Origin of the sequence: uncultured Thiohalocapsa sp., assembly GCF_913063425.1 — a bacterium.
Taxonomy (GTDB): domain Bacteria; phylum Pseudomonadota; class Gammaproteobacteria; order Chromatiales; family Chromatiaceae; genus Thiohalocapsa.
The window spans coordinates 1-56,386 of sequence record NZ_CAJXYK010000020.1 but is presented as its reverse complement, the minus strand read 5'-3'; the positions used below and the strand labels follow the sequence as shown (position 1 = coordinate 56,386).

The window sequence follows — 56,386 nt, the reverse complement described above, 5'->3', positions numbered from 1 at the left end:
AGTTACCCAGGCCGCCGGCCTCGATGAGAAAGCGCGCCACCGCCACATGGTTCCGCTCCACCGCACTGTGGAGCGCCGTTTTTGCGCGCTTGGTGCAGGCCCCTGCCTTGGCGCCGTGCTCGATGAGCAGCTGCGCCAGCGCCGGATCGCGGCAGGACGCGGCCTGGTGCAGCGGCGTCTCGCCGTGCTTGTTGGTGAGGTCGGCGCTCGCACCCGCGTCGATGAGGTAATGGGCGGTTTCCAGCCGGCAGTGGCTCGCCGCCTTGTGCAGCGGCGTGTCTTCGTAGGAGTTTCTCAGGTCGGCGTCGGCGCCTGATTCGAGCAGCAGCTTGACCGCGTCGAGACGGCCGGCCGCCGCGGCATAGTGCAGCGGCGTCTGCCCCGTGTTATCGACGGTATCCGGACCGATGCCGGCGGCAAGCGACTTCCGCAGCTCCTCGACATCGCCGGTCATCGCCGCTTCGAAGATGGTCATCTTGGGCTCCGACCCGCCACAGCCGGACAGTGCGCCGAGGACCAGCATGACCCAGAGCAGGGGCTGACGGCGAATGCGTTGAGTCGTCATGGTGCGTTCCGGATAGGTCGTTGTCGTTATGGTCGGCGCGATCAGGGTCAGCTCCTGCCTGTTCTGACGATGGCCACCGCAGGCCGCGAGCAACGGCAGGTGGGGCTGGAGATCACGGCTGGAAGCCCCCGCCCCACGCCGGCGCATGGATCTTGCGCAGAGCGTGGCGGGCGCTCCGCCGAGCCCAGGTCTCACCGGTGCGGTCATGGCGATACGTGTATGAGGACGGGGCGCCCACAACAGCACGGCTTCCCCCATTTTAGACTGCGACAGCCGACGCCGCCCGAATCCGGCTGCACCGAGGCCGCCGGAGCGCCGCGCCGGATGCGCGGCGCATCCTCGCCTGCGCCTACCAGGGCATCATGCTGTTCATGAAATTCATCGGCCGCCCGATGCTTTGATTGAGGCCGGAGACGTTGCCGCTGATGTGCTGGGTGGCGGAGGTGATGGCGGCCATCTGTGTATTCATCGTCTGCATGCTGCGGGTCATGGTGCCGATATCCGTCTCCAGCGACTCCATGCTCAGGTCCATGGCCTGGATATGGAAGCTGATGTCTTCCATCTGCTCCAACATCGGCGGCATGGTGCTCATCTGCCCGGAGATGGTCAGCACCGTGGAATTCATGGCCGTCACCGTGCCGGTGAGGTCGTCCAGGTTGATGGAGATGTCCCGCACCGTGCCGGTCAGTGCGTCGATGTTCTGCGAGATCTGGCCCATGCGCTCGGACATGAAGCCCATGTTCAGATACACGGTATCGGCCATCCGGTCCACGTCCTCGACCAGACTGAAGATGAGAAAGAAGCCGTAGGCCGCCAACACCACGAAGGCGAACAGCGATGGGAACACAATAAGCTGCCAGCGCCGGGCGCTGGCTTCGAGCGACCTGACCAGATCACACAGTGAGTCATGGTCGGTGACAAGGGTCCCGTCGCCCGGGCCCCGACGCGCCGCGTCCTTCCCGGCATGCCCGGACGCCGCCGACGCAGCGCCGCCGCCGTTCGGTGCTGATGATCTCGGTGACACGTCTCGCTGGCCCCCAGACTGTAGGAATCATCGCGAAGGTGTCCGCGTTCCTACGTCGGCCGCGGTACTTCAGCGACTCTCGCGGGCGCCCCCGGTCGGTCTCGTCGCACCACAGCTTTCACGAATCCTGAGACTGCCGGTATCAGGGAATGACCCATTGCTCGCCACGAAGGGGGCAACGGAGACTGGTGCTGTGCAAGCTCGGGATGCATCCACGACCAAGCCGAGTCCAGACGCGGCGCATCTCCGAGCCTTTAAGAATCCAGGTGTCGCCGCCGGGCTCGCGTTGGAGACGTTGTCCGGGCCATGTCGCCGGCCCCCACATCGCGTCAACATCACCGGGATGACGAGTCTCGATCAACGCATCCCGTACACGCCGTCTCCGGGCAGACATCAATTGCCCGGCCGGCACGGCCCACCTGTCGTCGAGCATCCAGCCCCACACGCAGCTTGGGCTCAGACGGAGCCCAGAGCGTCCCGGGGCCGCATGTCAGCGCGCCCGGCGCAGGCCCCGTCGCCGATGTGCGGCCATCTCCCGTGCGGTGTGAATAGGCTCCCGGGCGTCGCCGCCGCTTAGAGCTTGTTCTGAAACGGATCGTTGTGGCACACGATGGCCACAAGCAAGGCCGCGCTGATGAGCGCGGCCATGACGCCGCTGATGGTCAATGCATCGAGACACATGTTACTGCCTCCGGTCTGCCAACTGGCTGACCTTTTTTCCACGGTTCAGCGCCACACGACGCGCCTCATCGCGGGGCCTCCGGCCCCGCCTGCCACGCCGGAACCCTCCGGCTCCGCCACTCAATCGTCGTCCGATGGTCCTCAGTGATCTCTCGCAGATGCATTGCATCTGCGACCAACAACTGCTTCCGTCCCAAGATACCCCCGGGGTCTGGATACCCCGCCTAAAACAATAGGCGAGGTCCCACGTCAATGACGGCACTACTTCTGCCCGGGTTGTGACACGGGTCAGTCAGGTCGCACGCTGAATTTGACAATTTTCAATGCAGCAAAAAAAGCCGTGGGGACCGACTTTTCTGTTCATCCCACCAATGCAGCGAACGGTCCAATGCGCCGACGAAAGCGCTTTTGCCTCAGTCTCCCTGTAAGCGTCGCGCATACAGCCGGGAATCAATCGGGTAATGCCCGTCAGACATAATACTCCCTACGCCCCCATGCTGCGTTTGTTCTTTAATCAGGGAAACTCATGATCCACACACAGGGTTTTCGCTGCATCGACGTCGCCCGCTGGCCTTGGAGAGGAAAAGGCAACGCACACAGAGCGCGGATCATGCATGGCCGGATCGATGAGCGCTCATTGCGCGCGCGCCATGGGCGCTTGCATTGGCACCTCAATCCAGGTGCCGACGCGAGCGCCATCGGTAAAAACCCGGGGCAGGCTAGCAAATTGATCCAGATCAGTTCTGGGTTACCTGAGACACCTGGCGAGCAGCGCCTGGTGCTGGTAGCACCTGTACCCGGCGATGGCTGCGGTCTGGCCGGGGGTGCGGCGACACAGGTCGCCGTGGGTCCGCAACATGGCCGAACACCCACCGAAACCACCAAACGATCGAGGAGTGATGATGATGAATCGATGGAAGAGACAGCGGGTACCGCTCGTTCTATCGACGACGGTCGGCGCGGCATTCTGCCTCGCCGCACCGCATGTCAGTGCGGTGACGTCCTACCTGAACGACTTCAATGCCCTGTATGGCACGGATGGCACCGTGCTGGACACCTGCGTCATCTGTCACGTCAACACCACAGGGGGGAACCGTAACGACTACGGCAACGCCTTCGCAGTGGAGAACGCGACCGCCGTCAGTCCCACACAGGCGCTGATCAACATCGAGCCGCAGGACTCAGACGGCGACACGATCAGCAATGTCGACGAAATCATGGCGCTGACCTTCCCGGGCGACTGCGCGGACCCGGACCCCACCGCCTGCGGCGCCAATCCGGAGCCGCCGCCCGGCACCATCACCGAAGGCCCGACGCTCTTCGGCTGCTACGAGTGGGATCGCTACCCGGACGAGCGCCTGGCGCTCAGCATTAAGCGCTATGGCGGCCTGGTGACCACGGAGCCGCGTAACGACTTTATCGAGGCCCAGAACCAGACCAACCACGGCGTCCACGGCAAGCACGTCGGCCCCTGTGGCGTCGGTACGGTGGGCGCCGTCGGCGGCACCTTCCTCAAGGCCAAGGACATCGGCTCCAAGCTCGGCCTGCGGACCATGACCGTGCGCGGCGGCGGCGGCATGGACACCTGCCGGGAGGTCATCATCGACTGCACCTCGGAAGAGGATGTGCAGCTGCCGACGGAATTCGAATGCCGCAGCCGCAACGAGTTCGATGTCTTCCACGGCAAGTCCGAGCTCAAGCTGGTGGAAAACTCGGCGGACGACCCGCTGTGTCAGGCCTTCGACGGCTACCCGGCGACACCCTCCGGTGACGGGAGCGCGAGCGGCCTCCTCGCCGCCGCCGACGACGATGATGATGATGACGACGACGACGACGACGATCATGACGATGATGATCATGACGACGATGACGATGACGACGACGAGCGCGGCGAGCGCCGGGGCCGGGAGGACTGATGCCATGAGCCCAGCACCCGGTCACCACAGGCAGTCCCGGATCCCGTCCGGCGCTGCACAGCCATCGCGTTCCAATCCGAACCGTCTTGGGAGGAGGTCATGATGCAACGGTATTCCATGCTCAAACTGGCGGCGGTGCCGCTGCTCACCGCAAGCGCCCTGCTGGCCAGCGGCGTCGCGCTCGCCGATGGCGCGACCAACGACAGCATCGCCTGCTACAAGTGGGACCAGTTCCCCAAGGAGCGGCTCAATCTCGGCGTCCGTCGCGGCGGGCCGCTCTCGTCACCGCAGGACGAGAACGACTTCGGCCACCCGGCGCAGCGCACCAGCGGCGTGCACGCGAAGCACGTCGGCGTCTGCGGCGAGGACACGGCCGGCGCCGTGGAGGGCGCCGTGGTGACGGCAGCCGCCACCGGTGCCCGCATGGGCCTGCACACCATGGTGTCCCGCGGGCGCGAGGCGCGCGGTAACGGCCGTGGCCGCGGTGAGACCTGCCGCGCCGTGTTCCTCGACTGCTGGTCCGAGGAGAACGCACTCACGCCGCAGGAATGGACCTGCCAGGGCCGCAACGAATTCGGCACCTATCTGGGCGAGTCCAGGCTTGAGCTGGTGGCCATCGACACGGCGCCGGACGACCCCCTGTGTGAGGGCTTCGAGGACGACGACGACTTCGAGGACTCGAACAAGGGCAAGGGTCCCACCGTCGCCAGCGGCACCCTGGGCGCCCAGCGCCCCGGCAAAGGGAGGGACCATGACGATGACTGACCAAAGCCCCGGCACCGCGTGTCGGTCCGCTCATCACACCCGGCCCGCGCCGGGTAACCCAGGTCACATCGCCACCCGGAGGTGCACCGCATGAAAGCCAACGCAAGAACCCTGCTCCTGACCGCCGGCGCCGTCGCGCTCACGCTCGGCGCCGTTGCCGAAGTCCCGGCGGATGCCAACGAGGAGGGCCAGGTCGCCCTGGTCTGCTACCAATGGGATGCCTTTCCCGAAGAGCGCCTGCGGGTCAGCATCCGCAAGCCGGCGCCGGTGACCGCCGTCGATCCGGCCGAGCAAGTGGAATGGGGCCTCACCGGCAAGCACGTGGGCGCCTGTGGCGAGGGCACCAGCCCCATCGTACGCGGCACCATCATCGCCGACGAGGTGGAGGGCAGCGCCCACATGGGCATCTACTCCATCGTCGTGCGCGGTGACGAAGACATGGAGACCTGCCGCACCGTCAACTGGAACTGCTCTGCGCCGGAACCCGTGCGCGCCCCGGACCAATGGCTCTGCGAGTCGCGCAACGAGTTCGACGTCTACCAGGGCTCCTCCACGCTCACCAAGATCACCGACCCCGCCGGTGATCCCCTGTGCGGCGTGTTCGAGACCGGGTTCGTGGACAGCGCGGAGGGCAGCGGCAGCGGCCAGGTGAACTGAGCCGTCGCGGCCGAGCCTTCGGGCTCGGCTGCCGTCCAAGGCCCTGGCCCATGCGCCATCGCCGCCAGGCGGCGGTGATGGCCTCCTCCCACGGCCCGAACAGAGATCGCCGCCGACGCCGCGTGCCCGCTCCTCAGTGGCTCGCGAGCCACTGCTCCAGCATCACCAGAATCCACAGCATCACGCCGTAGTACGAGGCATGCCCGCCGGCGTGCTGGGTGCGGATCCAGTCGACGTAGTCCGCCCGGACGATGCCGCGCCGGCCGAGCGTGCTGATGCTGTCCTCCGCCAGCTCCCGCAGTGGGGCGTACTCGCGCATCCAGAGCCCCACCGGGAGGCCGAAGCCGTGCTTGCGCTTCGCGATGATGTCCGCCGGCAGAAAGTCCGCCAGCGCCCGTTTGAAAAACCAGCGCAGCTGGGTGCGCTTCAGGTGCATCGTCGGCGGCACCCTGGCCGCGAAGGCGAGCATGCGGTCGTCCAGCAGCGGGTAGCGCACGTCCATGCCGGCGAGCTGGCAGGCCTGGTTGACCTTGCGCAGATCGTTGTCCGCCAGCGTGATCTTCAGGTCCAGGTGCATCATGCGGTTGATGGCGGAGCGCGACGCCGCGCGGCCATACACCTCGCGCAGGTTCGCAAGCGGCGCGCCCGTGTCCACCCGGGCCAGGAAATCCGGCTCGAAGATGTCGGCGAGCGGCGTGCGATGCAGGAAGTTGTAGGTCTCGAAGCGGTCCGGCAGCGGCACTTCGGCCTGGTCGATGTAGCTCCGTGCCTTGCGCACCGGCGGCAGGCCGCCCAGGCCCGGCAGACGGACCGTGCCCCACAGCGCGCGCCGCAGCGCCGCCGGCACCCGGCCCCATTGCTCGAACAGCCATTGGTTGGCGTAGCGCTCGTTACCGCCGAAGATCTCGTCCCCGCCGTCGCCGGCGAGCATGACATCGATGCCGTCGCCGCGGGCGAAGCGCGCGCACAGGTAGGCGGGCACGATGGAGGCGTTGCCGAAGGGCTCGTCGCACCAGGCGGCCACCCTGGGCACCGCATCCACCACATCCGGGGCCGTGACATAGTATTCCCGCGGCCTGGTGCCGAAATGCTGCGCGGCGATGCGCGCATAGGCCATTTCATCGAAGCCCTCGGCGTCGAAGCCCATGGAATAGGTCGGCACCGCCTCGCCGCGCAGTCGCCGCCAGGTGCCGGCCACTGTGGAGCTGTCCGTGCCGCCGCTGAGAAAACAGCCGACGCGCCCGTCCCCCGCCGCCGCATCCCCCACCACCTGCGGCAGCAGGGCGCGGAATTCGGCCTTCCGGTCATCGAAGCCCGCCTGCCCGGACCGGTCGGCGCCGTCGGCGTAGGGCATGCGCCAGTAGAAGCGGGTCTGCACCGGTGCCGCGGCGTCCACGCCGTCGAAGCGGATGACCTGCGCGGGCAGCAGCTTGGTGACGCCGGTGTAGATGCTCCCGGGGCTCGGGATCATGTGGAAATACAGGTATTCGAACAGCGCCTGGTCGCTCACCCTGAGCTTGGGCCCCGGCAGCGCGCCCAGCGCCGAGAGCCGGCTCGCGAAGCCGATGCAGCCCGGGCGGCGCAGCAGATAGAGCCCGCGGGCGCCGGCCCGGTCCACCGCCAGCAGCAGCCGGCCGCGGCGACGGTCCAGCAGGGCCAGCGCAAAGGGACCGTGCAGGGCCTGAAGCCACCGCTCGCCGTCGCGGCGCCACTGGGCCGCGAGGTCCGCGGCGCTCCCGGCCCGGGTGTCGGACACCAGCAGGACGCAGTCGTCGTCCGCATGGCAGCCGGCGCTCGCGACGCCGCTCACACCGCCGCGGAAGTCCGGCACATCGGCCGTACAGACCACCCCACCGCCGCCGGCGCTGCCCATGTCCGCCAACACCGCATCCGCCGCCGCCGGCTCCGGCAATGCGCCGAGCCATCCGAAAATCCCCGTCATGAGCCCCCCTGAATTATCTGGGCGGCGAGTATACGCGAGCCACCGCCGAGGAAGCGGAGACCGGGCCTTCGGTTGCGCTTTGCCATGGGCCGGGCCGAGCGACTGTCTCATAGTCCTCCGCCGCACGCGGTTGCAACCCACACCGGGCGGACTAATTTAGCGCCGCGAGTCCGGGGCGGTGCCGGCGGTGCCCGGGCAGCGCACAACGCCGGCCCGCCCGCCGCACCGTCGTCATCGTCCCAGTCCGGCATCCGAGGAGATCACACCATGCAAAAGCCCCTGCTCGCCGGCAGTACGCTGGCACTCACCGCCGCGCTCGCCGCTGCATCCCTCTCCGCCGCGGAGACCACTCAGGAGGATGCCGAGCAAGCGCGTCAGCTGATCAAGACCTTCGCCACCACCCTCCAGGGCGAGCTCAAGGCGGCCATGCAGGCGGGTGGCCCTGTGAACGCCGTCGGCGTGTGCAAGGACAAGGCCCCAGCCATCGCCGCAGAGCTGTCCGAGGAGAGCGGCTGGGAGGTCGGGCGCACCAGCCTCAAGACCCGCAACACGGCGCTGAATGCCCCGGACGCCTGGGAGACCGAGGTGCTGGAGCAGTTCGAGTCCCGCAAGGCCAACGGCGAATCGCCCAAGGGCATGACCTACGCCTCCGTCGTGGACACGGAGGACGGCAAGATGTACCGCTTCATGCAGGCCATTCCGACACAGCAGGTGTGCCTCGCCTGCCACGGCGAGAGCATCGCGCTGGACTTGGCCAACGCCCTGGATGCGGCCTATCCTGATGACCAGGCGCGCGGCTACTCGCTCGGCGACATCCGCGGTGCCTTCACGCTGTCGAAGCCGTACTGAGGCTCTGCGGGCGCCCGGGCGCTTCGGCGGCCCACCCACCCAGGCCACGTGGAGGGCGGGCAGATGCCGCAAGACCGCTACAACATCGTCTTCGCCGGTGCGCTCGTCGCCGGCGCCGACCCGGCGGCGGTGCGGGCCAAGCTCGGCAGCACCTTTCGTCTGGACGCCGCCCAGCTGGACAATCTCTTCAGCGGCCAGCCCGTGGTGGTGAAGCGCGACGTGGACCTGATGACCGCCACGCGCTTCCAACAGGCCTTCCTCGCCGCCGGCGCGCGCGCCGAGATCGAGTCCCTGGCGCCGATCGCGCCGCCACAGACCGGCGACGCAACAGCCGGGGCCGACACCGCCGGCCTGTCCCTCGCCCCGCCCGGCGTGCCGCTGGAGGAGCTCGACGACCGCGGCCCACCACGCCAGCCGGACACCAGCGCACTCAGCCTGCTGCCCGGCGAAGGCTGGGACCTCTCCGACTGCGCGCCGCCGCCCCTGCCGACGCCGGAGTTCGACCTCTCCGCGCTCGCGCTCGAGCCCCTCGACGCCCGCCGCCGCGAGGACGCAGAATAGCGGGCTCGCCGGCGCAGCACGCGTCTCTCTCCGGCCGCCGTTCAGTCCCGACACAGCCATGAGCGACAGACCGTCCCACATCGTCATAGGCGCCGGCATCAGCGGCCTGAGCGCCGCCCACTACGCCGCCCGCAACGGCCGGAGCACCCTGGTGCTGGAGGCGGATGCGCGCCCCGGCGGCTGCATGCACACCCACGCCTTCCCGGAGCTCGGCGGCTACTGGGTGGAGGCCGGCAGCCACAGCTGCTTCAACAGCTACGGCAATCTGCTCGGCATCATGGACGAGCTCGGCATTCTCAGCCGCGCCACGGCCAAGGCCAAGCAGAGCTACAAGCTCTGGCAGGGCGGCGCGCGCAAGTCCATCGTCTCCGCCCTGCACCCTTTCGAGCTGGTGCGCTCGCTGCCCAAGCTCTTCGGCGGCGACAAGGCGGGGGCCAGCGTGCGCGAGTACTACGGCCGCGGCCTGGGCCGCAAGAACTACCGGGACCTGTTCGGCCCCGCCTTCCGCTCCGTCATCTGCCAGCCGGCGGACGACTTCCCGGCCGAGGCCCTGTTCCGCAAAAAGCCCCGGCGCAAGGACGTGCTGCGCAGCTTCACTATGCCGGAGGGATTGAGCGAGATCCCACAGGCCATGGCTGCCGCACCCGGCATCACGCTCCTCACCGGCGCCGCCGCCACCGCCATCGCACGCGAGGGCGAGGGCTTCAGCGTCACCTGCGCCGACGGCAGCCGCCACGGCGCGGACTGGCTCACGCTGGCGGTGCCGCCGGATGTGGCCGCGGCGCTGCTGGCGGACGCCGCACCGGACGCGGCGGCCATCGTCGGCGCCATCGCCATGGCGGAGATCGACACCCAGCTGCTGGTGTTCGACAAGTCCGACCTCGGTGTCGATGCCCTCGCCGGCTTCATCAGCGTGGACGGGGACTTCCTCTCCGCCGTATCCCGGGACTTCCTGGACCACCCCGAGCTGCGCGGCTTCGCCTTCCACTTCCCCGGCGACCGGCTGGACGAGCAGGCCCGCATCGCCGCCGCCTGCCGCGCCCTGGACGCACAGCCCGAGCGGCTGCGCGCGGCGGCCTCCGTGCGCAATCGGCTGCCGGCGCTGCGCAAGGGCCACGCGGAGCAGGTGGCGGCGCTGGACCGGGCGCTCGCCGGCGACCGCCTCGGCATCACCGGCAACTGGTTCCTCGGCGTCTCCATCGAGGACTGCGTCACCCGCAGCCGCAGCGAGCACGAGCGCCGCTACGGCGGCCCGGCGCAGACCGCCGCCGCAGCGGCCTAGGGCGCGCAGCGGCAGCGGCTGACGGCGCACCGCACCAGCATGTCGGAGCAGACAGGCGACAGAGCCCGGCAGATTGCGCCCATCTCGGCGCACCGCTATCCGCAGGCGGATGCCGTGAACGGCCCGCTGGCGGCGGCCTTCTCGACCCTGACCGACGCCGATTTCAGCCGCCGCAGCCACTTCATCGATGGCCGCTTCGAGAATCTGTATCTGGATCGCGCAAGCCTGCCCGGACTGACAGCGGTGCTGGACTTCGCCACCACCACCGCGGCGGCGCGGCTTGGACCGGAATGCCCGCCGCTTCGCTGCGGCTTCTGGCTCAACGCCATGCCTCCCGGCAGCAGCACCAGCCACCACGACCACGCCGAGCATGACGAGCTGCTGTCGGGGGTCTACTATGCCACGGCGCCCGCGGACAGCGGCGACATCTGCTTCAGCGACGAGCCTTTCCGTATCCGCGTCACACCGGTGCCCGGAATGCTGCTGCTCTTCCCGCCGACGCTGCTGCACTGGGTGGAGCCCCATCGCGGCGCGGGGCTCAGGCTCTCGGTGGCCTTCAACCTCGGGCCCGAGCCGGCGTGAGTCCGATGCCGCCGACGGCAGCCCACCCGGCGGCGGCGCACCGGACCGGCCCGATGGGACGACCCGATGGGCTTAGGGATCGTCGCGGATGATGATGCGCTCCACTTCGGAGACACGGATGCGCCGCCCGTCCAGGGTACGGATGGTCTGCTCGCCCACGTCCGTGCGCCTGGCCTCGAAGCGCTCCACGGCGCCGGTGATGGGGTTCGCAACCTCGACGGTGATGATGTCGCGCCCGCGCTCCCAGCCCTGGAGCAGCGTGAGTGCGCTGCCCACCAGCATGGTCACCACCACCACGCCCGCCGCGAGCTGGATCAGATTTCGGCGCGCGAAGAGCGCAGTTGGGCCGCGGGCGCTGTCGCTGTCACCGCCGCGCGGCGCGTCTGCGCCCCGGCGGGCGGCGTCTCCCGCGCTTTCCGCACGCTGGCGGATCACATAGAAGGCCAGCACGATGACGGCGGCGGTGAGCAGGAACTTACCGAGCATGGGCGTTTGTCTGAGATCGCACTGTTGAAGGAGCCTTCCCCCAAGCCATGCGAAGCATACTGAGCCTCGGCACCATACTCGGCTGTCTGCTGCTGCTGCAAGGCTGCGACGCCCCGCCGAAGCCGAGCGGCAACTTCCACCACGCGGTGCAGAGCGCCGACCTGGTGCAGGTGAAGCGCCACCTGTACTGGGGCACAGACCCGAACCAACCGGGCCCCGGCGGGCAGCCGCCGCTCAGCATCGCCGTGGGCGACGGCAAGGTGGCCATCGCGAAGGAGCTGCTCAAGCACGGCGCCGACCCCATGGCCACCGGCCCGGACGGCGACACGGCGCTGATGACCGCACTGATGCGTGGCCGCGTGCCGGCGGCGGAGCTGCTGCTTCAGCGCGGCGCCAAGGACGACCCACAGGCCCTCTTGCGCCGGCTCATCGAGCGCGGCGCCCTGGACCGCGACACCCTGGACCTGCTGCTGGACGAAGGTGCCGACCTCGGGCTGGCCGACGCCGGGGGCTCAACCCCACTGGCACAGGCCGTGCAGACGAACAGCGTCAACATCGCCAAGCTCCTGCTGGAGCGCGGTGCGCCGCTGGCACCCACGGGAAAACGCGCCGAAGACGCCCCGGCGCCCCGGGTCCCAACGGCCGCCGACATCGCCGAGCCCGTGATGGTGCAGCTGCTGCGGCGCTACGGCGTCATCGAGTGAGCAGGGCGCATTCGGTCGCCGCTGAGTATGGGCGGGATGGGGTTCAGGCACGCCGCCGTTGATTTGTTCAAGCAACCAGCGCAGCGGAAACGGACCTCGACGTCCCGGTTTCCGCCGCAAGCGCAGCTCAAGCACCGACCCCAGATCGAGCGCCGCAAGCCCCCCCTGGAAGCCGACCGTCGCTGCCGTCTCGTCGTGACCGTTGCGCCGTTGCGCCGCAGCGTCCGTTGCGTGCGTACAAGCATCTGCTGACGACCTCGCGCCGAGCGACGCCGCCATCTCACCAGCACCGCCCAGCCAAGCGCCCAAACCGCCCTTCCGGTAACCTGCGCGCGTCCTCTCGCCGTCCAGGGCCATCTCGGGGCCGTCCAGGGAGCTTCGCCCATGCACCACCTCACCGAAATCCTTGCCCTGCTGATGGTGCTCGGCATCGGCGCGCAATGGCTCGCCTGGCGCTTTCAGGTCCCGGGCATCGTGCTGCTGAGCCTGGCCGGGCTGTTGATCGGCCCGGTGCTCGGCATCCTGCGCCCGAGCGAGGCCCTGGGCGACGCCTACCAGCCGCTCATCAAGCTCGCGGTGGCCGCCATCCTGTTCGAAGGCGGGCTCTCGCTCAGGTTTGCGGAGCTGAAGCAATCGGCGGCCGTGGTGTTCCGGCTCACCACGATTGCAGTGGTGCTGTCGCTGGGCCTCACGGCCTGGGTGGCCCATGGCATCGTCGGCATGGATTGGGCGGTGGCCCTGGTGTTCGGCGCCATCACCGTGGTGACGGGGCCGACGGTCATCCTGCCGCTGCTGCGACAGGCCAAGCTCAAGCGCCGGCCGGCGTCTTTCCTCAAGTGGGAGGGCATCGTCAACGACCCGACGGGCGCAGTGCTGGTGGTGGTGGTGTTCAACTACTTCGTCGGCGCCGACGCCGGTCAGCTGGAGGCGACGCTTAAGCACTTCGGCATCGGCGTCGGCATCGCGCTGCTGCTCGGTGGCGTCGGCGGCTGGGCGCTGGGCCGCGCCTTCCTGGCCGGGCTGGTGCCCGAGTATCTCAAGGGCGCCGTGGCGCTGGCGGCGGCCATCGGCGCCTATGCCCTGTCCAACCTGGTGCTGGAAGAGTCCGGCCTCATCGCCGCCACCGTCATGGGCGTGGTGCTGGGCAACATGAACCTGCCGAGCATGGGCGAGATCCGCCGCTTCAAGGAGTATGTCGCGGTGCTGCTGGTGTCCGGCGTCTTCCTGCTGCTGACGGCGGACCTGGACCCGGCCATCCTCGCCGCGCTCGACTGGCGCAGTGCGCTGCTCATCCTCGCCGTGGTGTTTCTGGTGCGCCCGGCGGTGGTGTGGCTGTCCACCCTCGGCGCCGGCATGAGCTGGCAGGAGCGGGCGCTGGTGGGCTGGATCGCGCCCCGCGGCGTGGTGGCAGCCGCCGTCGCCGGCGTGTTCGGACCGCTGCTGGCGGAGCGCGGGCTCGCCGGCGCCGAGCTGCTGCTGCCGCTGGTGTTCGTGCTGATCTTCACCACCGTGGTGCTGCACGGCTTCAGCCTGGGCCGGGTCGCCCGCAACCTGGACCTGAGCGCCCGCCACCACGGCGGGCTCATCATCGCCGGCGGCAGCGCCTGGAGCAACGGCCTGGCCGCCCGCCTGCACGAGCAGGAGGTGCCGGTCATCGTCGCCGACAGCGCCTGGCATCGGCTGCGCAGCGCCCGCCAAGCCGGTGTGCCGGTGTACTTCGGCGACCTGCTCTCGGAGCATGCCGAGCATGCCCTGGAGCTCGGCGCCTTCGGCAGCCTGCTCGCCGCCACCAACAACGACGCCTACAACGCGCTGGCCTGCGCGCGCTTCGCCCCGGAGCTCGGCCGGCAGAACATCTTCCAGCTCGCCGGCAACGACAGCGCCGAGCCCCACAAGCCCGCCCCGGAGCTGCGCGGGCGCCCTGCCATGGGCCATGACGTGCAGTTCGAAGACTTGCAGCGGCGCTGGTACCAGGGCTGGGGCTTTCGCTGCAGTGAGCTCACCGACACCTTCGACGCCAAGGCCTTCACGTCTTCGCTGCCCGACGACGCCGTGCCCGTGCTGGTGATCGGCACGAGCCACGCCGTCCGGCTGCTGGAGGCGGACAAGCCCCTGCGCGCCGAGCCCGGCGAGCGGGTGGTCTGGCTCGGCCCCAAAGGCAGCGAAGAGGCCCACGCGCCCGACGAGCGGGCGGCGGACCGGGCGCGGCCGTTGGTTTGAGTTGAGTTGCGAGTTACGAGGGGGGCGAGGCTGCGCGATGCTCAGCGGCACGGCGCAGGCGCGTCGTTCAGTGAGCGGGGCAGGACGATGGTGATCGCTCACCGCAGCTGACCCCGTCGCCGCGTTGCGCCCCCCGGGGCCGCCGAGCTTCACTCGGCACCACCGCCGACCCAACCTACGCCGGCGGCACGCCCCTGCGCCGCCCGATCCCGCTCACACCCCAAAACGCCAGTGCCAGCACGCCGATCCAGGCCGCCGCCAGCAGGCCGATGACACCATCGTAGCTGCCGGTGACAAAGGCAAAGGCCGCGCCGTCATCGGCGTCGGTGAGCCGCCGCGAAAGCTGGATCACGAACACCCAGCCCGCGTGCAGGCCCACGCCCCAGGCGATGTGCCCGGCGCGCTCGCGCACCAGCGCCAGAAACACCCCCACCAGGAACAACGCCAGCAGGGAGTCCAGATGGCGCCAGTCGGCGACACCGGCGAAGACGCCGGCGAACATGGCCCAGCCGCCCGCCCAGTCGAAGGGCACACCGGGCGGCAGGTCGTGCGGCTTCAGGAAATGCAGCAGCGCATACAGCGCCGCAGACCAGACCACCGCCGCGCGCAGCCCCTCGCGGCGGCGGATGGCGCCATACAGCGCACCACGGAAGAAAAGCTCCTCCAGCAGACCGATGAGCAGCCCGCCCACCAGCGCCGCGACGGCCTTCTCCAGCACGAGCCAGACCAGGCCGTCCGCCGGCAGGTCCGCCACCCGCACCTCAAGCGCCAGCAGCGCCCAGAGCAGCGCCCCGAGGATCGCCACGCCCAGCACCCAGCCGACGGCGACCTCCAGCAGAAAGCGCCGCCGCGGCAGCTGAAGCCCAAGCGCCGCCTTGCTGTCCAGCCGCAGCAACTTCAGGAAGGGCCAGAGCCCGAGCAGGATGTAGATCTGCGCGAGCCGCCCCATGACCCGTCGCGGCGGCTCGTCGATGAGGCCCGTGTCCATCAGCGGCACCGCGGTCAGCACTGCCAAGAGCAGGCAGCAGAACAGGTAGGCGAAGAAGACGGCGGTGGTGCGCATGCGGGAAGTTTGAAGTTTGCAGGGTGAAGTTTGAAGGGGTGGGGTCGGCGTACGGATGGAGCCGCGGCGCTCGATCTGCGATGCTTGATGCTGACCTGAGACCCGGCTGAATGCCCGCAGCACGCCCTGCTTGGCCGGGAACAAGCGGCCGGCTTTGCCCCAAGCTCAAGCAGCATCAGCGGCCGCACACCGAGCAGCGACAGCGCCGACGCCATGCCGTCCCCACCACGCCAAGACCGCCCACCCTTCAATGTCGCGGGCCGCCTGTGGCTCAGCGTGGACGAGGTGGCCTTCCTCGGCGAAGAGCGCATTGCGCTGCTGGAGCAGATCGAGCAGCGCGGCTCCATCACCCAGGCCGCCAAGGCCGTCGGAATCAGCTACAAGGCCGCCTGGGATGCCGTGGACGCCATGAACAACCTCGCCCCGGCGCCTGTGGTGGCCACCGCCACCGGAGGGCGCGGCGGGGGCGGTACGCGGCTCACGGAGGCCGGCAAGCGGCTCATCGCCGCCTATCGCACCATCGCCGCCGAGTACGAGCGCTTTCTCGCCGGCGTGAATGCCGCCCTGGGCGACACCGGCGGCGTGCTCGGGGATTCCGACAGCGCCCTGGACCTGCTGCGCCGCCTGGCGCTGCGCACCAGTGCGCGCAACCAGTTCGTCGGGCGCATCGCCGCCGTCACCGTGCGCACCGTGGATGCCGAGGTGACCCTGGCGCTGCCAGGTGGCGAGCAGATCACCGCCGGCGTGACCAACGAGAGCGTTGAGCTCCTGGGCCTGAAACCGGGGCGACGGGTCTGGGCGTTGGTCAAGGCGGTGGGGGTGGACATCCTGGCAACACCGCCCGCGGACCTGCCGCCACGCAGCAATGTCCTGTGCGGGCGGGTGGAGCGCATCCTGCACGGCGACGGACCGGCGGAGGTGGTCATCGCGCTCGGCTCCGGCGTCACGGTGCGCGGCGTCACCACCGACGCGCGCCTTGCGGCACTCGGCATCCGGGAGCAGGGCGAGGCCTGCGCCGCGTTCCCGGCCGCCGCCGTCATCATCGGCGTGGATTGAGCAAGCAAGCCGCGCCCCTCGCCCCTCGCCCCTCGCCCCTCGCCCCTCGTCAGTCACTCGTCACTCGTCACTCGTCACTCGTCATTAGAACAAAACCGCACCTGCACATCCCGCGGTGGTGCCACATGGGGCGCCGTGGTCACCAGCAGCCGTGCCCCGGCACGGGCATAGGCCTCGGCGTTACCGGGGCTGATGCCGCCGGCGGCCGCGACCACGGCGCCCGAGCCCCGTGCCGCAAGCCGCTCCACCACGTCCGACACCTGTTCCGGCGCAAATTTCTCCAGCTGCAGCACGTCCGCCTCGGCCCAGGCAAGGGCCTCGTCCGGCGTGGCGACCTCCACCACCACGCGCTTCTCCGGGCACAGGCGGTGCAGCCGGCGCACCGTCTCTGCCGGCGTCTCGCCGCGCAGGAACTGCCGATGCTCGGCGAAGATCAGCAACGTCTCGGACAGGCCATTGCGGTGCATCACCGCCCCACCAGCCTTACAGGCCTTCACCGCGAGCCGCCGGTTGCCGGGCACGTTCTTTCGGGTGCAGGCCACCAGGGCATCCGGGCTGCCGCGGCGGGCGGCGGCGACGATCTCCGCGGCGCGGCTCGCCAAGCCCCCGCACCACTCCATCAGCGTCTGCGCGCTCTTCCAGCCCCGATGCAGGGCGCCGGCACTGCCATGGGCCTGCAGCAGCAGGGTCTCCGGGCCGGCGTCGTGGCCGGAGGCGACGCAAGCCTCGGCCTCGGCACCGCAGAGCTCGAGCATGCGCACCGCCTCCTCGACACCGCAGACGGTCATCGGGTCGCGCGCGAAGAAGCGGATGCTGCCGGGCTCCTGGGCGATGCCCAGGGAGTCGGTGGTGAGGTCGCCGAAGGGGACATCCTCGGCCAGGAGCTGATGCAGCTCCTGATCGCTCAGGATCGGAGGTACGGATACAGGCATGGGTCGATTCCGTGGGGATTGGGACGTGGCGCTTGCCGCCATTGTCGTGAAGCCGACAGGGCGCCGGGTCGGCCCCAGGTGCGCACCCTCGGCGCGCACCGGGCGCTGTCAGAGCCGGTTGCGCGTTATATTCCAGTGCATATAACGCTGTCAGCTCGGCACGCCGATGATGACCTGCGGCGCCTTGACCACCGCTGTCGCCGGTGCGCCCTCCGCGAGTCCCAGAGCCTCGCACGCGGCATGTGTAATGGTGGCGTGCACTGCTGCGCCGGACGGCAGTCCAATGGTCACCGCGGCATGGATCGGCCCATTCTCCAGTGCTGTGACACGGCCGGCGAAGCTGTTCCGTGCCGACAGACGGACGCCGGAGTCCTCGGTCATCACCAGCACGGAGGAGGCCTTCACCAGGGCGATAACGTCTTCTCCTGCTTTTATATTCAGTGATTTAACGCTCTCGCTGGTGACCACGGCGACGATCTCCTCGCCGCCCGGCAAGGCCACCGCCACTTCGGCGTTGACCGCACCCGGGGTCACGGCGACCACCTTGCCCTGGAACTGATTGCGTGCGCTGATTTTCATGGCTTCTCCTGAGAAGGATCGGGGGACATATCGGGCTGACGTGGCGCACCACGGGCGCACCCGCGGACAGCTCCACCTCTGAGCGGCGCAGCGCCACGACCACCCGGCATGCATTCTGCATACCATCAAGGCAACGCGACTGCGCTGTATCCGTGGCTATATTGCGAAAACGCAATCCCCGGCCGAACCGCGCTCGCAGACCAGCACGCATGCACCGATCAGGAGTCCGCCATGACCAGTCCCCGCCAGATCATCACCGCCGGTATCCTAGCCGCCGCCTGCGTCGGCAACGCCGCCGCCGGTGAAGCGCAGATCGCCGTCGCCGCCAACTTCACAGCGCCGATGAAAGCCATTATCGAGCTGTTCGAAGCCGATACCGGGCACACCGTGAGGGCGTCTTACGGCTCCACCGGCAAGCTCTATGCCCAGATCAAGAACGGCGCGCCCTTCGAGGCCCTGCTGGCCGCGGACCAGCGGCGGCCCGAGCTGTTGGAGGAAGAAGGCGTTGCCGTGGACGGCTCTCGCTTCACCTACGCCATCGGCTCCCTGGTGCTTTGGTCAGCGGACGCGGACAAGGTGCAGGACGGCCCGGCGCTGCTCGAATCCGGCGACTTCAACAAATTGTCGATCGCCAACCCAAAGCTGGCGCCCTATGGCGAGGCGTCCCTCGAGACCCTCGAGGCCCTCGACCTGAAAGCCGCCATCGAGCCCAAGCTCGTCATGGGCGAGAACATCGCCCAGACCTATCAGTTCGTGGACACCGGCAATGCCGACATCGGCTTCGTGGCCCTGTCGCAGGTCATGGAAGGCGGCGCGATCACCAGGGGCTCCGGCTGCATCGTGCCCGCCGGCCTGCACGAGCCCATCCGCCAGGATGCCGTGATCCTGGCCCGCGGCGAGGACGATACGGCGGTGGCGGCGTTGTTCGAGTATCTGCGCGGGGAGAAAGCGCGCGGGGTGATTCGGGGGTTTGGGTATTTGGCGGAGTGAGGAAGTGACAGCGTACTCCAGCCCAAAGCACCCAAAGCGCTAAAGCCATCACCGCACCAGCCCCAAGCTTCACATGCCCTTTCTCTCTGCCACCGACCTCGAAGCCATCGCCCTCACCCTGCGCCTGGCGGCGGTGACGACGCTGATCCTGTATGTCGTCGGCACGCCCATCGCCTGGTGGCTGTCGCGCACCCGCTCGCGCTGGAAGGGGCCTGTGGGCGCCGTGGTGGCCCTGCCGCTGGTGCTGCCGCCGTCGGTGCTGGGCTTCTATCTGCTGGTGACCATGGGCCCGAACGGGCCGGTGGGCTGGCTCACGCAGACGCTCGGCATCGGGCTCCTGCCCTTCACCTTCTGGGGCCTGGTGGTGGGCTCGGTGTTCTACTCCCTGCCCTTCATGGTGCAGCCGGTGCAGAACGCCTTCGAGGCCATCGGCGAGCGCCCGCTGGAGGCGGCGGCGACCCTGCGCGCCTCGCCGCTGGACCGCTTCTTCACGGTGGCGCTGCCGCTGGCGCTGCCGGGCTTCGTCACCGCCGGCATCCTGAGCTTCGCGCACACCGTCGGCGAATTCGGGGTGGTGCTGATGATCGGCGGCAACATCCCGGGCGAGACCCGGGTCGCCTCGGTGCAGATCTACGACTATGTCGAGGCGCTGGAGTACGCCGATGCCCACCGGCTCTCCGCGGTGCTGCTGGTGTTCTCCTTCCTGGTGCTGCTCATGCTCTATGCCTGGCGGCCGGACCGCGGGACGCGCTGAGCCGATGATCTACGCCAGCTTCAAAATCCAATGGCCCGGCTTCGCCCTGGATGTGGACGAGCGCATCCCCGCCCGTGGCGTGACCGCGCTGTTCGGGCATTCGGGCTCCGGCAAGACCACGCTCCTGCGCTGCATCGCCGGGCTGGAGCAGGCGGCCAAGGGCCGACTCAGCGTCAACGGCGATGTCTGGCAGGATGCCGACGCCTGGGTCCCTACCCACCGCCGCCCCATCGGCTACGTCTTCCAGGAGCCGAGCCTGTTCCCGCATCTGACGGTGCTCGGCAACCTGCGCTATGGGCAGAAGCGCAGCCGACAGGCTGATGCCAAGTCTGCAAAATTCAGCCTGGAGCATGCCATCGAGCTGCTCGGCATCGGCCATCTGCTCAAGCGCAAGCCCGCCGCGCTCTCCGGCGGCGAGCGCCAGCGCGTCGGCATGGCCAGAGCCCTGGCGGTGAGTCCGAAGCTGCTGCTGATGGACGAGCCGCTGGCCGCGCTCGATATGGCCCGCAAGCAGGAGATCCTGCCCTACCTGGAGCGCCTGCACGACGACCTGGAAATCCCGGTGCTGTACGTGAGTCATGCCCCGGACGAGGTGGCGCGGCTCGCAGACCACCTGGTGGTGATGGAGGGCGGCCGGGTATTGGCGAGCGGCCCGCTCAACAACACCCTGGCGCGGCTCGACCTGCCGATCCGCCTGGGCGAAGACGCGGGCGTGGTGCTGGACGGTCATGTGGCGGAGCGGGACGCGCGCTGGCACCTGCTGCGGGTCGCCTGCTGCAACACCAGCCTCTGGGTGCGCGACTCGGGCGCCGCTGTCGGCGACCACGCCCGCATCCGGATTCTCGCCCGGGACGTGAGCATCGCGCACGAGCCCAAGACCGGCACCAGCATCCTGAACACCCTGCCCGCCCGGGTGACCTCCCTCGGCGACGACGCCCACCCGGCGCTGACACTGGTGAAGCTCGCCGTGGACGACAAGCCGGTGATCGCGCGCGTCACCCGCCGCTCGGCAGAGCAGCTGGGCTTGGCGCCCGGCCAGCAGGTGTGGATTCAGATCAAGGCAGTGGCGCTCTTGTGACGCCGATGGGGAAGAGGAGATGGGGAAGAGAACGGGGTGCGACAGCAGGGGGAGAACCCTCCTTCCGCCAGGACCTGCCGTCGCTGCGCCGCCCCGCCGACGTGTCACTCAACCCGGCGTTACTCCTGAGCAGTTCTAAGTCTACCTCTGACGGACAAAGCCCGCTTGACATTCGCTGCCAACGGCTTGACCCGCGGTTACCGGCCGGCAACCGGGCATGTGCCAGCGCTGGGTCCAGCACCAGCTCGGAGGCGGCGGCATCTGCCGCGCGCAGGGCCTCACAGCCGTTCGGCGCGGGCGCTGGCCCGTCCCACCGGCGGCGCCGTACGGGTCTGTGGGAAAACATAGCCTGTACCGTCCTTGTTGCAGCGCGAGCCCGGAGGCATAGGGTCCAACAAAGCACAAGGTCCGCGCCGGCGAACCGGGGCGGGCCTTGCCATTCGCAGGAATTGGTCGGGGTGAAAGGATTCGAACCTTCGACCCCTGCCTCCCGAAGACAGTGCTCTACCAGGCTGAGCTACACCCCGATGGTGTTCGGCTGCCGCTGCTTGCGGGCAACGACGCCGCGGGCGACCTTGTGGGCCGCCAGGTGTTGTCGGTTGATGCCGCTCTTGGTCAGCCGGCCGTCGTGGCCTGATGCCGGAGCGAGCGGGACGGCCGGGAACCGCCCTTGACCGGACCCTGTTGGCGCCACCCCGGACACCCTGGGTCAACGGGTGCGGGGGTCAGTGGTTGCGGCCGCCGGTGGCGTGGAGTCAGGGAATCAGCGGCTCAGTAGGTGCGGGCGACGGCGAATTCCGCCGTGGCCAGCATGGCACGCTTGGCATCTGACTCCCGCAGGTCATCCAAGGCTTCGCGGGCGGACTGCGCATGCATCCTGGCAAGCTCCACAGTGTAACTCAGTGCGTCCGTATCGACAATGGCCGCCACCACCTCGTCGATGCGCTCGCGCCCGCCTTCCTCGATGGCCTTGCGCAGCATGGCGCGCTGGGCGTCGCTGCCCACCGCCATGGCGCGGATCACCGGCAGGGTCGGCTTACCCTCTTCGAGGTCGTCGCCGATGTGCTTGCCGATGGTCTCGCTGTCGGCATCGTAGTCCAGGGCATCGTCCACCAGCTGGAAGGCGATGCCGAGGTGCAGGCCGAAGGCGGCGACCCGGTCCTCCACCTCGCGCGGCATCTCGGCCAGCACGGCGCCCAGGCGGGTGCCGGCCTCGAACAGCGTCGCCGTCTTGCGCTGAATGACCTCCATGTAGCGGGCCTCGTCCGTGTCCGGGTCGTGGCTGTTCAGCAGCTGCAGCACCTCGCCCTCGGCGATGCGGTTGGTGGCGTGGGAGAGCACGTCCATGACGCGCATGACGCCCACGTCCACCATCATCTCGAAGGCACGGGAATACAGGAAGTCCCCCACCAGCACACTCGCCTCGTTGCCCCAGACGGCGTTGGCGGTGTCGCGGTTGCGGCGCAGCTCGGAGCCGTCCACCACGTCGTCGTGCAGCAGGGTGGCGGTGTGGATGAACTCGACGATGGCGGCCATGTCGAGATGGCGCTCACCCTGATACTCGCAGGCGCGCGCCGCCAGCAGCACCAGCAGCGGACGCAGCCGTTTGCCGCCGCTGCCGACGATGTAATGACCGATCTGGTTGATCAGCACCACGTCGGACTGCAGGCGCTGGAGGATGAGCTCGTCGACTGCCTGGAGATCGTCGGAGACAGGTGCCCGAATTGCGGAGAGATCCATGGGCGACTTCGCGCGATAGGGAGCCGGCGATGCTAGGGTCAGCGGCTCTGAGCTGTCAAGTTGGCGTGCCCGGCGGTTGCCCGATTGGGGACGGCGCCGGCGCTGGGCCGGTCGGATCTGCCCACTCAGCTCTGATCGGTCGGATCTGATTGGGCGGATCTGATGGGGCGGATCTGATGGGGCGGATTTGCCCGGCCGAGTCTGCTCGACCGGTCCAGCCTGACCCGCCGTGCTGAGACCGCGGCGCGATGCACGGGTTCCCGTACGCCTGCGGCAGCCTGCACGGGGGCGATCGGCTGCGCGACGGGCTGCACGCCGTCGTGACCGCCCGGCGGCGGCCCGCGGCCAATGTCGAACCTGCATCACAGTCGGCCGCGGTGCTCGTCCGCTAGCTTCTGTCTGGCAGCCCGGGCCGACGCTCGCGTCGGTGCCGCCGCCGCGCGACACCCGCAGACGCCGACGGAGTGCCCGCACCTTGACCGATCCAATGCCGCGACTGCTGCTGCTCGCCCCCGTGGCCCTGGCGCTGCCCGCGCTGGCCTGGGCCGGCGTGCTGGGATCGGTGGCGGGCATCGGGCTCACCAGCACAGCCCTCGCGGCCTGGATCTACTTGGGCGCCGGCCGGCTGTTGACGCCGCGCCGGCACCTGGCACAACAGGCGCGCCAGCTCGCACCCGGCGGCCCCCAGGGCGGGGACGACTGGGCGCAGATCGAGGCTTCCCTGCACGCCCTCGCCCACCAGCGCGAGCAGGATCGCGCGCGCATCCGCGAGCTGGAGATGCGCCTGCACCGCGCACAAGTCGCAGCCGAGAGCGCCGACTCCGCCAAGCGCGCCTTCCTCGCCAACATCGGCCACGAGATCCGCACGCCCATGAACGTCGTGGTGGGCATGACACGGCTCGCCCTCAAGCTCGCCGCCGACCCGCGGCAACGTGAGCACCTGCTGCGCGCGGACCGCGCCGCCCATGGCCTGCTCACCCAGATCAGCAATCTGCTGGACGTGGTGAAGCTGGAGTCCGGCGAGCTGCACCTGGAGCGCACCGCCTTTGCGGTGGAAGAGCTGCTGTCCCAGCTGGTGGCAACCTATGCCGAGCAGGCGGAGCGCAAGGGTCTCGACCTGCGCTGCGAGCAGGACCCGCGCATGCCGCCCGTGCTGGTGGGCGACATGGAGCGGCTGCGCCAGGTGCTGGCCAGCCTGACCGACAACGCACTCAAGTTCACGGAGGCCGGCGAGATCGTCATCGCCTGCCGCCCCATCGGTCGCGACGCGCGGCACGCCCGAATCGGCTTCGAGGTCCGGGACACGGGCGCTGGGATTCCGGTGGATCAGCAGGCGGAGCTGTTCGGGCTGTTCCGGCAGGGCGATACCTCGCTGACCCGCCGCCACGGCGGCAGTGGTCTCGGGCTCGGGCTCTGCTACCGGCTGGTGCAGGCCATGGGCGGCGTGCTCAAGCTCGACAGCCGCCAGGATCTTGGCAGCAGCTTCCAGTTCGAGCTCGATTTCGCGGTGCCGACGGCGTCCAGCCAAGCCGCGGACGCCACCCTCTACGACAGCCCGCATGTACGGCCGCCGGCCGCCGTCGCTGTGCACGCGGACGCCCACACCAGGTCTGCACTGCCACCGGCGCCCGTCGGCGGGACCACCCGCATCCGGGTGCGCGGCAACGATCGCCTGCTGCGTCGCCTCATGGGGCGCTTTCGGCTGGAGCACGGCGATTTCGTCGCCGACTGGAGCAGTCTGCACAGCGCGGGCGACCGCTTCGGTGCCGCACAGCTCGCGCAGGCGCTGGAAAGCGCTGCGGCGAGCCTGGGCGCGCTGGAGCTGCGCGCGGCGGCTGCCCGCCTCGCGCGCCAGCGCCGCGCCGACGACACCACCGAGGCCGCAGTCAGCCGCGTCGCGATGCTGCTTCAGATGCTGCTTGCGGAGATCGACCAGCGCCTGGGCGACGACCCCACCGCCGCGGCGGCCGGGGCGCTGTCCACGGCATCCCATGCCGACCCGTCCAAGGCCGATCCGGCGGCCAACACCGCGGCGCCGGAACCGCCCGTCTCCCTCGACGCGGCGCTGCGGCGCCTGGCCGCGCTGCTCGCGGACTTCGACGCCGCCGCCATCAACGCGCACGAGCAGGTGCACGCGCGCCTGTCGGGGCTGGTGTGCGCCGAAACGCTGGCGACACTGCGCAATGCGGTGAACGGCTTCGACTTCGCCACCGCCGCCGAGCTGATCGAGGAGGTGGCGGAGGCGCTCGGCGTGGCGCTGGAGCAGCCGCAGCAGTAGGCCGCGCCACGACGGCTCGGGCGGTGGCGGGTGCGGCTCGCAGATGGGCACCCGAGACCCCATGTCGTGAACTTCCGGAGGGTGCGTTGTCGGAAGCGACACCGGGCCGCCGGCCCTGGACGACACCCGCCTCGGGAGGATGCCGCCGTGAGAAGCCCATTTCTGCAAGCCTTCGCCGACCTGCCGCGCGAGCTGCCCATCTTTCCGCTGAGCGGCGCCGTGGTGCTGCCCGGCGTCCAGCTGCCGCTGAATATCTTCGAGCCGCGCTATCTCAACATGGTCGCCGCGGCCCTGGCGCAGGATCACCTCATCGGCATGGTGCAGCCGCGCGCGGACGCCGATGCCGCCGAGCCGCCGCCGGTGCACCGCATCGGCTGCGCCGGGCGCATCACCTCGTACAGCGAGACCACCGACGGGCGCATCGTCATGGTGCTCACCGGCCTGTGCCGATTCGAGATCGTCGAGGAGCTGCCGGAGCGCGACGGCTATCGCCGGATACGCCCGGACTGGAGCCGGTTCTCGGGCGACTACGACCTGGACGGCGGCAGCATCGGCGACCGCGAGCGCTTCATGGGCTCCCTGCGCGCCTTCTGCGACCAGCGCAGTGTCGAAGTGCCCTGGGAGGACATCGGCAAGATGGCGGACGACGACCTGGTGAATCTGCTCTGCACGCACCTGCCCCTCGGCGCCGACGACAAGCAGGCCCTGCTGGAGACCGACGGCATCGGCGCCCGCGCCGATCTGATGCGCGGCCTGATGGAAATGTCCGCCTTCAGCGGCGCCACCGGCGGCAGCGAGCAGCGACACTGAGCCTCGGTGCCCTTGAAATCCCGGGCGGGAAGGTTTACTACCGGTCTCCAGCGACACAACCCAACACGGGAGCAGCACCATGGCAGTCACCCTCACCGACAGCGCCGCCCGCCACGTCAGCCACATGCTGGAAAAGCGGGGTCACGGCATCGGTCTTCGCATCGGCACCAAAAAGAGCGGGTGCACCGGCTACGCCTATGTCGTGGACTACGCCGACGACCTTGACGACGGCGATCAGGTCTTCGAGAGCCACGGCGTCAAGGTGGTCGTTGACGACACGAGCCTTGAGCGCATCGACGGCATGGAAGTGGACTTCGTGAAGTCCAGCCTGCTGAACGAGGGCTTCGAGTTCCGCAATCCGAACGTCAAGGACGAGTGCGGCTGCGGCGAGTCCTTCAGCGTCTGACCACCAGCCCGTCGGACCCGCCCCACCCGGTCGGCACCGGCTGCGCACCCCGGCTGGCGCCCCCGGCGTCAGCAACATCTCCCGGGTCCGCAGTCTTCACGCGCGGCCCACGCAGCATCCGCGAGCAAACGCCCCCACCATGAGCACCGCAAGCGAGATCGACGACATCATCGACACCTTCGACCTGCTCGGCGACTGGGACCAGCGCTACGAGTATCTGGTGGAGCTGGGCGAGCGACTGCCGTCCATGGACCCGGCACACAAGGTGGACGCCAACCGCGTCATGGAGTGCATGAGCACGGTGCACGTGGTGCCGGAGCCGCTCGACGGCGGCCCGCAGCTCAAGTTCCAGGGGGACTGCGACACGGCCATCATCAAGGGCGTGGTGGCGCTGCTGGTGCAGCTCTTCTCCGGCAAGACCGCGGCGGAGATCGAGGCGACGGACGTGGACGCCCTGTTCGAGGGGCTCAAGCTGGAGGAGCACCTGAGCCCCAACCGCCACGTCGGCGTCTACGCCATCGTCAACAAGATGAAGGGACAAGCCGGCGCGTATCGAGTTGCCGGGAACGAGTAGCGAGTTACCCGCCTCGCCCCTCGCCCCTCACACATCCCCCCACATCCGCACCAGATTGCTGTAGCTGCGGTCCACCTGCGCCGTGTGCTCGGACTCCGGCGCGGTCCTGAGCAGGTGCTCGCGGGCCAGGCTCAGCTCGTACAGCAGCTCGCGCCGGCCTGGGTCACGCACATAGCTCTGGATCCAGGTGAGCGCCACCAGCCGCTCGCCGCGGGTGACTTCGGCGACGTGGTGCAGGCTGGAGGATGGGTAAGCCACGGCATCGCCGGCCGGCAGCTTGACCCGGTTGTCGCCGAAGCTGGTGCGGATCACCAGCTCACCACCGGCATAATCCTCGGGCGGATTCAGAAACACCGTCATGGACACGTCCGAGCGGAAGCGCGGCCCGCTTGAGCCCATAATCGGGTCGTCCACGTGGTCGCCGTAGGCCATGCCCGGGCGATAGCGGGCGAAGATCGGGTCCGCCACCCGGTGTGGCAGCACGCCGAAGCGGAAGGTCTCGTTGTGCCCCAGGCTCGCCATCAGGATGCGGATCAGGCGCTGAATGCGCTCCGGCTCCTGGCTCAGCTCCTCGTTCTGCTTGACCCGCGCCGCGGCGAAGCCGGCGGTGAGCCGGCCGTCCACGAAGGCGCCGCCGCGGATGATCTCGTGCAGCTTGTCGAGCTGGGCTTGGTTCAGCAGATTCGGGATGGTGAGCAGCATAACGGGACGAAGCAACAGGCGTGTCGGCAGGAGTCGGCAGAGTCCTTTGATATCATAGCGGGGTTACCCGTCACAGCAGCCCGCGGAGGTCGAAGCATGATCCTCAAGGCCATCGTCGAGGACCAGGAATACAGCCTGAACGTGCCGGAGCACGTGCTCGCCGGCTGCGACGACTATTGCGACAAGCTCGATGCGGACATGGACGCCGGCTGGCAGATGAGCCGGGAATGGGTGGCGCAGCCGAACCGCGAGCAGCGCTGCCAGATCGTCGCGGACAAGCTGCTGACGGCGCTGGAGAAGGAGAACCACAAGCTCGGCATGCTCATGGCCGCCTACCTCCTGAAGCGGCTGCCGAATGTCGAGGCCGTGGAGCTGGACATCCAGGGCGAGATCCAGAACAACACATTCCGCTTCCGCGACACGCCGGCGGCGGACACCGCGGATACCGCCACGGCGCCGGTGGCACAGGCCGCGGCGAGCGCCGGCGCGCCGACGGGCCTGAGCCGCATGCAGGCCATGGCGCAGGCCGGCAACGACGTCACCAAGGTCTTCAAGGTGGGCAAGGCCTGGCGCTTCTCGGTGTACGACCACGCCAGCGGCACCTGGCAGGACTCGCCGCTTATGGCCACCGAGCAGGAGGCGGAGCGGCTGCGTCAGGCCGCCTTCAAGGAGCGCTATGAGGCCCTGATCGGCGCGGACTGATCACGACTCCGTCCAGGCGCGGGTGCGCCCTGCGTCCTCAGGGCTTCCAGCCCTGATTGTGTCAGGCCAGGATGGCCTGACTACGCAGTCAGCGACCTAAAGTGGCCGGCGTTATGATCCAAGGCCCCACTGACTCCCCAATCCGCCACCAGCCACGCCATCCGTGTCCGCCACCCAGCCAAGCCCCAGCCCCCTGCCCTTCGAGGTCACAGCGCCGCTCGCACTGCGCTGGCGCAGCAGCGGTGACGCCAGGGTGATCGCCGCCTGCTTCCCACACCCGCAGGGCCTGTTGTACCTGGACCTCTTCTGGCACCGGAAGAGTCCCGCGCAGGCCGCCCACCTGCTGCGCGGCGAGCTCACCGGCACCGGTCCCTGGCGCATCGGCGACTGCATCATTCACGTGCTCGGCTGCCACAACACGGACCCGGACCTCGCCGACGACTTCGCACGCTGGCGCGCCTACCTGGAGAGCGATGCCGCCGCGGCCGAGTATCCGCCGCCGGCGCAGATCCGCGACATCGCCCGCCGGCTCGGTGCCAGCGTCTGAGCCCGCCCGTCGGCCGCCGGCACCTGGCACCACCGCGAGCAGGGCGTGGACACCGCCCCCGGCATCGGCGCCCTCGGCTGGCAGGGCTGGCTCAGCATCGCGCTGGTGGTGCTCTGCTTCGTGCTCTTCCTGCGCACGCGTGTGGCGCCGGACATCGTCACCGCGGGCGCGCTGACCCTGCTGCTGGTCACCGGGGTGCTGACGGTGGACGAGGCGCTGGCGGGCTTCGCCAACCCGGGCGTCATCACCGTCGCCGTGCTCTACGTGGTGGTGAGCGGGCTCACTGAGACGGGCGCCGTGGGCTGGATCGGCCAGGCCCTGCTCGGACGCCCGCGCGGCGAGCAGGACGCGCGCCTGCGGCTCATGCTGCCGGCGGCGGGCCTGAGCGCCTTCCTGAACAACACGCCGGTGGTGGCGATCTTCATCCCCGCGGTGCTGGACTGGGCCAAGCGCCACCGCCTGTCGCTGTCCGGCCTGCTGCTGCCGCTCAGCTACGCCAGCATCGCCGGCGGCACCTGCACCCTCATCGGCACCAGCACCAACCTGGTGGTGGACGGCATGTACACCGCGCGCACCGGCGGCCCGGGCCTCGGGCTGCTGGAGCTCGCCTGGATCGGCGTTCCGGTGGTGGCCGTGGTCATCGCCTATCTCCAGCTCTTCGGCACCAGGCTGCTGCCGGCGCGGACGACGGCCACGGACAGCTTCGCCGACGTGCGCAGCTACACCGCCGAGATGCTGGTGCCCGCCGGCAGCCCGCTCGCCGGCAAAAGCATCGAGGCGGCGGGGCTGCGCCAGCTGCCCGGGCTCTACCTGGTGGAGATCGAGCGCGACGGGCAGGCCATGCCGGCGGTGTCGTCGCGGGCGGTGCTGCGCGGCGGCGACCGGCTGGTGTTCGCCGGCATGCTGGACTCGGTGATGGACCTTCAACGCATGCGCGGCCTGCGTCCGGCGACGGATCAGGTGTTCAAGCTCGGCGGCAAGCGCCGCGACCGCTGCTTCGTGGAGGCGGTGCTGTCCAACAAGAGCCCGCTGGTGGGCCGCTCGGTGCGGGAGGGGCGCTTCCGGGCGCGCTACAACGCCGCCATCATCGCCCTCTCCCGCGGTGGTGAGCGGGTGCAGCGCAAGATCGGCGACATCGTGCTGGCGGCGGGCGACACCCTGCTGCTGGAGACGCACCCGGAGTTCGTGCTGCAGCAGCGCAACGCCAAGGACTTCCTGGTGGTGGCGCAGCTCGGCGACGAGCACCCGCCGGCGCACGAGCGGGCGCCGGTGGCCGTCGCCATCGTCGCCGCCATGGTGGCAAGCGTCGCCCTGGGCCTGTTCAGCATGCTGGAGGCGGCGCTGCTCGCCGCCGGCGCCATGGTGCTGACGCGCTGCACCCGCGGGCGGGTCGCGCGGCGCTCACCGGACTGGCAGGTGCTGGTGGTCATCGCCACGTCGCTCGGCATCGGCACGGCGCTGGAGAAGACCGGGGCCGCGGGCGTGCTCGCGGGCTCCGTCATCAGCCTGGCCCAGGGCATGCCCTGGCTGTCACTCGCGCTGGTGTTCGCCGCCGCGGCGCTGCTGACGGCGCTGGCCACCAACAATGTCGCCGCCGTGCTGGTGTTCCCCATCGCCATGGACGCCGCCCGCCTCATGGACGTGAGCCCCATGCCCTTCATGGTGGCGGTGATGATCGCCGCATCCGCGGCCTTTGCCACCCCCATCGGCTACCAGACCAACCTGATGGTGTTCAGCGTCGGCGGCTATCGCTTCGCGGACTTCCTGCGTGCCGGTATCCCCCTGACCCTGCTGGTGGGCGCGGTGACGGTGCTGCTGACGCCCCTGATCTGGCCCTTCTGAGTCGGCGCTGCCCGGGGCGTGGACGCCCTGCGGACCAGATATGTCATGCAGCATTGACACTCGAGGTCGCAATTTTGTGTCAATGTGACTTCACACATGCAAAAAATGGTTTAGACTCTAGCTGGCTGTCCCGCCGACGGCTCCCTGCCCCGCGCCCGCTCCGCCCGCACGGCAGGCCCACCCCAGCACGGGGGTTGCGACGCCCGTCGGCCTCTCCCCATGCCAGTTGGAGGATTCGACGTGTCCGCTGCCGCAACCGATCAAGCCACCACCCAGAAGCGCGACAATGGCCTGAGCCCCCTCGGCCTGGCCCTGATACCCCTGCTCGTGCTCTTCGCCGCCACCGTCGTCCTGTTCTGGCTGAGCCAGAGGGACATGTCCGGCACCTACAAGTACTGGGAGATCTTCGTGCCCGTGGTGGCCGTGGTCTCCCTGGTGTCGGGCTGGACCCAGGCCTATGTGAGCAACAGCAACCGCGCCTGGTACCTGCTGCGGCAGGTGATCCATTGGGGCGCTCTCATCGGGCTTCTGTACCTGCTGAACTCCCAGGGTTATCGGGAGCTGATGACCGACCAGCAGTACACCGCACTCATGATCTATCTGCTCGCCCTGGGCACGCTGCTCGCCGCAGTGCAGATGGACATCAAGCTGATCTTCTTCTCGGCCTTCCTGGCCTTCTGCGCCTTCCTCATCGCCGTGCCCGCGGACAATCCGACGCTCATCGCCACCGGCAGCATGCTCGGCATCGAGGAGCCCCAGGCCAAGCCGGTGCTGGTGAGCAGCGCCGTGGCGGTGGCGGGCTTCATCGGCAGCCTGTTCGTGGTCTTCATGATGCGCGGGGCCCTGATCGCCAAGCGCGCCGCGAACAAACGCAAGAAGGCTGACTGAGCTGCCGCAGGCGCTGCGCCGGCGCTCGCCGATACACAATCACTGCGCCAGGGGCGGGATGCCCGGGGAGCTCCCACCACGGCTCCACCGCCACGGACGGCGATACAACCACCGACGCCTCCCGTCGCGCTTGCCGTTGCGACGCCGGCCCCCACACCAGCAGCCATGCGGAGCGCTTTCGGCTAACATGCGCGCTGGCGTGCAACACGGCGCTGATGCGGATGGGGGAAGTCGAATCATGGCGTTGCGCAATCAACACTCGACATGCGAAGGGCGGCCGGCGGCGCGCGCCGTGGCGCTCGGGCTCGGGCTGCTGCTGGCCGGCACGGCGGCAACGCTCAGTGCCGCGGAGACGCCCTGGTCGCGCATCCGGGACGTCTCGCTGGGTCAACCTGCTGCCATCGGCGGTCCCAGCAACGGCTGCATCGACGGCGCCGAGGCGCTGCCGGCGAGCGGCATCGGCTTCGTCAGCATCCGCCGCCACCGCAACCGCCACTACGGGCACCCGGAGACCATCCGGCTCATTCGGGACTTGGGCCGCGCCATGAGCCGGCGCAGCGGCCGCTACGTCATGATCGGCGACCTCGCCCAGCCCCGTGGCGGGCGCATGAGCTCCTCCCACGTGAGCCACCAGAACGGCCTCGATGTGGACATCTGGCTGACCCTCGCGCACTCGCCGGCGCAGGCGGTGCGCACCACCCCCGAGCACCGCGACCCACCCAGCATGCTGACACCGAAGAAGCTCGCCCTGAACGAGCGCTTCGGCCCGGACCAGCTGTTTCTGATCAAATCCGCCGCCCAGGACCCGGCGGTGGACCGCATCCTGGTGAACCCGGGCATCAAGCGCGCCCTGTGCCAGCGCGAAGACGACGCCGCCTGGCTGCGCAAGCTCCGCCCCTGGTGGGGCCATGATGCGCACATGCACGTGCGCCTCAAGTGCCCGCCCGACAGCCCGCATTGCCGACAGCAGTCGCCCGTGCCCATGGGCAGCGGCTGCGGCTCGGAGCTCGCCTGGTGGTTCAGCCTGGAGGCCCGCAGCCCCAGCAGCAGCGGGTCGTCCGGCAAGCCGCGGGCGCGGCCCCAGCCACCGGCGCAGTGCCAGGTGCTGCTGCGGGCGTCCTGACCCGTCACCGGGCGGTCTGCCCGGCATGAACCGCGCCGAGCGCATCTACCGCATCGACGCCCTGCTGAAGGAGCGCGCGCGCTCCCTGGAGCAGCTCCAGCAGGCGCTGGAGGCCTCCCGCGCCACGGTGGTGCGGGACCTCGGCTACATGCGCGACTTCATGCAGGCGCCCATCGAGTACGACCGCGCCAGCAACGGCTACCGCTACGCCGCCGATGCAGCGCGCTTCGAGCTGCCGGGCTTCTGGCTGAACGAGAGCGAGCTCTACGCCCTGCTCGCCAGCGGCCAGATGCTGGACCAGATGCAGCCCGGGCTGCTCGCACCCTACATCGGCCCACTGCGCGGGCGTATCCGCAGCCTGCTCGCGCAAAGCGGACACAGCGCCGCGGCGGTGGCCGACAGCATCCTGCTGCAGCCCATGGCGACGCGCACCACGCACCCCGAGCGCTTCGGCACCATCGCCGCCGCACTGCTGAAGCGCCAGCCCCTGCGCATCGCGTATCACAGCCGCGCCCGCGACGAGCACACCGAGCGCCTAGTGCACCCGCAGCGGCTGATCCGCTATCGCGACAACTGGTACCTGGCGGCCCATTGCGAGCGCGCGGCGGGGCTGCGTATCTTCTCGCTGGACCGCATCGACCACGCCGAGCCCGCACCCGGCCCGACACTCGCCACGGACGCCAAGGCCCTGGACCGCTTCCTGGGGGCGAGCTTCGGCATCTTCTCCGGCAGCGCCACCGCCTGGGCGGTGCTGCGCTTCAGCCCGGAGGCGTCGCGCTGGGTGGCGGACGAGACCTGGCATCCGGACCAGCTCGGCCAGTGGCAGGGCCGGTGCTACGAGCTGCAGGTGCCCTACTCCGACCCGCGCGAGCTGCTGCGGGACATTCTCAAGTTCGGGCCCGACGTGGACGTGCTGGCACCCGCCGAGCTGCGCGCCCTGGTGGCCGAGCGCCTGCGCGCCGCCGCAAACCGCTACGCGGACGACTCGCCGCTGCCCTGATCCGCCTCCGCTGCGCAAGCCGCGAGTGCGCCCCCGGTACGCCGACTTCAGTCGGCACCCTGGGGCAGGCGGATCTCAGTCCGCCGCTGGCAAATGATGCCTGGCCGCAGATGCTCCGCAGCGTTGCGCCAATCCCCGGCGTGCCGCTGCGGGCATGCTCAGCCGCGGCCGGCCAGTGCAGCAGCGCATCCGCCCGGCGAGCGCAAGCGACAGATCGCACAGATTTACCGCTACTTTTCACGCCCGATCCGGATGCGAAGGGTGCAGCTTGGTGTGTCATCGTGCACTCGGGTCGATGCTCGCCCCCGCGGGCCGGCGTACACGATTCGCCATGGCGCCGATGGATGACAACCGAGGCTCAGTCCGTGAGCCGGTCGCGGTGCTAATAATTGAAGGACATCGTCAACCGGCCCGAGCGGGCCCCGTCAGGGAGGTCACAGAGAATGCCCCTCGACCAAACGCACAGCGTCTGCTGCACCATCGAAGCCGCCTTTCCGCTGCACGGCGCGCACCTGCCCCGCCACCACGGCACAGCCCTTTACGCCGCCCTCTGCGAGCAGCCGGACTGCGGCACCTGGCTCGCGGCGGCGGACCACGTCGCCATCGCCCCCATCACCGGCCGCCCGGACGCCGACGGGCTGCTGGCACTGACGCCGGAGAGCCGCCTGCTGCTGCGCCTGCCGCCGGCGGAGCTGCCGCAGGTGCTGCGCCTGGCGGGCCGCCGGCTGGAGCTGGCGGCGGACGGCGCCCGGCACCTGCTGGACATCGGCGAGCCCCGCGTGCGCCTGCCGCAACCGGCGGCGGAGCTGCGGGCGGACCTGGTGGTCTTCGATGACGTGCCGCCGGCGGCCGGCGCGGCGCAGTCCGGCGCACCCTGCACCGCTGAGGCATTCGCCGCCGCCATGCGCCGCGCGCTGGCAGCGCTGGAGATCGCGGCGGAGCCGGTGCCCGGCCCCGCCGGCAGCCTCGCACTGCCGGGGCGCACCGTACCCGGCTTCGGCCTGCACATCGCCGGCCTTTCGGCGGACAACAGCATCCACCTCCAGGAGGCCGGTCTCGGCGACCATCACAAGCTCGGCTGCGGGGTCTTCGTGCCAGGGTGAAGTCCCACCGGTACGCGCACGCCATCGGATGCTGTGCGCTGCACCACAAATCGGAAAAAACCAGGTGCTCCCGGAGTTTTCATGGTGCTTACACCGATGCTGACTTCTCTCAGAAACCCATGCAGCAATAGGCGCAACGGCTATGGCTTGAGCCGCCAGGCACCGCCAGGATATGGATGTCGAACATGAACGACGTATGGGGATATTGCTGTCACCCGCCATGCCGCACCGGCGCCGGGCAGGCATATCCATGGGCCCGAAGGTACCCGACGAGGGAGGTCCTCAGCGATGCCACTCGACTACGTCCCAGGTGTTTGCTGCACCGTTCACGGGATCTTTCCGCTGCGCGGCAGCCGCCTGCCCGCAGATCACGGCGCGGCACTCTACGCCGCCCTCTGCGCGCTGCCGGACATCGGACGCTGGCTCGCCGACGCCGATGACGTCGCCATCGGGCCGGTCGCGGGCCGCACCGGCGCCGACGGCCTGCTCACGCTCACCGCGGACAGCCGGCTTCTGCTGCGCCTGCCGGCCGCCGAGCTGCCACAGATACTGGGTCTCGCCGGAGAGCGGCTCGATGTCGGCGGCTGGCAGCTCGACATCGGCGACCCGCGGGTGGAGGTCCCACACCCTGTGGCAGCGCTGCACGCCGGGCTGGTGGTCCTCGACCACCTCAGCGATCCTGCCGGGCAACGGGCCGGCAGCGGCGACCCGGGCGAGCCGGCAACGGCGGACGCCTTCGTCGCCGCGGTCGAAAGCCAGCTCGCGGCCCTGGAGATCCAAAGCCGCATCCGCGTCGGCGCCCCCGGCTGCCTGCAACTGCCGGAGCGCAAGGCCACCGGCTTCGCACTCGCCATCAGCGGACTCGCGCCCGACGACAGCATTCACCTGCAGGAGGCGGGTCTCGGCGACCACCGCAAGCTCGGCTGCGGGGTGTTCGTGCCGGCGTGAAGGGCGGCACCGGCAGCTCACGGCCGGGTGCCATGGGCTGCCACGCGGCTGGACCGATCGGGGTCGGCAAAGGCGCAGTCGAGCGCGTGCCTGGCGCAAGCCGCGATTACGAAGACTATGACTGAGCCGCCATCCTGCCCATGCACAACCCACCGCATCCCGGCGACATCATCCGCGAGCTCTGCCTCGACGCGCTGGGCCTAGCGGTCACCAAGGCGGCCGAAGGCCTCGGCGTCAGCCGCAAGACGCTCTCCAGCGTCCTGAACGGCAAGGCCGGCATCAGCCCCGAGATGGCCGTTCGCCTCTCGATCGCCTGCGGCACTTCCTCGGAAAGCGGGCTCAACCAGCAAGCGCAATACGATCTCCGGCAGGCCGAGCAGCGCCGCGGTGAGCTGAAGGTCAGGCGCTTGACGGCGGCTTGACAACAGCCACTCGCTCGCCTGTTCCGCGGAACTGGCACCCGCAACAGAGCTCAGCCCAGCGGGCGCGGCATCCTTGCCGCGACGGGCTTGTGCCGCTGCCATGGAGCCTGACGCGGCCGGGAGGCCGCTCCCACAGGCGCCACGGTGTCGCGACCGGGAGGCCGCTCCCACGGGGGCTTTGGGTCGGACTCAGCCGAAGTCGTAGTTGACGATGTCCATGACGCGGCGGCAGATCTCGCGGCCGTAGTCGGTCCACAGGCCCTGGCCCCAATAGCGGTAGCAGCTGGTCTGGCTGGCCATCAGGTGGTACAGCGCGTTGCGGTAGTGCGGGTCGTCGGTGGGGGTGCCGGGCTTCAGCACCTTTTCATTGAACAGCGAGCTGGCCTCTTCCATGGGGCCGATGACGTTCTCGTAGCCCTTCACCCAGGACAGGTCATTGGTCCAGCTGCCGCCGTCCATGTGGAACTGGTGGTCTTCCTTTTTCAGCTCCTCGATGACCTTATCCAGCTTTTCGGGGCCGTCGCCGGGCTGCATCCGCTCCCAGATCTTGCCCTGCTGCACCGGGCGGATCTCGGTGAGATCGGTCTCCTTGATGCCGAGGGCGAACAGCTGCTCGATGTACTCACTGCCGTTCATCAACGGGGTATCGGTGCCGGAGGCGGCGCGCACGGCCTCCATGAACTTGTCCGGGAACTCGTTCATCATGACGCCGCCGTTCTCACCGTCGGCGATCTGCGTCACCAGCGGCGGCACCTGTTTACCGGCGAGCTCCCAGCGCTCCAGGCCCTGGGCCTCGTACCAGGGCTGCATCTGCGCCACCAGCTTGGTGTCCGAGCCCTGGGTCTTCACCAGCGCGATGATGCTGACGCTCTCGCCCTCGGAGTTGGTGCAGGTGAGCAGGTGCGGCAGGTGCGGGCGCTGGGGGTGCCAGCCGTTGTCGGTCTGCTCGACGCTATGCTCCTGCACCAGCACCCATTGGTAGCCGCATTCCTTGAGCGTGTTGACGAATTCATAGGCCACGTCCGGGTGGTTGGGCAGCGCCATCTCCGACGGCGAGAACCCCCGCACGCGCTCCAGGGCATCGAGGCCGAACATGGCCGCGAAGTGGTGCTGGAAGGCCTGCACATGCAGGCGATAGTCCTGCACCGGCGTGGACGGCGCCACGGCATGGCCCCAGGGCATGCCGAGCCATTCCACCGCCCAGTTGTAGTCCGGGTTCATGGTGATGGTCTTGAGTGCGTCGATGACATGGCCCTCGCCCATCTGCCTGAGGCCGTGCAGCAGGGTGCCAGAGTACTCCAGCATCACCCTTGGGGACTTGCCCTCGTGGATGAGCTGCGGGATGAGCTCGCCCATGCGCTTATAGCACCAGACGAACACCGGGGCGTTGTGGTTATCGCCGATGTCCTGGTGCTCCATCATGTACTGGAGGTTGCTGATGAGCGCGGCGGTCTGGAGGTCGTCGCCGCCCGCCGGGATCAGCGGCTGGTGCTGGTGCAGGGCAATGGCCGCCGCGGCTCGGATGCGGCCAAAGTCCACGCCGCCCGGGATGTCGGACAGGCTTTTCTCCTTGCCCCGGGCCATGGCGGCGGCGATGTCTTGCTCGTGGCCGGAGATATTCGGCAGGCCTTCGATTTCTTCGGGAAGCTCAGGCATGGGACGGCTCCTGGATGTGTTGTGTGATGAGACGATGAACGGATGTTTCGGGTGTCTGCGGGACGCCGGGTCCGGTGGCCCCGGAGAGGGCCGCGCAGCCGTGTCGAGCCGCCCGGCGCTCAGCCGGGGGTGTTGCCCCCGCCGGACTGCGAAGCGACGTGCAAATGGCGTTCCGCTTCCTTGAGCGCCGCCTCGGCGGCGTCCAGGTCGGCGGCGGCCCGGCCCACCCAGGCCTCGCCCCAGAACAGGTTGCAGCTGGTCTCTGCGCGCAGCAGGCGCCAGCGGGCCTCCTCCAGCACGCCGATCAGCGCAGGGTCATCGGGCGCCTCGGCTGCGCCCTGCCGCACGCTGGTGCGCAGGCGCGCGCTCACGTCGGCGTAGCGCGCGAGCATGCGCTTTTGGGCATCCGAGCCGGTCCACTGGGTAAATCCCCGGCCATGGTGCCAGCCGGTGTTCCAGGCGCCGGTGCCCACATGGACCTCGCCGTGGGCGCCCCAGCGGTCCAGGTAGTCGCTGATGCTGGTGGGTCTGACCCCGGCGCTGCCCTCGCGCACCCGCTCCAGCATGGGCAGATAGAAGGCGCTCCAGTAGTTGGCGCCCTCGGTGACGTTGCGGAACCAGCCGCCGTTCTCGCCGTCGGTGGCGGTGGTGACCAGGGGCTCGAAGCTGCACCAGCGGGTGCGGTCGGCCACCTCCGCCAGGAACCAGTCCAGCTCCATACCCGACTCCTGCGCGTCGGAGAGCTCGCGGTCGCGCACGACGATGACGATCTCTTCACCTTTGTGGCGGGCAATGTGCGGGCGATAGCGCAGCTCCGGCCAGTCCATCGGCGTGACGGGCTCCACATGGGCGCTGTCCACCAGCACATAGCGGTAGCCGAAGTGCTTCAGCAGCGGGATCAGCTCCATGGAGAAGCCCATCTCCGGCGGCCAGAAGCCGGCGAAGCGCTCACGCCAGAAGAGATGCCGGGCGAGGGCCTGCCAGCGGCGCAGGTGCTCGGGCCGGTCCGCGGGCGGGATCAGCGGCAGCACCGGGTGGTAGTAGCCGGTGCCCAGGATCTCGAACAGCTCGGTATTCTGCAGGTGCCAGAGCAGCTTGCCGCAGTCCACGATGCCGTAGACCCGTTCCTGGAAGTCGGGGGCCGACAGGGTCTCCAGCAGTGTGCCGGACAGGGACAGGTGCACCCGCGCAAGGTCCTCCTGCCCCCAGAGGGCGCGGGGGATGCGGTCCAGCGCAAAGAGGATTTCCTTGGCCTCCCAGGCGGCGTGCTCCAGCAGGTGCTCCAGGTTGCCGGCGGGCTGGTGCAGGTTCAGCACCAGGGCGTGATGGGCGGGCATGGGCGGTGGCTCCACCGACGATACTGTGCCCGGCTGCCTTGGCGCCGGGCGCTGTGGGTGCAGGCGTGATCGCGCTGCGCACTCGATTCGGACATGATACCGAATCAAGCCCGCGCCCCCACGACCCGCCGCCGATCTGCGAGCATGCCGCCAGCCGTTCCACTCAGCACCACCGCGATGTCATTCCGATCCCGCCGCGTCGTCCGCCTGCACCCAAAGCCCATCGCCCTCGCCGCGCTGCCGGCCGTGCTCGCGCTGCTCTCAGGCTGCGACGAATCCCCCACAGGGCGTAAGCAAGTAACCCTGGTGCCCGAGGCGCAGATGACGGCTCTGGGCGAGCAGAGCTTCGAGCAACTGCTGGAGCGCCGGCCCCTCGACGATGATCCCCGCGTGCGCCGCTACCTGGGCTGCGTCGCGCAGGCCCTGGTGGATGCACTGCCGCAGCCGCGCGGCGAGTGGTCCGTCGCCGTCTTCGACGACCCGACGCCGAATGCCTTCGCGCTGCCCGGCGGCAAGATCGGCGTGCACACGGGCATGCTCCAGGTGGCGCGCACGCCGGACCAGCTGGCGGCGGTCATCGGCCACGAGATCGGTCATGTGCTGGCGGAGCACGGCAACGAGCGCCTGACCCAGGAGCTCGCCGTGCAGGGCGGCCTGCTGCTGCTGGACATGTTTGCGGAAGAGCCCGACAGCTTCGAGCACGAGGCGCTGCGCAAGGCCCTGGGGCTCGGCGCCCAATACGGTCTGCTCCTGCCCTACAGCCGCACCCACGAGCGCGAGGCGGACCGCATCGGCCGCGACCTCATGGCCAGGGCCGGCTTCGACCCGCGGGCGAGCGTGCAGCTTTGGCAGAACATGGCCGCCGCCGGCGGCGGTGAGCCGCCGGCCTTTCTGTCAACGCATCCGTCGCATGACACTCGCATGGAGGAGCTGGCAGCCGACATGGACCAGGCGGTGGCCTTGTTCGAGGAGGCGCGGGCAGCGGGGCGCTCGCCCGGCTGCACGCCACCCTGAACGCCGCGGCGGGTGACGGAGCTGGTTGAGGGTGCGCTGTTGCGGCGCAATCTCACTGGAGCGATGGGCGCGCAGCCGCAGGGCTTGCCACCGCGTACCCGGCAGCCAGGCGCGTACGCGGCGGGCCGGCTGGAAGCCGGCGCCCCCAGGGGGTGCGGCGGGCTCTAAGGGCGTGTCGATCGCGAGACCGATACCGATACCGATACGAGGGCGGGTATGCAGCGCATCATCGTCGACCCTGAGTCCAAATCGCTGGCCGAGCGCTACGCGCTGGTGAAGGCCGCCAACCGCCGCCGGGGCCGCTTCCCGGAGGGCTGCGTCACCGTGGTGGACTCGGAGGAAGCCGCGCGCGCCGGACGCGACGAGTTGCGCAAGCTGCATCCGGCGGTGGTGTATGGGCCGTCCAGCTCGTCGGAGGGCCAGAAGCTCTACTACCTGGTCAAGTGGCTCTGAGCCTCGGCTACGGGACCGAGCGCCCCAGGCTTTCCGCAATGGTTATTCTGGGCCCGGCCAACCTCTGCACAACAGCCTGCGGCCCGCGGCGCGGATGAGTCACGACTCAACCGCACAGTAAGCGTCTATAAGGCCGGTGAGCGACGCACATCCGCCGTCCTGGCCCGCCCGGCACTGGCTTCGCTGCCCTTTTCCACACGCCCTCAGCGTCGTCGCGGGCGCCATGCTGCATCCCGAGCAGAGCAAGCGCGTCCATGCGCAGGACCGCTGACCCTGCCAGCATCTCCGTATCCTAACCCTCCCCTCAGACCGCGAAAAAGGTATCATCCAGGCATGATATCAGGCTGATGAGATAACCAGATGCGCGACTTCCTGTTCCGTGAAGCCGAGGTACGCACACTGTGCAACACGCTGCGCAGCGGCGGCAGCGTGCTTGTGTTCGGCCTGCGCCGCACCGGCAAGACCTGGGTGCTTGAGGAGGCCGCGCGGCGCCTGGCGGCAGACGATGCCGCAACCGGCGGCGATCACAAGGCGGCGCAACGCCGACTCCAGCCCTGCCTGATCGACGTGCAGACCCTGTCGACGCCCTCCCAGCTCTACAACGCCATCCTCGCGGCGCTGCCGGCGGGCGTGCTGGCGCGCTGGAGGCGGCTGGTGCTGGACGGCAGGACCCTGCCGAGCAAGCTCGCCGACGCCATCCAGAACCGGCTCAAGAAGGGCAGCTTCGGTGGCGCCTCGGTGGAGCTGGACAAAGGGCTGGTGGACTACTGGGAGCCCATCGCGGCCGCCACCGGTCAGGCCCTGGCCGACGCCGACCCGCCTGTTGCGCTCTTCATCGATGAACTGCCGTTCTTCATCGAAAACCTGCTGGAGCAGGGCTTCGAGAAGCGCTTCGCCAAGCAGGTGCTGTCCACGCTGCGCGCCTGGCGCGGCAGCGGCACGCCGATGGCCATCGCCGGCTCCATCAGCCTGGACTTCCTGCTGGCGGACCTGGAGATCACCAGCCAGGTGATGAACAACGTGGACCGTTTGTTCCTGTACCCCTTTCAGCCCGACGAGGCACGGGAGATGCTGCGCCGGCGCGCCCAAGCCTTTGGCCTCGGCAGCTGGGACGACGCCTGTCTGGATGCGATCCTGGCGCGGATCGACGACCTGCATCCGTTCTTCATCGACCTCATCGCGCGCAAGCTCTCCGGCGCCGATTGCTGCGACCCGGCCTACATCGACCGGACCTTTGCCCGCCAATACTGGCCGGACCTGCGCCGCACCTTCTTCCCGCAGTTCCAGGAGCGCCTGGCCAAGTATTTCACGGCGGAGGAGCGACGGGCCGCCGAGACCCTGCTCGATGCCCTCGCCCGCAGCGACGCGGAAACCCTCTCGCGCCACGCCATCGCCGCATTGCTGCCCGACGTCGGCGCCGCCCTCGGCCCGCTGCTCGACAAGCTCCAGCGCCAGGAGTTCATCCACGCGCAGGAGCCCGGCGAGTACGCCTTTGCGCTGCGGGTGCTGCGGCATTGGAGAATCGACCATGGCGCCTGAAGACATCCGCCGGACCATCTATCGCTTCGACCCGCACAGCATGGCCGACGCCGCAGTGCGGGCGCTGGCCACCGGCCGCGAGGCGCCGCTGGCGCTGACGCTGCGCAGCATCGACGCACGCCTGGCCGGCAGCGGCCCGAGCCGGCACCTGATGGTCATGGGGCCGCACGGCATCGGCAAGTCGTTCTTTCTCAGGCTGGTGCAGGTGGCGCTGAAGGACCGCGGCACGCCGGCGGGGTTCCTGCTGCTGCCGGAGGAGCAGCCGAACCTGACCACCGCCGCAAGCCTGCCGCGGGAGCTGCATCGGCTGCTCACCGGCGCCCCGGCGGCGAGCCTGATGCCGCACCTCGGCGCCGAGCCGGGCGACGCCTGGGAGGCGGCCGTCACCGAGCTGCGCGACGCCATCGATGCCCGCGCCGGCAGTGAGCCCGGCGCGGCGACGCCGAGGCTCCTCATCGCCGCGGTCGAAAACTTCGACCGGCTGCTGGAGCGCGCCTTCAAGGCCAAGGCGGACCAGTCGCGGCTGCGCCAATGGCTCGACGGCGAGCCGCGCATCATGCTCATCGTCTCCACCCTGTCCGGCGACCTGGACCAGCGCTACGGCGACAGGCTCTTTCACAGCTTCGAGCACCTGCGCCTGGAGCCCTGGGACAGCCCCGAGTACATCGCCTACTTCCGGCGCCGCGCCGGCCACGAGCGCCGCCCCGAGGGCGACTGGCCCGAGGCCAAGATCCGCGCCATCAGCCGCTTCACCGGCGGCAGCCCGCGCATGGCCGTGATCCTGTCCGACCTGCTGCGCGCCGACGGCGACCCGGTGAGCGCCGCCGAGACCCTGGACGCCCTGGTGGACAATCTGACGCCCTACTACCAGGACCTGCTCTGGGAGCGCATGCCCGACACCCCGCGGGCGCTTCTCGACGCCCTCATCCGCGGCGGCGAGCCCTGTTCCCAGAGCCAGCTCGCCGAGCGCGTCGGCCTGGGCCAGAACCGCATCGCCCAGCCCTTCAGCTGGCTGCGCGACAACGAGATCGTCTACGGCGAGCGCGAGCACCAGGGCCGCGCCACGCTCTACCGCGTCGCCGACCGTGTGCTGGTGCAGTACTACCGAAAGCGCCACCTGGACCAGCGCGCGCTGGAGACGCCACTGGCGGCGATGACCGAGTTCCTGGCCACCTTCTACCGCGGCGATGAGCTGCGGGCCCATGCGCTGCGGCTGTTCGAGCGGGGGCGGACGGCGGAGGCGGCGGCGTTTGCGCGGGTGCGGTTGGAGCAGAGCGGGCTCAGGGTCGCGGAGTGCCCGGCCTTCGCCGATCCGTCGCTGCTGCAACAACTGACGGACGCCTGGTCAGGAGCGGATGCGGACCGCGACGATCCAGCGGACTTGCAGCGGCAGCTTGCGGCGTTCCAGGCGCGCCTGGCCGAGGCTGCACCCGATGACCACGAGCTCCGCGGCACGCTCTGGGATCAGGTCGGCTGGCTGTCGATGAAGCTCGACCGCGCCGAGCCGGCCCTGGCCGCGCATCGCGAGGCCATCGCCGCCTTCGGCCGGGCCGGCAACCGGCATCGCGCCGCCTGGAACTGGATGGCGCTCGGTTGGTATGCCGCCCAGCCGTTTGGGCGCTTCAGCGCATTCCGCCGCGATGCCCGGGCGGCCGAGGATGCGTACGGTCGTGCTGCAACCCTCGCCACGGAGGCCGGTGCGCAGGCCTTGGCCTCAGAAGCCCGTTGCTGGTTGGGGATGCTGCATCTCGACGAGGGTCGATGGGGCCAAGCACGCCAGGCCTTCGACGGCGGGCTGGCCCTTGCCGCTGACGCCGAGGAAGCCGCAGCGGACAGATGGCGGGCTGCGAACCTCGAGGGTCTTGCGCGGCTTGCTGAACGAGACGAGCAACCCGAAACCGCCTTATCGCTGTGGCAGCAGGCCCTGGACGCCGCCCGCCGCAGCGGCCATCCGGACGCAATTGCATTTGCCCTCGGGAGTCTCGGCTTGTCGTTGCGCGCCCTCCACCGCCCGGCAGAGGCCCTGGCCGCCCATCGCGAGGCCGTGCAATGGGCGGAAGCCGCCGAAAGGCAGGACCTGGTGGACTGGGTTCTTGTGCGTGTCGGCGAACTGGCGGCGGAGCTGGGCGACGAGGCGGCCGCGGCGCAGGCCTGGCAACGGCTGTTCGACCGCTTGGCATCGTCCCGGGACGGGCGACACGGCATCGCCTCGCAATTCCACACAGCCGCGGCGATGTTGCGGGCCTTCAAGGACACGGAATTGGCCGCCACCGTCGCCGAGCAGGGCCTGCGTGCCGCGGTCGCGGCGGGCATCTCGGATTTGGCGCTCGCGGCACTGCTGTCCGTTCTGTTGCCGGCGCTGGAAGCCGGGGCGCAGGACGTCGAAGCGAGACTGGATCGCCTGGCGGCCATCTGGCACCCCGGAGGAACCGGCACCACGGACTGGCGAGGTATCGCCGAAGCGCTGCACGCCAGCGGCGCCATTGACCTAGCCGTCGCCGCCCATCGCCGCGGCATCAGCGAGACGCGAGCCGATGCCACGCTGCAGGACGAGGATAAGGCGGTGGGCGAAACGCAGCATTGGGCGTATGTCTATCGCATGTTGCGAGACGCCGCCCGCTACCGGGCCGCCGTGTCCGCGCTGACCGATGCGCTGCGCTTCGCGGAAGAGCAACGGCAGCGCGATCCGGCGTTCCCTTCCCAGCTGCGCGGGTTCATCGCGGCAATGCAATTGCTCCTCGACGCCGATGCATTTGCGTGGCAGACGCTCGACGATGCCATCACCGAGAACCCGGCTCATGCCGACGAGGTGCTGGAGGCCGCCGCCACTGCCATCCCCACCGCCGAGCGCAACGCTGACAAGGCCACCGCCTTTGCCATCGGCCGCCGGCTGATCGACCACCTCATCGCGCCGCCGACCGCACAGCGCCTCGGGCAAGCCGCGCCGACCGAGTCGCCCAAGGCCATGCCGCCGCCGCGCGCGGGGCACTCAACCCCAGGCGACGCCATCCACGCACTCTTCGTCGGGCTGCTGAAAGACCGCCCCTCCGACGATCTGCTGCGGGATCTGGCCCACGAGGTCAAGGCGCTGTCTGTCGCGCTTGCGCCCACCGCCGATGCGGTGCTGCTCACGCTGGACTACCTGGCGCAGGATCGCAGCCCTGCCGTGCTGGAGCGCGCCGAGCCCGATATCGCCATCGCGGTGCGGGCGCTGGTGGAGGCGCTGGACGCCGAAACCGGCGAGCCTGGTCCATGAACCAGCGCGCCTGCGCCCCAACACTCTGGCCCTGACGCACTCCACGAGCCCACAACGGGAAGCAGCACCAATGGACCAATCATCCCCAGCAGCCCTGGCGGTCCAGGGCCTGAGCAAGTCCTACGCCGAGGGCCGCCAGCGGCGCGTGGTGCTGCGGGACGTCGCCTTTGAGGTCGCACCCGGCGAGTGCGTCGCGCTGGTGGGCCGCTCCGGCTCCGGCAAGTCGACGCTCTTAAACCTGCTCGCCGGCATCGACCGCCCGGACGCCGGCGACGCGCGCATCCTGGGCCGGAGCGTCACCACCATGGGCGAGCCGGATCTGACCCTGCTCAGGCGCCGGCACATCGGCTTCATCTACCAGTTCTTCAACCTGATTCCGACCCTGAGCGTGGCTGAGAACCTGGCCCTGCCGCTGGAGCTGAACGGCGTGCCGGCGGCGCGGCGCCGCGCGCGCATCGCGGAGCTGCTGGACAAGGTGGGCCTCGCGGGGCGCGAGCGGGCCTTCCCGGACCAGCTCTCCGGCGGCGAGCAGCAGCGCGTCGCCATCGCCCGGGCCATCATCCATGACCCGGCGTTGGTGCTCGCCGACGAGCCCACCGGCAACCTGGACGCCCAAACCGGGCACCGGGTGCTGGCGCTGCTCTCGCATCTGTTCCGTGACGAGGGCCATACGCTGATCCTGGTGACCCACAGCCGCGAGGTTGCGGGCATCGCCGACCGCGCCTTCGCCGTGGACGAGGGGCGGCTCTGCGCGGACACCGAGGCCCTGTCCTGGTGAGCGCCACCATGGCCGACAGCACAGCGGCGCGCCGCGGCCTGGCGGCGCGCCTGGCGGGCGCCGTCGATGCCGTGCGGCTGCCGCCGGCGCTGCTCGGCGCGAGCCGGCGCTATCTCACCCGCCATCCCTGGCAGACCTGGCTTTCCATCGTCGGCATTGCGCTGGGCGTGGCCGTGGTCATCGCCGTGGACCTGGCCAACGAGAGCGCACGGCGGGGCTTCCGGCTGTCGGTGGAGCAGGTGGCGGGGCCGGCGACGCACCAGATCCAGGCCGCCGCCGGCGGCATCCCGGATGCGACCTATGCGCGGCTGCGCATCGAGCAACGGCTGGATCTGGCCACGCCGGTGATCGAGGCGCCCATCCGCATCGGCGAGCGCAGTCTCACGCTGTTGGGGCTGGACCTGGTTGCCGCGGCTCCGATGCGGCCCGCGCTGTTCGCCGGCGCGGCAGTGCAGGGCGACGGGGGCGGCGGGGGCGGCACCGAGCTTGCGGCGGCGCTCATCGCCCTGCTGGCGGAGCCGGATACACTGCTGCTGTCGGCGGCGGACGCCGCGGCCATCGGCGCCGCCGCCGGTGATGCCGTCAGCGTCGAGATCGGCAACAGCACGCGGCGCATGCGCATCGCCGCCGTGCTGCCGGATCAGGGCGGCGCAGGCCAGGGCTTGGGGGGTCTCGCCGTCGCCGACATCGCCACGGCCCAGGAGGTCACCGGCAGCATCGGCGCGGTGGAGCGCATCGATCTGATCCTGACGGACACTGAAGCGGACCGGGTCGCCGCCGCCCTGCCCACCGGGCTCAGGCTCACCACCACCGCCCAGCGCACCAATGCCCTGGCGCAGATGACCCGCGCCTTCCACACCAATCTCACGGCCATGAGCCTGCTCGCCATGCTGGTGGGCGGCTTCATCGTCTACAACACCATGACCTTTGCGGTGCTCCAGCGCCGCCCGCTGCTCGGCACCCTGCGCATGCAGGGCGTCACGCGCTCGCAGCTCTTCGCGCTGGTGCTGGTGGAGGCGCTGGTGCTGGCGGCCATCGGCGCACTGCTCGGCGTGTTGACGGGCATCGCCGTGGGTGCCGGGCTGGTGCAGTTGGTGACCCGCACCATCAACGACGTCTACTTCCAGCTCAGCGTGCGCAGCCTGCACCTGGACTGGCTGTCGCTCACCAAAGGTGTCGGACTCGGTATCGGCGTGACCCTGCTGGCAGGGCTCGGTCCGGCGCTGGAGGCGGCCCGCTCCCAGCCGCGGGACGTGGTGCGCCGCACCCTGGTGGAGCAGCGCGGGCAGCGGCTCCTGCCCTGGCTCGCGGCGGGGGGCGTGCTGGTCATCGCCCTCGGCGTCGCGTTGATCCCGCTGTCCGGGCGTTCCATGGTCTGGGGCTTCGTGGCGCTGTTCCTGGTCATCGTCGGCGCGAGTCTCTGCATGCCCCTGGTGGTGCGCCTGCTCGCCGGACTCACCACACCGCTTTTCGGCCGGCTCTTCGGCAGCGTCGGGCGACTCGCGGCCCGCGGCATCACGGCGAGCATCACCCGCTCCGGGCTCGCGGTGGCGGCGCTGGCCGTGGCGGTGGCGGCCACCGTGGGCGTCGGCATCATGATCGGCAGCTTCCGGGTAAGCGTGTCGGACTGGTTGGAGCACACGCTCACCAGCGACATCTACATCGCCACCGACGACACCGGCGGTGCCGACAGCACGGCCTCGCTGCCGCCGGGTCTGGCCGCCCGGCTGCTGGCGCTGCCCGGGGTGGAGGCCGTGAGCCAGGGCCGCTCGCGCCGGGTGGAGAGCCGCGACGGGCAGATGCGGGTGCTGGCGCTCACATCCAGCGCCGGACGGCCGCGGGGGTTCAGGTTCCGCGGCGAGACGGCGGTGGAGGTCTGGCCGCGCTGGGAGGCCGGTGAGCTGGCATTGGTCTCCGAACCCTACGCCTACCGCCACGACGTCGGCGTCGGCGACCGCTTGGAGCTGTTCACTGCCCGCGGCTGGCAGGCGTTCGAGATCGGCGCCGTGTTCCAGGACTACGGCAGCGACAGCGGCACGGTGATCCTGCCCAAGCCCATCTACGCCCGCCTCTGGGACGATCCGGGCACCGCCTCCATGGGCATCGTGCTGGCCGATGCGGCCGACGCCGAGGCGGTGGAGGCGCGGGTGAAGGCCATGGCCGCGGCGCTGACGCCGCCGGCGGCGGTGCAGACCAACCGCGGCATCCGCGAGCTGTCGCTGGAGATCTTCGACCGCACCTTCACCATCACCGAAGTGCTGCGGCTCCTCGCCATCGGCGTGGCCTTCGTCGGCATCCTGAGCGCCCTGATGGCGCTGGAGCTGGAGCGCGCCAAGGATTACGCCGTGCTGCGCGCCACCGGCATGACCCGCGGCCAGCTGCGGCTGCTGATCCTGCTCCAGACCTCACTGATGGGCGTCGCCGCGGGCCTCCTCGCCATTCCGCTCGGCGTCGCCATGGGCGACCTGCTCATCCAAGTCATCAACCTGCGCTCCTTCGGCTGGACCATGCCCATGCGCCTGACACCGGACACCCTGGCCTCCGGGGTGCTGCTCGCCTGGGTGGCGGCCATGCTCGCCGGGCTCTACCCGGCGCTGCGGGCGGCGCGGGCCGCGCCGGCACAGGCGCTGCGGGAGGAGTAGCGCAGATGGCGCACGGTCAATGACCGGCGGCAGCGTCCGACGATGGTCGCCTTGCCTCCGGCAGCGCGAAACCGTCGATTGCGATCCGCACAGGTGGCCCTTGAAGCAGACGCTTTTGAAACCCTGCTCAGCTGCGGCGAGTGAATCCCTTGAGCAGCGACTCCGGCCAAGCACGCACTCAGCGACGGACTTGGGTCGCCGGTAGCCCTGCCTTGCGCTGCGGTATTCGGCTTGCCGCCTGTGTCGTGTATTCTTCGCGCCAATGGCCGGCGGCGGTGCGGGTGGCGCCATGACGGCACCCGGCGGGTTGCGGCTTCGAGCTTTTCCCCAAACCCGGAGGCGAGTGAGCGACGATGGCAGAGGACAAGAAGGTCGTGACCAAGAAGACCGCGACGAAGAAGGCCGCCGTGACCAAGAAGGCGCCGGCCGCCGCCGCGCAGCCCCTCATCAAGAAGACGGTTGCCAAGAAGACCCTGGCCAAGAAGGTCGTCAGCAAGAAGGCGCCGACGGCTGCACCGGCAGCACCGGCAGCACCGGCAGCACCAGTCACGAAGAAGGCGGTCGCCAAAAAGACTGCGGCGAAGAAGACCTTAGCCAAGAAGGCCGCGGTGCCGAAGACTGCCCCGCAGCCGCCGCTGCCGGACCGCGCCGTGACGCTGAAGCCCGTGAGCGAGGTGACGCCCGAAGAGCGTTACCGCATGATCGAGGAGGCCGCCTACTACCGCGCCGAGAAGCGCGGCTTCGCCCCCGGCCAAGAGCACGAGGACTGGGCCGCAGCCGTCGCCGAGATCGACGCCATGCTCGGCCGCGACGACCACGCCGACTGACTGCCGAGCGCGCAGGCGCGCCGGGCGACGACGGCCTGGGCTGCCCCGGCGCGACCGCCGCGACGGTCGCCGACCGGCCTGCCGCGCACCAATGCTGCGGCATGCAGGCGGCTTCGCCTGAACTGGGCGCCGGCATGCCGGCAGGGTCGATCACGCCGGACAACCCCTTTTGCATCGAGGCCGCGGTCGCCACCTGTGTGCAGCGAAGCCAGCCACCGGTGACCCGCCATGACCGCCCCCGACGCCTACCTCGCCTCCCCCGCCCGCACGGACGTGGACCCCGCGGCGCTGCGCGCGCGCTTCATGGCGGAGGGGCTGGACCCTGATGTGCTGGACCCGAACCCGGTGCGCCAGTTCCAGGGCTGGTATCAGCAGGCCATCGACGCCCGCCTGCCGGAGCCGAACGCCATGTCCCTGGCCACGGTGGACGCGGACGGCCAGCCGAGCCTGCGCACGGTGCTGCTGAAGCTCTACGACGCCGACGGCTTCGTCTTCTTCACCAACTACGAGAGCCGCAAGGCCCGGCAGATGGACCACAACGACCGCGTGGCCCTGCTCTTCCCGTGGGTGGCGCTGGCGCGGCAGGTGAAGATCCTGGGCCGCGCCGCCCGCATCCCGACGGCGGAATCCCTCAAATATTTTACCACCCGCCCCCGCGGCAGCCGCATCGGTGCCTGGTCGTCGCCGCAGAGTCAGGTGATCAGCTCCCGCTCGCTGCTGGAGGAGAAGGTCGCTGAAATGAAGCGGCGCTTCGGCGACGGCGAAATCCCGCTGCCCCACTTCTGGGGCGGTTACCGCGTTGTGCCATCGAGCATCGAGTTCTGGCAGGGGCGCGAAAGCCGGCTGCATGATCGCTTCCGCTACAGCCGTAACGGTGACGCCTGGCGCATCGAGCGCCTTGCGCCTTGATGTCGCGCTGCGGACGTCGCCATGCCGCCCCCGGGTACGTGGACTTCAGTCGGCACATGAGCCCGAGCGACATCACCGGCCTGGTCCTCGCGGGTGGCGCCGGCCGCCGCATGGGCGGTCGCGACAAGGGCCTCATCGACCTGAACGGCCGACCGCTGGCCGCCTGGACCGCCGATGCCCTGCGCCCGCAGGTGGGCCGGCTCTGGATCAGCGCCAATCGCAACATCGAGCGTTATGCCGGCCTTGCGGAGCGCGTCATTCCGGACCGGCTCGACGGTTATCAGGGTCCCCTCGCCGGCATCGCGGCAACCCTTGCGGCCGTCGATACTCCCTGGCTGCTGACGGCGCCCTGCGACACGCCGCTGCTGCCCGCAGACCTGGCCACACGACTTGCAGCCGCCCTCGCCGCGGATCCGTCGGCGGACCTCGCGGTCGCCGCCGACAGCGAGCGCCAGCATCCCCTGCACGCCCTGCTGCCGGCGCGACTGGCAGCCTCCCTGGACGCCTACCTGGCCGCCGGCGGGCGCAGTGTGCACGGCTGGCTGGAGGCCCAAGCGGTGGCGCTGGCCGACTTCAGCGCAGTCCCCCGCGCCTTCAGCAATGCCAACCGCCCCGAGGATCTGGCGCATCTGGGCTGAACTGCCCACCGACGCAGAACAACCGCCCGCCATCAGCACCGCCGCGACCGCCCGTGCCGTCCGACGGAGCGCGCCGCGGCGCCGTTGCTTGCGGCGCGGCCCGGGCGCGCCCTGATGTGCAACCCGGTGTACGACGATTCCCACGCCACCGGCAGCAAACCCGCACAGACCTGTGCCGGCATTTCCGACTATCCAGCCTGGTCTTGCGGTCAGACTTTGCACACCCCGACGGCGGGATCGGTGTGTACCCGATCGTCGGGATCAACCCCTGTGCTCAACCCAACGAGGTGATCCGTATGGACATCGCAGAGCTCATTCGCATCGACCGCGGTCTCATCGAGCGCCTGGAGCCGCAGCGCCTTTTCCTCACCTGCCAGCCGCACGTGCTGGTGGTGACGGATATGGCCTTCTCGAGCCCCACTGGCTTCGCCCTTGCCCAATTCGTGGATACGCTGCTGGCCGGCGAGGTGTACGGCCGCACCCCAAAGGTGACCAAGGCCAATACCGGTAGCGACACCTCGGCGGACATTGAGAACTTCCGCTTCGACGACGCCACACACGGACTGGACATCGACCGCTATGATGTCTGCTTCATCTTCGCCATCGGCTCGGCGAGTGCGGTCACCGCGGCGGAGCTGGATGCGATGGCGGCCTTCATGCAGGCAGGCGGCGGGCTCTTCGCCACCGGCGACCATGCCACCCTGGGCGCCGGCATCTGCCGGGACATCCCGCGGGTGCGCAGCATGCGCAAGTGGACGGTGGCGCAGAACGTGCCCTCCGCGGGCGGCGAGGACCGGCTCTCCACCAACCTGCCGGGCGCCGATGCGACCTATGTCTTCGAGGACCAGTCCGACACCTACCCGCAGCGGGTCTACCTCAACTGGCGCACCGGTGCCGGCGGCGTCGCAGAGCCGCACCCGCTGATGCAGGCCACGGGCGGCGGGGCCATCGACCACATACCGGACCATCCGCACGAAGGGGAGTGCCTGATCCCGACGGATCTCACCACCAGCTTCAGCCTGGGCGGCGCGGACGTGGACGAATGGCCGGAGGAGACCGGCGGCGGTCCGCGCGTCGCGCCAGAGATCGTCGCCAAATCCATGTCCCACGGCGATGCCTTCCCGGGCAAGGCGGCCTTGGTGCCGCGGGAGTTCATCGCCATCGCCGCCTACGACGGCCAGCTCGCCGATGTGGGCCGCGTGGTGACGGATGCCACCTGGCACCATTTCGTAGACATCAACATCGACGGCACGGGCAGCACCCGCGAGGGCCTGATGCCGGGCGGCGTGGACACACCGGAGATGGTCCTGCTGCGCGAGCACTGGGTGAATCTGGCCAACTGGCTCATGCCCAAGCGGCAGCGACGCTGCCTGCTGGTGCCCATGCTGGGCCTGGAGCTGCTGCGCTTCCCGCTGCGCGAGGAGCTGGCCCTGCCGCCAGTGCCGCTGCGCGAAGCCGACGCAGACATGGCCCTGGGCCGCCAGGTGGAGCGCGCCCTCTCCAGCCGGCTGAAGCCGTTCCAGATCGCCGATCTGAAGGAGGACCTCGTGGCACTCGGCATGGCGGACGCGAACCGTGCGCAGCGACTGCGCGCCCTGAACGGGCGTTTCGGCGAGCTCTCCGCCGCCGACATGGGCGTCGCCGCCCTCGGCAGCCAGGCGGCCGCCATGGTCGACATGGCCATGGAGCAGTCCATGGGCGCCATGGACGAAGCGGAGATCATGGACAAGCTCGACGCCGCCGCGCAACAGAGCGTCGGCCGCCGCGCCCAGGCCCTGCGCAAGCGCCTGCAGGACGGTATGGAGCTTCTGCTGGAGCTGGAACAGCGCTGAGGCGGCCCGTGTCGCGCTGATGCTCGCTGCCGCCGCGGCGGACGCCGTGCTCAAAGCGTCCGGAGGTAGTGGACGATGCGCCAGCGGTCCTGCTCGCTCAGCGCGCCGGCGAAGGCGGGCATGCCGGTGCCGATGGCGGCGCCGCCGTCGCTGATGGCCCACATGAGATAACCGTCAGTGGCGACGGGTCTGCGCACCGTCCAGCGGAGGTTGGCCGGCGGCGGCGACAGGCCCGCACCGCCCGGGCCATCGCCATCACCGCCGCTGCCATGGCAGACGGCACAGTTGGCCTGATAGAGGCGCTCGCCAGCCGCGGTCACCTCCCGGGTCGGCGGCAGCGCCCGGACGGCGGATGCGCTGCGCCCAATTTCTGATCAAGGTCCGCCCTACGGTGTTCACCTTGTTTCTGAACCGTCACTTATCGCCGCGGTGAGGTTTGGCATCTGCTCCTTCAAGCGCAACCTGTCAGGGTGTGACCGATCAGTTCTTCCGCGCCCTTGGCGTAGGCAAAGGACGCAGCAGCGATCCGGGTCTTGGCGCCCTGCCGCTTCGTCCAGGGCACCGACTCTGGACACGCCGCCTGGTTGGTGCAGTGCTGCAACAGTGCGAGAACTGACCGGCCTTGCCTGCCGTCAGCGCAGGTGCTGACCCGCGGCAGTCCGCGGAGTTGAGCGCGACGGGCGCCGGGCAGCGGGGGCGGGCTCGACGCCGCCCGGGTCACCGGTGTGACGACGCGGGCTCGGGGCCGGTCTCGCCGTCCAGATGGATATGCCGGACGACGCAGGGATCGGCGCTGCGGTAGCGCGGCGTCGTGATCGTGGCTCGCAGGTATTCGATCATCGCCTCCCGCTCCGCCATTGCCTCGGCCAGCTCGCCGAGGCTCTCGCTGTCCTGCTCGATGTCCAGTCGGTCGTCATCGAGCCGATCCGCATCCAGCTTGCCGGCCTCGGCGAGCGCCACGCGCGCCGCGAGCCGGATCTCGGACTTGTCGCGCCTGAGGCGGACCTCTTCGCACCGGCCCGCCAGATCGATGATCTCATCGCTCAGATCCTCGATGACCTTCAGGGTCAGAAACTCACGCTCCTCCAGCTCGTTGGTGGGCGTCAGCAGCAGGTAGGACCCTTCGTCGATCGCACACTCCAGCCACGATACCTCGCCGGCCCTTGGCGAGCGCTTGAACCGGGCCAGCAGACCCTGCGCGTCCTCGGTCGGCAGATGGGCCAGCGTCATGCAGATGCGCTCCAGCTCAGCGACCGGCGTGTTCGGCGCGAACAGGGCCTCGGCCATGCGCATCATGTCCTCCGGGGTGCAGTCGTCGGGGTGCTGGATCGGCAGATGCTCGGTCATGGGTGGTCTCACCGCTGTGTCGGGTAGGTTGATCGTTGTCCGGGCCGGTCGGCCGGATGCGTCGGTCGCCGCCTGGTTCACCGCGTGGTCCTGACGCGATGCGGAGGCCCTCGGTATCGATTTCCGCACCGCGACAGGCCTGACCATCATAGCCCCGCGTGCGACGGCTCGGGCAACCAGTGCGGGATGCGCGAGCACATCGGCCCGGGACGGCGCAGGCCCTCGGCGTCGCCTGGCGCAGCCGCGGGCTGCCCAAGGTTGCCGCCGCGTCGGGGCTGGCTCGGGAAGCGCCATGCAAGCCGCTGCGCGCCGCTGCACAACCGCACCTCGATACTGTCGACCGCCTGTGCCGGGCGTTTTGGGTCAGGCTGAGTGTGCAGCCGATGTCGGAGCGCGACGGAGTCGTCAGGCCGCTCGCCTTGTGCCGGACCGATGTCAACGGCATTATTCGACATCGCTGACATCAATACACGGGCATGACATCACCATGGCAACGGTCACCGTTCGCAATCTGCCGGCCGAGGTCCATCGCGCGCTGCGGCTCCGGGCCGCGGCCCATGGCGTCAGCACCGAGGCGGAGATCCGCGCGATCCTGGCACAGGCCGTGCGCTCGGACGGCGGGCTGCGCCTGGGCACCGAGCTGCGCCGCTATGCGGAGGAAATCGGCGGCGTGGAGCTGGAGCTCCACCGTGACCCGACCCCCATCGAGCCGGCGTCCTTCGAATGATCATCCTGGACACCAACGTCATCTCGGAGCCCTTGCGGCCCCGCGCCAGCGAGGCGGTGATCCGATGGCTCGATGCGCAGGCGCCAGAGTCGCTCTACATCACCGCCATCAACACGGCGGAATTGTGGGCCGGCGTCGCCTTGATGCCCGATGGCACCCGCAAGCGCGCCCTCGATCCCGCCGAGCACCTTCGCGATGAAGCCGACATCACCGAGTATCTCACCCAGGTGATCGAAGGTGATGACTGCTCCGAGCTGGCACACGCCCTCGGCGTCGCGGCGCGCAGCCGCGGCATGAACGAGGTCGCCGCCGCGTCCGGACTGGCCCGGGAAGCGCTCTACAAGGCGCTGCGCGCCGGTGCGCAGCCGCGGTTCGATACCGTGAGCCGCGTGCGCCAGGCCCTCGGGGTCAAGTTGGTTGTGCAGCCCGCCTCTGAGAAACTGCCCAGCGACTGAGCCTTCAGAAGCGCCGACCGTATCCCAGTCGGACAGGGGACCAAGCCGCTGCGCACGGTGCCCCTTGGGCTGTTCCGAGCGTAGGTCCCCTTCATCGACACGGGCGCACTTCAGCTCGCCAGGCGCCGCGCCCGATGATGCTTCTGCGCCGCCAGCGCCAAGAGCCCCGCGGCCATCAGCAGCAGCGGCGCCGGCACCGGTGCCGCGCCAAAGGTTCCGGCAAAGCGCAGGTTGCCGACGTAGAGCACCGCGTTGCTCTCCCCGACGCTGTGAAGCGTTGCCGTCAGCGCTCCGCTCATGCCGGCAAAACCGGATACGTCGATCACCGCGTCGAGCAGCAGGCCCTCCAACAGGCCATCGATGCCCATCGACCATAGCAACTCGTCGCCGAAGTACAGCGTGAACCAATCCCCGTCACCGCCTACGCCCACCATCCAGTCCAGCAACAGCATCTCCGTACCAAGCGGAATGTCGATCAGTTGCATCATCGATACTGGGGACTGCTCGGCGATTTCGTAACCGTCGAACCGAAACTCATCGTATCCGGGAATTGCGCCGACCAGTTCCGGCTGCCCGATGAGCGGCTCGAAGAGCGAGCCGAAAGGGCGCACCGTCCGTTCAGGCGTGGCAAAGGCCCCGACCTGGTCCGGAGACTCACCGCCCGTAGCAGCTGCTAGACCACCAATCGCCGGTAGAAGCGGCGTAATCCAGTCGGACGCTATTGCCTCTAACGCTGTTGGCTCTATTGGGTAACCCGAGACCGAACCAAAATCCGCATCAACGCCTCTCCGTATGAAATCGGGATAGAATTCCGACCCTACAGCGCCATGACCGAACCCTACTACTTGGTTCAGATCGGCTGCTCCAATGATTTCTCCGTATCCTCCCCAAGTGACCTGTTGTAACGGCTTAAGCGTACTAAAGTAGTTGTCAAAGTAATCAACGTCATCAGGAAGAACGAACTCGAACCAACTCTCCGTAAAATTCGGCGCGATGAAGCCTAGAGCATTTGTCGGCGCATCGAGTGTCGTGAACTGCTGCGCCGCGGCGGCGTCGATATCGCCCCATCTCTCTAAGTACCGAGTCGCGATCCCGTTTACAATGGTCCCGTAGCTATGGCCGATAAAGTGCAGGTCCTGGTCGTAATCAGATCCAAGGATCCCGGTTAGTTTGCGTCCTAGCCTATATCCGGCGAAGTCCGCATT

Annotated in this window: 53 protein-coding genes and 1 tRNA gene (1 of these 54 cut by a window edge); 39 read left to right on the top strand and 15 right to left on the bottom strand. The window is 69.5% G+C overall.

The window, feature by feature from the left end; all coding sequences use genetic code 11:
* Positions 1 to 565, bottom strand: the 5' end (the start) of a protein-coding gene (locus tag QZ607_RS12715) for an ankyrin repeat domain-containing protein (RefSeq protein WP_295883093.1). It extends 566 nt beyond the left edge of the window; 565 of the gene's 1,131 nt are visible here — the first part of the coding sequence; the start codon lies at positions 563 to 565; its stop codon lies off the left edge, out of view.
* 349 nt (positions 566 to 914) lie between these two features.
* Entirely contained in the window at positions 915 to 1,412 is a 498-nt protein-coding gene (locus QZ607_RS12710) for a hypothetical protein (RefSeq protein WP_295883092.1), read from the bottom strand.
* A 1,853-nt stretch (positions 1,413 to 3,265) separates the two neighbouring features.
* On the opposite strand from QZ607_RS12710, the gene QZ607_RS12705 reads away from it, so the two are divergent.
* The 3 genes from QZ607_RS12705 (at position 3,266) to QZ607_RS12695 (ending at position 5,608) form a co-directional block, all read left to right on the top strand.
* On the top strand, positions 3,266 to 4,186 hold the full coding sequence (locus QZ607_RS12705; RefSeq protein WP_295883090.1) for a hypothetical protein: 921 nt from the start codon (positions 3,266 to 3,268) through the stop codon (positions 4,184 to 4,186).
* Positions 4,187 to 4,288: 102 nt separating this feature from the next.
* Complete coding sequence (locus QZ607_RS12700; protein ID WP_295883087.1) at positions 4,289 to 4,951, top strand: hypothetical protein; 663 nt, start codon at positions 4,289 to 4,291, stop codon at positions 4,949 to 4,951.
* 90 nt (positions 4,952 to 5,041) lie between these two features.
* Positions 5,042 to 5,608, top strand: a complete 567-nt coding sequence (locus QZ607_RS12695) for a hypothetical protein (protein ID WP_295883085.1) — start codon at positions 5,042 to 5,044, stop codon at positions 5,606 to 5,608.
* A 133-nt stretch (positions 5,609 to 5,741) separates the two neighbouring features.
* Here QZ607_RS12695 and QZ607_RS12690 read toward each other — a convergent pair whose 3' ends face one another.
* Positions 5,742 to 7,550, bottom strand: a complete 1,809-nt coding sequence (locus QZ607_RS12690) for an asparagine synthetase B (RefSeq protein WP_295883083.1) — start codon at positions 7,548 to 7,550, stop codon at positions 5,742 to 5,744.
* A 267-nt stretch (positions 7,551 to 7,817) separates the two neighbouring features.
* On the opposite strand from QZ607_RS12690, the gene QZ607_RS12685 reads away from it, so the two are divergent.
* The 4 genes from QZ607_RS12685 to QZ607_RS12670 all read left to right on the top strand — a co-directional run bounded on the left by QZ607_RS12685 (position 7,818) and on the right by QZ607_RS12670 (position 10,824).
* Positions 7,818 to 8,399, top strand: a complete 582-nt coding sequence (locus QZ607_RS12685; RefSeq protein WP_295883081.1) for a DUF3365 domain-containing protein — start codon at positions 7,818 to 7,820, stop codon at positions 8,397 to 8,399.
* 63 nt (positions 8,400 to 8,462) lie between these two features.
* Entirely contained in the window at positions 8,463 to 8,960 is a 498-nt protein-coding gene (locus QZ607_RS12680) for a hypothetical protein (protein WP_295883079.1), read from the top strand.
* 58 nt (positions 8,961 to 9,018) lie between these two features.
* Positions 9,019 to 10,242, top strand: a complete 1,224-nt coding sequence (locus tag QZ607_RS12675) for an NAD(P)/FAD-dependent oxidoreductase (RefSeq protein ID WP_295883077.1) — start codon at positions 9,019 to 9,021, stop codon at positions 10,240 to 10,242.
* 39 nt (positions 10,243 to 10,281) lie between these two features.
* Complete coding sequence (locus QZ607_RS12670; protein ID WP_295883075.1) at positions 10,282 to 10,824, top strand: putative 2OG-Fe(II) oxygenase; 543 nt, start codon at positions 10,282 to 10,284, stop codon at positions 10,822 to 10,824.
* A 72-nt stretch (positions 10,825 to 10,896) separates the two neighbouring features.
* On the opposite strand, the gene QZ607_RS12665 is transcribed toward QZ607_RS12670, so the two are convergent.
* Positions 10,897 to 11,310 (bottom strand): hypothetical protein, encoded by a 414-nt coding sequence (locus tag QZ607_RS12665; RefSeq protein ID WP_295883073.1) that lies wholly within the window; start codon positions 11,308 to 11,310, stop codon positions 10,897 to 10,899.
* 47 nt (positions 11,311 to 11,357) lie between these two features.
* Between QZ607_RS12665 and QZ607_RS12660 the strand changes: the two genes are divergently transcribed.
* Complete coding sequence (locus QZ607_RS12660; protein WP_295883070.1) at positions 11,358 to 12,014, top strand: ankyrin repeat domain-containing protein; 657 nt, start codon at positions 11,358 to 11,360, stop codon at positions 12,012 to 12,014.
* A 384-nt stretch (positions 12,015 to 12,398) separates the two neighbouring features.
* On the top strand, positions 12,399 to 14,234 hold the full coding sequence (locus QZ607_RS12655; protein WP_295883068.1) for a sodium:proton antiporter: 1,836 nt from the start codon (positions 12,399 to 12,401) through the stop codon (positions 14,232 to 14,234).
* 175 nt (positions 14,235 to 14,409) lie between these two features.
* On the opposite strand, the gene QZ607_RS12650 is transcribed toward QZ607_RS12655, so the two are convergent.
* Positions 14,410 to 15,297, bottom strand: a complete 888-nt coding sequence (locus QZ607_RS12650) for a CPBP family intramembrane glutamic endopeptidase (protein ID WP_295883067.1) — start codon at positions 15,295 to 15,297, stop codon at positions 14,410 to 14,412.
* A 213-nt stretch (positions 15,298 to 15,510) separates the two neighbouring features.
* On the opposite strand from QZ607_RS12650, the gene QZ607_RS12645 reads away from it, so the two are divergent.
* Entirely contained in the window at positions 15,511 to 16,353 is an 843-nt protein-coding gene (locus QZ607_RS12645; protein ID WP_295883064.1) for a TOBE domain-containing protein, read from the top strand.
* Between the two features lie 74 nt (positions 16,354 to 16,427).
* On the opposite strand, the gene modD is transcribed toward QZ607_RS12645, so the two are convergent.
* A complete protein-coding gene (modD, locus tag QZ607_RS12640; protein WP_295883060.1) occupies positions 16,428 to 17,285 on the bottom strand; it encodes a ModD protein in 858 nt (285 codons plus the stop codon).
* A 150-nt stretch (positions 17,286 to 17,435) separates the two neighbouring features.
* Complete coding sequence (locus QZ607_RS12635) at positions 17,436 to 17,864, bottom strand: molybdopterin-binding protein (protein ID WP_295883056.1); 429 nt, start codon at positions 17,862 to 17,864, stop codon at positions 17,436 to 17,438.
* Positions 17,865 to 18,095: 231 nt separating this feature from the next.
* Between QZ607_RS12635 and modA the strand changes: the two genes are divergently transcribed.
* The 3 genes from modA to modC all read left to right on the top strand — a co-directional run bounded on the left by modA (position 18,096) and on the right by modC (position 20,686).
* On the top strand, positions 18,096 to 18,854 hold the full coding sequence (gene modA / locus QZ607_RS12630) for a molybdate ABC transporter substrate-binding protein (protein ID WP_295883053.1): 759 nt from the start codon (positions 18,096 to 18,098) through the stop codon (positions 18,852 to 18,854).
* Between the two features lie 73 nt (positions 18,855 to 18,927).
* The gene (modB, locus tag QZ607_RS12625; RefSeq protein ID WP_295883051.1) at positions 18,928 to 19,608 is read left to right on the top strand and encodes a molybdate ABC transporter permease subunit; all 681 of its coding nucleotides are present in this window, start codon (positions 18,928 to 18,930) and stop codon (positions 19,606 to 19,608) included.
* Between the two features lie 4 nt (positions 19,609 to 19,612).
* Positions 19,613 to 20,686 (top strand): molybdenum ABC transporter ATP-binding protein, encoded by a 1,074-nt coding sequence (gene modC / locus QZ607_RS12620; protein WP_295883049.1) that lies wholly within the window; start codon positions 19,613 to 19,615, stop codon positions 20,684 to 20,686.
* Positions 20,687 to 21,136: 450 nt separating this feature from the next.
* Here modC and QZ607_RS12615 read toward each other — a convergent pair.
* Together QZ607_RS12615 and QZ607_RS12610 are read right to left on the bottom strand one after the other, a co-directional pair.
* Positions 21,137 to 21,213: transfer RNA gene (locus tag QZ607_RS12615), tRNA-Pro, on the bottom strand.
* Between the two features lie 244 nt (positions 21,214 to 21,457).
* Complete coding sequence (locus QZ607_RS12610) at positions 21,458 to 22,426, bottom strand: polyprenyl synthetase family protein (protein WP_295883047.1); 969 nt, start codon at positions 22,424 to 22,426, stop codon at positions 21,458 to 21,460.
* A gap of 475 nt (positions 22,427 to 22,901) precedes the next feature.
* Between QZ607_RS12610 and QZ607_RS12605 the strand changes: the two genes are divergently transcribed.
* From QZ607_RS12605 to QZ607_RS12590, 4 genes are all read left to right on the top strand, one after another.
* A complete protein-coding gene (locus QZ607_RS12605) occupies positions 22,902 to 24,704 on the top strand; it encodes an ATP-binding protein (RefSeq protein WP_295883045.1) in 1,803 nt (600 codons plus the stop codon).
* 147 nt (positions 24,705 to 24,851) lie between these two features.
* On the top strand, positions 24,852 to 25,514 hold the full coding sequence (locus tag QZ607_RS12600; RefSeq protein WP_295883044.1) for an LON peptidase substrate-binding domain-containing protein: 663 nt from the start codon (positions 24,852 to 24,854) through the stop codon (positions 25,512 to 25,514).
* Positions 25,515 to 25,593: 79 nt separating this feature from the next.
* Positions 25,594 to 25,920 carry an iron-sulfur cluster assembly accessory protein gene (locus tag QZ607_RS12595; RefSeq protein WP_295883039.1) on the top strand — a complete coding sequence of 109 codons (327 nt, stop codon included), beginning with the start codon at positions 25,594 to 25,596 and terminating at the stop codon, positions 25,918 to 25,920.
* 139 nt (positions 25,921 to 26,059) lie between these two features.
* Positions 26,060 to 26,494, top strand: coding sequence for a SufE family protein (locus QZ607_RS12590; protein WP_295883037.1), 435 nt, complete (start codon positions 26,060 to 26,062; stop codon positions 26,492 to 26,494).
* 27 nt (positions 26,495 to 26,521) lie between these two features.
* Here the strand turns inward: QZ607_RS12590 and QZ607_RS12585 are convergent, their stop codons facing one another.
* A complete protein-coding gene (locus QZ607_RS12585) occupies positions 26,522 to 27,196 on the bottom strand; it encodes a Fe2+-dependent dioxygenase (protein ID WP_295883034.1) in 675 nt (224 codons plus the stop codon).
* A 96-nt stretch (positions 27,197 to 27,292) separates the two neighbouring features.
* Between QZ607_RS12585 and QZ607_RS12580 the strand changes: the two genes are divergently transcribed.
* The 9 genes from QZ607_RS12580 (at position 27,293) to QZ607_RS12540 (ending at position 35,771) form a co-directional block, all read left to right on the top strand.
* Positions 27,293 to 27,898: a hypothetical protein gene (locus tag QZ607_RS12580; RefSeq protein ID WP_295883032.1), complete on the top strand. Its 606-nt coding sequence runs from the start codon at positions 27,293 to 27,295 to the stop codon at positions 27,896 to 27,898.
* Between the two features lie 163 nt (positions 27,899 to 28,061).
* Positions 28,062 to 28,445, top strand: coding sequence for a hypothetical protein (locus QZ607_RS12575; RefSeq protein WP_295883031.1), 384 nt, complete (start codon positions 28,062 to 28,064; stop codon positions 28,443 to 28,445).
* Between the two features lie 45 nt (positions 28,446 to 28,490).
* Positions 28,491 to 30,287: an SLC13 family permease gene (locus QZ607_RS12570; protein WP_295883030.1), complete on the top strand. Its 1,797-nt coding sequence runs from the start codon at positions 28,491 to 28,493 to the stop codon at positions 30,285 to 30,287.
* Positions 30,288 to 30,527: 240 nt separating this feature from the next.
* Positions 30,528 to 31,175, top strand: a complete 648-nt coding sequence (locus tag QZ607_RS12565; RefSeq protein WP_295883029.1) for a hypothetical protein — start codon at positions 30,528 to 30,530, stop codon at positions 31,173 to 31,175.
* Between the two features lie 238 nt (positions 31,176 to 31,413).
* Positions 31,414 to 32,298, top strand: a complete 885-nt coding sequence (gene mepA / locus QZ607_RS12560) for a penicillin-insensitive murein endopeptidase (RefSeq protein ID WP_295883028.1) — start codon at positions 31,414 to 31,416, stop codon at positions 32,296 to 32,298.
* A gap of 25 nt (positions 32,299 to 32,323) precedes the next feature.
* A complete protein-coding gene (locus QZ607_RS12555; protein WP_295883027.1) occupies positions 32,324 to 33,298 on the top strand; it encodes a YafY family protein in 975 nt (324 codons plus the stop codon).
* A gap of 443 nt (positions 33,299 to 33,741) precedes the next feature.
* Positions 33,742 to 34,401: a type I-MYXAN CRISPR-associated protein Cas6/Cmx6 gene (gene cas6 / locus QZ607_RS12550; protein ID WP_295883026.1), complete on the top strand. Its 660-nt coding sequence runs from the start codon at positions 33,742 to 33,744 to the stop codon at positions 34,399 to 34,401.
* A 288-nt stretch (positions 34,402 to 34,689) separates the two neighbouring features.
* A complete protein-coding gene (locus QZ607_RS12545) occupies positions 34,690 to 35,349 on the top strand; it encodes a type I-MYXAN CRISPR-associated protein Cas6/Cmx6 (RefSeq protein WP_295883025.1) in 660 nt (219 codons plus the stop codon).
* 134 nt (positions 35,350 to 35,483) lie between these two features.
* A complete protein-coding gene (locus tag QZ607_RS12540) occupies positions 35,484 to 35,771 on the top strand; it encodes a HigA family addiction module antitoxin (protein ID WP_295883177.1) in 288 nt (95 codons plus the stop codon).
* 189 nt (positions 35,772 to 35,960) lie between these two features.
* Here the strand turns inward: QZ607_RS12540 and QZ607_RS12535 are convergent, their stop codons facing one another.
* Both QZ607_RS12535 and QZ607_RS12530 read right to left on the bottom strand, forming a co-directional pair.
* Positions 35,961 to 37,427: a glycosyl hydrolase family 57 gene (locus QZ607_RS12535; protein ID WP_295883024.1), complete on the bottom strand. Its 1,467-nt coding sequence runs from the start codon at positions 37,425 to 37,427 to the stop codon at positions 35,961 to 35,963.
* A gap of 119 nt (positions 37,428 to 37,546) precedes the next feature.
* The gene (locus QZ607_RS12530) at positions 37,547 to 38,764 is read right to left on the bottom strand and encodes a glycoside hydrolase family 57 (RefSeq protein ID WP_295883023.1); all 1,218 of its coding nucleotides are present in this window, start codon (positions 38,762 to 38,764) and stop codon (positions 37,547 to 37,549) included.
* A 177-nt stretch (positions 38,765 to 38,941) separates the two neighbouring features.
* Between QZ607_RS12530 and QZ607_RS12525 the strand changes: the two genes are divergently transcribed.
* The 10 genes from QZ607_RS12525 (at position 38,942) to QZ607_RS12480 (ending at position 52,652) form a co-directional block, all read left to right on the top strand.
* A complete protein-coding gene (locus QZ607_RS12525) occupies positions 38,942 to 39,778 on the top strand; it encodes a M48 family metallopeptidase (protein WP_295883022.1) in 837 nt (278 codons plus the stop codon).
* A gap of 216 nt (positions 39,779 to 39,994) precedes the next feature.
* Positions 39,995 to 40,231, top strand: a complete 237-nt coding sequence (locus QZ607_RS12520) for a hypothetical protein (protein WP_295883021.1) — start codon at positions 39,995 to 39,997, stop codon at positions 40,229 to 40,231.
* A 360-nt stretch (positions 40,232 to 40,591) separates the two neighbouring features.
* Positions 40,592 to 41,770 (top strand): AAA family ATPase, encoded by a 1,179-nt coding sequence (locus tag QZ607_RS12515; RefSeq protein WP_295883020.1) that lies wholly within the window; start codon positions 40,592 to 40,594, stop codon positions 41,768 to 41,770.
* A complete protein-coding gene (locus tag QZ607_RS12510) occupies positions 41,760 to 45,026 on the top strand; it encodes a tetratricopeptide repeat protein (RefSeq protein WP_295883019.1) in 3,267 nt (1,088 codons plus the stop codon). The genes QZ607_RS12515 and QZ607_RS12510 overlap by 11 nt, the downstream gene beginning before the upstream one ends.
* A 70-nt stretch (positions 45,027 to 45,096) precedes the next feature.
* Positions 45,097 to 45,804: an ABC transporter ATP-binding protein gene (locus tag QZ607_RS12505; RefSeq protein WP_295883018.1), complete on the top strand. Its 708-nt coding sequence runs from the start codon at positions 45,097 to 45,099 to the stop codon at positions 45,802 to 45,804.
* 8 nt (positions 45,805 to 45,812) lie between these two features.
* Entirely contained in the window at positions 45,813 to 48,446 is a 2,634-nt protein-coding gene (locus tag QZ607_RS12500; RefSeq protein WP_295883017.1) for an FtsX-like permease family protein, read from the top strand.
* A gap of 374 nt (positions 48,447 to 48,820) precedes the next feature.
* Positions 48,821 to 49,273, top strand: coding sequence for a DUF2934 domain-containing protein (locus tag QZ607_RS12495; RefSeq protein ID WP_295883016.1), 453 nt, complete (start codon positions 48,821 to 48,823; stop codon positions 49,271 to 49,273).
* A gap of 228 nt (positions 49,274 to 49,501) precedes the next feature.
* On the top strand, positions 49,502 to 50,182 hold the full coding sequence (gene pdxH, locus QZ607_RS12490; protein WP_295883015.1) for a pyridoxamine 5'-phosphate oxidase: 681 nt from the start codon (positions 49,502 to 49,504) through the stop codon (positions 50,180 to 50,182).
* 56 nt (positions 50,183 to 50,238) lie between these two features.
* Positions 50,239 to 50,820, top strand: a complete 582-nt coding sequence (gene mobA / locus QZ607_RS12485) for a molybdenum cofactor guanylyltransferase MobA (RefSeq protein ID WP_295883014.1) — start codon at positions 50,239 to 50,241, stop codon at positions 50,818 to 50,820.
* A gap of 296 nt (positions 50,821 to 51,116) precedes the next feature.
* On the top strand, positions 51,117 to 52,652 hold the full coding sequence (locus QZ607_RS12480; protein WP_295883013.1) for a hypothetical protein: 1,536 nt from the start codon (positions 51,117 to 51,119) through the stop codon (positions 52,650 to 52,652).
* Positions 52,653 to 52,702: 50 nt separating this feature from the next.
* On the opposite strand, the gene QZ607_RS12475 is transcribed toward QZ607_RS12480, so the two are convergent.
* Together QZ607_RS12475 and QZ607_RS12470 are read right to left on the bottom strand one after the other, a co-directional pair.
* Positions 52,703 to 52,972, bottom strand: a complete 270-nt coding sequence (locus QZ607_RS12475) for a cytochrome c (RefSeq protein WP_295883012.1) — start codon at positions 52,970 to 52,972, stop codon at positions 52,703 to 52,705.
* A gap of 397 nt (positions 52,973 to 53,369) precedes the next feature.
* Positions 53,370 to 53,999 carry a hypothetical protein gene (locus tag QZ607_RS12470; RefSeq protein WP_295883011.1) on the bottom strand — a complete coding sequence of 210 codons (630 nt, stop codon included), beginning with the start codon at positions 53,997 to 53,999 and terminating at the stop codon, positions 53,370 to 53,372.
* A 158-nt stretch (positions 54,000 to 54,157) separates the two neighbouring features.
* Between QZ607_RS12470 and QZ607_RS25850 the strand changes: the two genes are divergently transcribed.
* From QZ607_RS25850 to QZ607_RS12460, 3 genes are read left to right on the top strand one after another with little or no spacing between them, the layout of a single operon-like run.
* On the top strand, positions 54,158 to 54,460 hold the full coding sequence (locus tag QZ607_RS25850) for a hypothetical protein (protein WP_367268185.1): 303 nt from the start codon (positions 54,158 to 54,160) through the stop codon (positions 54,458 to 54,460).
* A 26-nt stretch (positions 54,461 to 54,486) separates the two neighbouring features.
* Complete coding sequence (locus QZ607_RS12465) at positions 54,487 to 54,726, top strand: hypothetical protein (RefSeq protein ID WP_295883010.1); 240 nt, start codon at positions 54,487 to 54,489, stop codon at positions 54,724 to 54,726.
* Positions 54,723 to 55,181 (top strand): addiction module antidote protein, encoded by a 459-nt coding sequence (locus QZ607_RS12460; protein ID WP_295883008.1) that lies wholly within the window; start codon positions 54,723 to 54,725, stop codon positions 55,179 to 55,181. The genes QZ607_RS12465 and QZ607_RS12460 overlap by 4 nt, the downstream gene beginning before the upstream one ends.
* Before the next feature lie 110 nt (positions 55,182 to 55,291).
* Here QZ607_RS12460 and QZ607_RS12455 read toward each other — a convergent pair.
* On the bottom strand, positions 55,292 to 56,386 hold a 1,095-nt coding region (locus QZ607_RS12455; protein ID WP_295883007.1), incomplete at its 5' end, for a hypothetical protein.

What these genes read in the sequence shown, in the direction of transcription:
- QZ607_RS12700 (WP_295883087.1), top strand. Translation starts at nt 4,289, where the DNA reads ATGCAACGGTATTCCATGCTCAAACTGGCGGCGGTGCCGCTGCTCACC.
- QZ607_RS12695 (WP_295883085.1), top strand. Translation starts at nt 5,042, where the DNA reads ATGAAAGCCAACGCAAGAACCCTGCTCCTGACCGCCGGCGCCGTCGCG.
- QZ607_RS12690 (WP_295883083.1), bottom strand. Translation starts at nt 7,550, where the DNA reads ATGACGGGGATTTTCGGATGGCTCGGCGCATTGCCGGAGCCGGCGGCG.
- QZ607_RS12685 (WP_295883081.1), top strand. Translation starts at nt 7,818, where the DNA reads ATGCAAAAGCCCCTGCTCGCCGGCAGTACGCTGGCACTCACCGCCGCG.
- QZ607_RS12680 (WP_295883079.1), top strand. Translation starts at nt 8,463, where the DNA reads ATGCCGCAAGACCGCTACAACATCGTCTTCGCCGGTGCGCTCGTCGCC.
- QZ607_RS12675 (WP_295883077.1), top strand. Translation starts at nt 9,019, where the DNA reads ATGAGCGACAGACCGTCCCACATCGTCATAGGCGCCGGCATCAGCGGC.
- QZ607_RS12670 (WP_295883075.1), top strand. Translation starts at nt 10,282, where the DNA reads ATGTCGGAGCAGACAGGCGACAGAGCCCGGCAGATTGCGCCCATCTCG.
- QZ607_RS12665 (WP_295883073.1), bottom strand. Translation starts at nt 11,310, where the DNA reads ATGCTCGGTAAGTTCCTGCTCACCGCCGCCGTCATCGTGCTGGCCTTC.
- QZ607_RS12660 (WP_295883070.1), top strand. Translation starts at nt 11,358, where the DNA reads ATGCGAAGCATACTGAGCCTCGGCACCATACTCGGCTGTCTGCTGCTG.
- QZ607_RS12655 (WP_295883068.1), top strand. Translation starts at nt 12,399, where the DNA reads ATGCACCACCTCACCGAAATCCTTGCCCTGCTGATGGTGCTCGGCATC.
- QZ607_RS12650 (WP_295883067.1), bottom strand. Translation starts at nt 15,297, where the DNA reads ATGCGCACCACCGCCGTCTTCTTCGCCTACCTGTTCTGCTGCCTGCTC.
- QZ607_RS12645 (WP_295883064.1), top strand. Translation starts at nt 15,511, where the DNA reads ATGCCGTCCCCACCACGCCAAGACCGCCCACCCTTCAATGTCGCGGGC.
- modD (WP_295883060.1), bottom strand. Translation starts at nt 17,285, where the DNA reads ATGCCTGTATCCGTACCTCCGATCCTGAGCGATCAGGAGCTGCATCAG.
- QZ607_RS12635 (WP_295883056.1), bottom strand. Translation starts at nt 17,864, where the DNA reads ATGAAAATCAGCGCACGCAATCAGTTCCAGGGCAAGGTGGTCGCCGTG.
- modA (WP_295883053.1), top strand. Translation starts at nt 18,096, where the DNA reads ATGACCAGTCCCCGCCAGATCATCACCGCCGGTATCCTAGCCGCCGCC.
- modB (WP_295883051.1), top strand. Translation starts at nt 18,928, where the DNA reads ATGCCCTTTCTCTCTGCCACCGACCTCGAAGCCATCGCCCTCACCCTG.
- modC (WP_295883049.1), top strand. Translation starts at nt 19,613, where the DNA reads ATGATCTACGCCAGCTTCAAAATCCAATGGCCCGGCTTCGCCCTGGAT.
- QZ607_RS12610 (WP_295883047.1), bottom strand. Translation starts at nt 22,426, where the DNA reads ATGGATCTCTCCGCAATTCGGGCACCTGTCTCCGACGATCTCCAGGCA.
- QZ607_RS12595 (WP_295883039.1), top strand. Translation starts at nt 25,594, where the DNA reads ATGGCAGTCACCCTCACCGACAGCGCCGCCCGCCACGTCAGCCACATG.
- QZ607_RS12590 (WP_295883037.1), top strand. Translation starts at nt 26,060, where the DNA reads ATGAGCACCGCAAGCGAGATCGACGACATCATCGACACCTTCGACCTG.
- QZ607_RS12585 (WP_295883034.1), bottom strand. Translation starts at nt 27,196, where the DNA reads ATGCTGCTCACCATCCCGAATCTGCTGAACCAAGCCCAGCTCGACAAG.
- QZ607_RS12580 (WP_295883032.1), top strand. Translation starts at nt 27,293, where the DNA reads ATGATCCTCAAGGCCATCGTCGAGGACCAGGAATACAGCCTGAACGTG.
- mepA (WP_295883028.1), top strand. Translation starts at nt 31,414, where the DNA reads ATGGCGTTGCGCAATCAACACTCGACATGCGAAGGGCGGCCGGCGGCG.
- QZ607_RS12555 (WP_295883027.1), top strand. Translation starts at nt 32,324, where the DNA reads ATGAACCGCGCCGAGCGCATCTACCGCATCGACGCCCTGCTGAAGGAG.
- cas6 (WP_295883026.1), top strand. Translation starts at nt 33,742, where the DNA reads ATGCCCCTCGACCAAACGCACAGCGTCTGCTGCACCATCGAAGCCGCC.
- QZ607_RS12545 (WP_295883025.1), top strand. Translation starts at nt 34,690, where the DNA reads ATGCCACTCGACTACGTCCCAGGTGTTTGCTGCACCGTTCACGGGATC.
- QZ607_RS12535 (WP_295883024.1), bottom strand. Translation starts at nt 37,427, where the DNA reads ATGCCTGAGCTTCCCGAAGAAATCGAAGGCCTGCCGAATATCTCCGGC.
- QZ607_RS12530 (WP_295883023.1), bottom strand. Translation starts at nt 38,764, where the DNA reads ATGCCCGCCCATCACGCCCTGGTGCTGAACCTGCACCAGCCCGCCGGC.
- QZ607_RS12525 (WP_295883022.1), top strand. Translation starts at nt 38,942, where the DNA reads ATGTCATTCCGATCCCGCCGCGTCGTCCGCCTGCACCCAAAGCCCATC.
- QZ607_RS12520 (WP_295883021.1), top strand. Translation starts at nt 39,995, where the DNA reads ATGCAGCGCATCATCGTCGACCCTGAGTCCAAATCGCTGGCCGAGCGC.
- QZ607_RS12515 (WP_295883020.1), top strand. Translation starts at nt 40,592, where the DNA reads ATGCGCGACTTCCTGTTCCGTGAAGCCGAGGTACGCACACTGTGCAAC.
- QZ607_RS12510 (WP_295883019.1), top strand. Translation starts at nt 41,760, where the DNA reads ATGGCGCCTGAAGACATCCGCCGGACCATCTATCGCTTCGACCCGCAC.
- QZ607_RS12505 (WP_295883018.1), top strand. Translation starts at nt 45,097, where the DNA reads ATGGACCAATCATCCCCAGCAGCCCTGGCGGTCCAGGGCCTGAGCAAG.
- QZ607_RS12500 (WP_295883017.1), top strand. Translation starts at nt 45,813, where the DNA reads ATGGCCGACAGCACAGCGGCGCGCCGCGGCCTGGCGGCGCGCCTGGCG.
- pdxH (WP_295883015.1), top strand. Translation starts at nt 49,502, where the DNA reads ATGACCGCCCCCGACGCCTACCTCGCCTCCCCCGCCCGCACGGACGTG.
- mobA (WP_295883014.1), top strand. Translation starts at nt 50,239, where the DNA reads ATGAGCCCGAGCGACATCACCGGCCTGGTCCTCGCGGGTGGCGCCGGC.
- QZ607_RS12480 (WP_295883013.1), top strand. Translation starts at nt 51,117, where the DNA reads ATGGACATCGCAGAGCTCATTCGCATCGACCGCGGTCTCATCGAGCGC.
- QZ607_RS12470 (WP_295883011.1), bottom strand. Translation starts at nt 53,999, where the DNA reads ATGACCGAGCATCTGCCGATCCAGCACCCCGACGACTGCACCCCGGAG.
- QZ607_RS12465 (WP_295883010.1), top strand. Translation starts at nt 54,487, where the DNA reads ATGGCAACGGTCACCGTTCGCAATCTGCCGGCCGAGGTCCATCGCGCG.
- QZ607_RS12460 (WP_295883008.1), top strand. Translation starts at nt 54,723, where the DNA reads ATGATCATCCTGGACACCAACGTCATCTCGGAGCCCTTGCGGCCCCGC.